This window comes from Methylobacterium oryzisoli (genome assembly GCF_046557895.1).
GTDB classification, from domain to species: domain Bacteria; phylum Pseudomonadota; class Alphaproteobacteria; order Rhizobiales; family Beijerinckiaceae; genus Methylobacterium; species Methylobacterium oryzisoli.
On the sequence record NZ_JBKIBX010000049.1, the window covers coordinates 3,542 to 45,162 of the forward strand.

The window sequence follows — 41,621 nt, forward strand, 5'->3', positions numbered from 1 at the left end:
CGGACCGAAGACCCGCTTCGGCGCGTGAGGCTCGCCCCGCGGGGGTGCCGGCCCTCAGCGGGCCGGTCCCTCGAAGGTGGTGATGTCGCGGTCCTTGGTCTCCGGCACCAGCAGGAGGCCGAGCGCGAAGGTCATGAGGGCGATCACGATCGGGTACCAGAGGCCGAAATAGATGTCGCCCGTGGAGGCCACCATCGCGAAGGCGGTCGGGGGCAGGAAGCCGCCGAACCAGCCGTTGCCGATGTGGTAGGGCAGGGACATCGCGGTGTAGCGGATGCGGGTCGGGAAGAACTCGACCAGCGCCGCCGCGATCGGGCCGTAGACCGCCGTCACGTAGAGGACGAGGATCGTCAGGATACCGATCATCTTGAGCGCCGCCACGTTGCCGAGCGCCGAGAAGAAGCCGGTCACCTTGACGATGCTGGGGTCGCCCGCCGGGGCGTAGCCGACCGCGGTGGCGGCGGTGGCGAAGGTGGTCATGCTCTTGGCCACGGCCGGGTCGATCGGCGCCTCGGTGCCGTTGAACGTGACCTTGGCGGGCGTGCCGGCCGGGGCCGGGACGAGCTCGTACTTGATCGCCGAGCGGGCGAGCGCCACGCGGGCGACGTCGCAAGGCGCCGTGAAGGTGCGGATGCCGACGGGATCGAACACCGAGCCGCAGGTGGCCGGGTCGGCGATGACCTGCACCTTGGCGTTCTCCAGGGCCGAGGCGAGCTTCGGGTTGCCGACGCTGGTCAGGGCCTGGAAGAGCGGGAAGTAGGTGATCGCCGCGACGAGGCAGCCCGCCAGGATCACCGGCTTGCGGCCGATGCGGTCGGAGAGCGAGCCGAAGAAGATGAACCCGCCGGTGCCCAGGATCAGCGACCAGGCGATCAGCACGTTCGCGGTGAAGAGGTCCACCTTGAGGATGTTCTGGATGAAGAACAGCGCGTAGAACTGTCCCGTGTACCAGACCACCGCCTGGCCCGCCACGAGGCCGAGCAGGGCGATGATGACCATCTTGGCGTTCTTCCACTGGCCGAACGCCTCGGACAGCGGCGCCTTCGACTGCGTGCCCTCTTCCTTCATCTTCTTGAAGGCGGGGCTCTCCTGCATCTGCAGCCGGATCCAGACCGAGATGCCGAGCAGCACGACCGAGATCAGGAAGGGGATGCGCCAGCCCGCGATCGGGTAGCCCTCGCCGCGCTGGAAGCCGGCCTCGCCCATCCACAGGCGCAGGGACAGGATCACCACGAGCGAGAGCAGCAGGCCCACCGTCGCGGTGGTCTGGATCCAGCTGGTGTAGAAGCCGCGGCGCCCGACCGGCGCGTGCTCGGCGACGTAGACCGCGGCCCCCCCGTACTCGCCGCCGAGCGCGAGGCCCTGCGCCATGCGCAGCAGGATCAGGATGACCGGGGCGACCCAGCCGATCTGGTCGTAGGAGGGCAGGAGGCCGACGCAGAAGGTCGACAGGCCCATGATCAGGATGGTGACGAGGAAGGTGTACTTGCGCCCGACGAGGTCGCCGATGCGCCCGAACACCAGCGCGCCGAACGGGCGCACGAGGAAGCCCGCCGCGAAGGCGAGGAGCGCGAAGACGTTGCGCGTCGCCGGATCGAAGGCGGAGAAGAACTGCGCCCCGATGATCACCGCGAGCGAGCCATAGAGGTAGAAGTCGTACCACTCGAAGACGGTGCCGAGCGAGGAGGCGAGAATCACCCGCTTCTCCTCCCCGGTCATCGGGCGGGGCGCTGCCATCGCCCGGCCGACCGCGGTTCCTGATGCCATGATGGCGTTCCTCCGTTGTGCGGGCCTTCTACGGTCCGCAGGGCGCCGTTCCGCCTCGCCGGACCGGGCGGCCGCCCGCAGGCCGCCGCACGATCGCCGCCGTGCGGGAGGTTCGGGACCGGTTGCTCCGGCCGCCGCGGCGTCTCCCACACGAGCGCAGCCCAACGGTTAATCCACGGCCGGGCAAGGCCCAATGCTCAATTCGTCGTCCGACTTAGGTCGTGAGACTTCCGTAGGGCCAACAGAAGGGGGAAGAGGGGGGCCAAGAGCCGGGCCAAGAGCTGGGCCAAGAGCAGCACCAGGGCTCGAGGGCCGGGCCGCGGGCTGCGCACTCTGCCCCGGCTGGCGCCGCAGCCGGCCGGGAACGAGGATGACGCGCGGGCGTTCGACGCTCGGGATCCTGTCCGGAGGCGAAAGAGACCCATGCGTCGCGACCTGATCGGCCTCGCGCTCGGCGCCCTGGCCCTGTGCACCGTCCCGGCCGCCGCCGGCCCGGCGGGCGCCCCGCACGCGGGATTCCGGACCGCGCCCGTGCGGGCCGTCGCCGGCCACCATCGCGCGCACCATCCGGTCGGCCACCGGGCCGGCTTTCGCCGCCATGCGAGCTACGGCTACGGGCTGCCGGTCGGCTACGCCGGCGTCGTCTCGGACGCGCCCGCGGCCGCGGCGGTCGCCGAGCCCTTCCTGACCCTGCCGCGCCCGCAGGAACTGGTCCCGGCGGCCTGGGGCTACGGCACCTACGGGGTCCCGACCGTCTCGGGCATCCCGACCCCGCCGCGGGCCGACCCTGTCGTCTACGTCATCGACGGGGTGGACACCCGGCGGACCGCCCGACCGGTCCGGTCCGCCCGCGGCCTCGCCCGGGGCCCGGCGATCCACGACCGGCCCGCCGACGGGATCCGCCCCGTCTCCTACCGACAGGGCGCGGCCCGGGTGGTCGAGGTCACGGTCCCGCGGCGCTGAGGCCCGCCGCCGGGCGACCCGCCCTCATCCGGCGGCCCGGTCGGTCCGACCTCCCGTGCGGGGGCGTGCGGCTTGGGCATTCGGCTTGGCGCCCCGCCCTCTGCGCGCCGCCGTCCGTCACGCCGCGCGTCCTGCCCGCGCCCCGAAGCCTCTCCGCGCGCGAACCCGCCCGCTCCGGCGCCATCGCGGCGACCGGGCGCCCTCCCGTGCGCGCCACCCGCGGCGGCACGAGCGGCACGCCGCAGCCGGTCACTCCGAATCGCGCACACCACCTCCCCCGATGAGCCTGGGCCGCCGCTCCGCGCGCGATTCGGAAGCAGTGGCCAAGTTTCGCCTTCGAATTTCTTGACATCGCCTATTCGACCAAAGTACGAAGCGCTCAAGAACCGGGGGCGGGAGGGGGACGTGTCACAAGTATCAGTCCCGTACAATCTATTTCGCAATGCACATAAAGAGGATCTCTATTGTGCAGTGCAGGTGTGCGCGCCGGTCCCGGGGTTCATCCGCATGCCCGGATGGCGCTTCGTCGAAGTGCTGACCGAGACTGGTATGCCAAAGGGCTTCGTGCCGGACGCCGCGCGGCAATCGTCGCGCTGGAACGGCTTCTACCTTTTTCTGGCCTGGGGTCACGAGACCCTGCCCGTCGGCCGGCCGGCCGAGATCACGCTGTCGAGCGCTGCCTAGCCGGGCCGCGCTGCCGGAATTCCTTAACTTGCCTGCGCCTATCGTGGCGGCACGGGCGGCCAGCGCCCGGCCTCGTCGGGAGCGCGCATGGCCGCCACGGGTGACATCCGAAGCGAACTGCAGAGCCTGCTGCCGCAGGCGTCGTTCGTCCGCAACCGCGCCATCGCAGTCCTGCTGCCGTGTCTGAACGAAGAGGCGACGATCGGGCAGGTGGTCGGGGCGTTTCGCCGCGTCCTGCCGGGCGCGACGATCTACGTCTACGACAACAATTCCACCGACCGCACCGCCGCGGTCGCGGCGGCGGCCGGTGCGGTGGTGCGGCGCGAGCGGCGCCCAGGCAAGGGCAACGTCGTGCGCCGGATGTTCGCCGACATCGACGCCGACCTCTACGTGCTGGCCGACGGCGACCTGACCTACGACGCGACCGCCGCCGGGCGCCTGATCGACGCTCTCGTGACCGAGCAGGTCGACATGGTGGTGGGCGTGCGCCGGGGGGCAGACGGTGCTTTCCCGCGCGGCCATCGCTTCGGCAACCGCCTGTTCAACCGCGTGGTCGAGCGCCTGTTCGGCGATGGCTTCACGGACATCCTGTCGGGTTACCGCGTCGTCTCGCGCCGCTTCGCCAAGTCCTTCCCGGCCACCTCCTCGGGCTTCGAGATCGAGACCGAACTGTCGGTCCATGCCCTCGACCTGCGCCTCGCCACGGCCGAGATCCCGCTGCCTTACGCGGCCCGGCCCACGGGCTCGGCGAGCAAACTCAGCAAGTGGCGGGACGGGGCGCGCATCCTCGGCAAGATCGCGCTGATGTACAAGGCGGTACGCCCGCTGCAGTTCTTCGGCGCGCTCGCGGCCCTGCTCGCAGGAGCAGGGCTGACGCTCGGGATCCCGGTCGCCACGGCCTATCTCGAGACCGGCCTCGTCCCGCGGCTGCCCTCCGCGGTGCTGGCCGCCGCCCTGATGCAGCTCGCCTTCATGAGCCTGACCTGCGGGGTGATCGTGGATGCGGTCGGAGCGAGCCAGCGCGAGTTCAAGCGCATGCGCTACCTCGACCTGCCGGCGCCGGGCAACCCGCGGGAAATGACCGCGTGACCGCCGCTCCGAGCCTCGACAGCAAGTACTATGAAGCGGCACGGCCGCGCTCGCTCGGCGAGCGCCTGACCGGGGCGGCGCGCCAGCGTATCCACGCCGACTTCCTGCGCCTGTGCCGGCCGGGACCGGAGACGACGATCCTCGACGTCGGCGTCTCGGACGTGATCAACGACGCCGCCAACGGGCTGGAGCGCCATTACCCCTACCCGCACCGGATCACGGCCGTGGGGCTGGGCGCCGCCGAGGCGTTTCGGGCGGCCTTCCCGTCGGTCGCCTACCGGCAGGTCGCCGCCGATTGCCGGCTGCCCTTCGCGGACGGGAGCTTCGGCATCGCCACCTCGAACGCCGTGCTCGAGCACGTCGGCAGCCCGGAGAACCAGCGCCTGCTGCTCGCCGAGATGGCCCGCGTCGCCCGCACGGTCTTCGTCACCGTGCCGCACCGCTTCTTCCCGGTGGAGCACCACACCGCCATCCCGCTCCTGCACTACACAGATGCCGGCTTCCGTTGGGCCTGCCGCCGCCTCGGCAAAGAGGAGTGGGCGCAGCAGCAGAACCTGATCCTGATGTCGCGCAGGCGCCTCGCGGCGCTGGTGCCGCCGGGCCGCACGGCGCGGCTGGGGCGCACGGGCCTCCCGCTCGGCCCCTTCAGCTCGAACCTCTTCCTCCTGCTCACACCATGAGTCCTTGATCGTGCCTCTTGGTCCGGCCTTCGATCTCGACGCCAGATCGAGGCCCAGCGACCCGATCAGCCTCTCGGACCGGTGACGTCAGCCCCGCCCAGCCGCGCTCAGGCGGCCAGAGACCAGAAAGCCGTCGATGCGCGCTCATCCCCCCGGCCGGATCCTGCAGGCACCGGACCTTGCGGCGGTCGCCCTGGGGCTCGCGGTCCTGCTACCGATCCTTCTCGCCTATTACCGTCCCGCGGAGGGCTGGCTCGACGTCACCGGCCACCCGATCGGGCGCGACTTCATCAACAACTGGGTCGGCCCGCGGCTCGCCTTCTCGGGGAGGCTCGCGACCCTGTTCGATCTTTCCGGCTACCATGCCGCCCTCGGGCAGGAATTCGGCACGCCGCTGCCGTTCCACAACTGGGGCTACCCGCCCTTCACGCTGATTCTGCTGCGGCCCCTGGCGCTCCTGCCCTACGGGGTGGCGCTCGGGCTTTGGACGCTCGGGCTGTTCGCCGTCTTCGCAGCGGTGACGCTGAGCCCGGTCCCGCCCGAGCGGCGGATGCGCGCACTCCTCCTCCTCGCGCTCGCGCCGGCCTGCCTGATCAACGCGGTGGGCGGGCAGAACGGATTCCTCACCGCCGCCCTGTTCCTGGGCGGGCTGATGGCCCTCGACCGCCGCCCGGTTCTCGCCGGGATCCTGTTCGGGCTCCTCACGTTCAAGCCGCATCTCGGGCTGATCCTGCCTTTCGCCCTCGTGGCGCTGGGGGCATGGCGGACGATCCTGGCCGCGGCCACGAGCGCCCTCGTCCTCGTGGCGGTGTCGCTCGCGGCGTTCGGAATCGAGCCCTGGCAGCAATACGTCACGGCGACGAGCGGCTTCCAGTACGGCCTGCTCGACCATTATGAGGGCTTCTTCACGACGATGATGATCTCGGTCTGCGCTGCCGCACGGTCCTTCGGCCTGCCGACCGCCCCCGCCTTCGCGCTTCAGGCCGCCGTGACGCTGCCGGTCCTCGCCGCGACCGTCTACGCGGTGCGGGAGACCCGCGATCCACTCAAGCGCGCCACCGTGCTGGCCGCCGCAGTGCCGCTCATGACGCCCTACGCCTTCAACTACGACCTCACGGCGCTCTCGGCCGTGATCGTCTGGCGCGTGTTCGTCCGGCCGGAGGCCGCACCGGAGCGCGTCGTCGTGTGGCTGGCCTGGGTCACCCCGGCCCTGTCGATGCAGTTCGGCCTGCTCGGCATCGGCTTCGCGCCGGTGCCGCTCCTCGCCTTCTTCGCCCTCGCGGTGCGGGAGGCGGTCGGTGCAGGCGCACCGGCCGCCGCGCCCGCCCGCTGAGCCCTCAGCCCTCGATGCGCGAAAAATCGGCCACCGTCCGGGTGGCGCTGCGCAGGGCGTTGAGGAGGGCGAGACGGTTCGCGCGCAGGGCCGGCTCCTCGGCGTTGACCGTGACCGTGTCGAAGAAGGCGTCCACCGGCGCGCGCAGGGCGGCGAGCGCCCGCATCGCCCCCTCGAAATCCTCCGCCGCGACGGCGCGGCCGGCCTCCCTCCCGGCGGCGTCGAGGGCGCGCGCCAGGGCCGTCTCCTCGGGCAGCGCGAAACGGGCCGGGTCGGGCGCGGCGTCGTGGGCGCGCCCGTCCTTCTTCTCCTCGATGCGCAGGATGTTGGCCGCGCGCCGGTAGCCCGCGAGCAGGTTCTTGCCGTCCTCGGTGTCGAGGAAGCGCCCGAGCGCCTCGACCCGGCGCACCACCATCAGGAGGTCGTCCTGGCCGGGCAGGGCGAAGACCGCGTCGATCAGGTCGTGGCGGGCGCCCTGGTCGCGCAGGTATACTTTGAGCCGATCAGCCAAGAAGGAAATTAGATTGTCGCCTAAAAGTCCAACTGTTTGCCATTCTACATGTGTAAATCTACTGACGTAAGCGGCCGCGACCTTTTCTGCAACTTCTCTATTTATAGGATCAATCCGCTCTGCATTCTCGGCCCGCTCCATAAGTTCGAATAAATGAATATAATCGTCACTGCCACCCTTAGCGCCCTCTAAATCAGCAAGATGCTCCGACGCCGCCTCATGAGATTGCAAGAATTTTTCGATCAATTCCTCTTTATATGCGCCTGCCTCTCTATTAATTACTATTTCTCTCTGCCATAGGATAACTTCACGCATAGAAAGGCGACAGTTGTTCTGAAGCAAAAGCCGGATCACCCCGAGCGCCGCCCGCCGCAGGGCGTACGGGTCCTTGCTCCCCGTGGGCTTCTCGTCGATGGCCCAGAAGCCCACCAGCGTGTCGAGCTTGTCGGCGAGCGCCACCGCCACCGAGACCGGCCCGGTCGGCACCCGGTCGCTCGGGCCGAGCGGCTTGTAATGCTCCTCGATCGCGGCCGCGACCTCGGGCGGCTCCCCCTGGAGTGCCGCGTAGGTGCGGCCCATCAGGCCCTGGAGCTCGGGGAACTCGCCGACCATCTCGGTGACGAGGTCGGCCTTGGCGAGGCGCGCGGCGCGCTCGGTCAGGTCCGGGTCGGCGCCGACCACGGCCGCGAGCTGCCGCGCCAAAGCCGCGAGGCGCGCCACGCGCTGTCCTTGCGTGCCGAGCTTCTCGTGGAAGACGATGCTGTCGAGCTTCGGCAGCCGCTCCTCCAGCGGGACCTTCCTGTCCGTCTCCCAGAAGAACTTGGCGTCCGAGAGCCGGGCGCGGACCACGCGCTCGTTGCCCGCCACGATCGCCGCGCCCCCGTCCGAGGCGACGAGGTTCGAGACCAGGATGAAGGCGTTGGCGAGCCGATCCGCCCCGTCCGCGGCGGGCGCGCGCAGCACGAAGCATTTCTGGTTCGCCCGGATGGTGGCGCGGATCACCTCGGGCGGCATGGCGAGAAAACTCTCGTCGAAGGAGCCCATCAGGGTCACGGGCCATTCCACGAGGCCCGCCACCTCCTCCAGCAATCCCTCGTCCTCCACGAGGTCGAGGCCGCGCGCGAAGGCAAGGTCGCGCGCGTCGTGCAGGATGATGTCGCGGCGCCGGTCGGGATCGAGCACGACCTTCGCGCGCTCCAGGGCCGGCAGGTAATCGGCGAAGCGGCGCACCTCGATCGGCCCGGGCGCCAGGAAGCGGTGGCCGTAGGTGGTGAAGCCGGCCTCGATGCCGTCCACCGCGAAGGGCACCCGCTCGGGCGTCTCGGTCTCGGGGCCGAAGCTCGCCACGATGGCATGCAGCGGGCGCACCCAGCGCAGGGCGCCCGGCTCCGCCGAGGCGGAGCCCCAGCGCATCGATTTCGGCCAGGGGAAGCCGCGGATGATCGCGGGCAGGATCTCGGCCAGGACGTCGAGGGTGTCGCGGCCCGGCCGCTCGATCACCGCGACGTAGAACTCGCCCTTCTTGGGGTCGGCGACGACCCGCGCCTCGTCGAGCCGGCTGAGGCCCGCGCTCTTGAGGAAGCCCTGCACGGCGGCCTCGGGCGCGCCGACGCGGGGGCCCTTGCGCTCCTCGCGGACGTCACGCCCCCGGGGCGGCAGGCCCGCCACGTGGAGCGCGAGGCGCCGGGGCGTCGCGAAGGCCTTGGCGCCCTCGTACAGGAAGCCGCGCTCCACCAGGGCGTCGGTCACGAGCTTGCGCAGATCCTCCGCGGCCCGGCGCTGCATGCGCGCGGGAATTTCCTCGGAAAAAAGTTCGAGCAGGAGATCGGGCATCGGGCGGCCTTGAGAATCCTCCGGGCGGAGGACCCGTGTGCGGTGTGCGAGGCGCGGGTGTAGCGTCCGCGGGCGCGGAGCGCTACCGCCCGAGGCCCGGACCGCGACCGGCCGGACCGCTACCGGATCGCCACCGGGTTGATGATGGCCTGGATCGACCCGGTGTAGCGGGGCGCGCCGAGCACGAACAGGAACTCGCGCACCCCGTCCCGGATCAGCGCCCGGGTGTCGAGGGTCTCCAGGATGTAGATGCCGTTGTGCGCGAGCAGGATCTGGTGGCCCTCCCAGACCCGGTCGCCCTTGAACGGCACCGCCTCGATGCCCCAGGTGTCGGCCCCGACCGCCACCACGTCCTTGGAGGCCAGGTAGCGCGCGCCCTCGGCGTCGATGCCGGGCTCGCCCGCCCCGAAGCGCTTGGCGTCCTCGCCCAGCATCGAGAGCCAGCCGGTGTGCAGCACCACCACGTCGCCCCGACCCGGGCTCACGCCCGCGGCCGTCTCGGCGGCCTTGATGTCGTCGACGGTGACGAGTTCGCCCTCCAGGAGCCGATCCTTGCCCTTGGCCTTGGCCACGTCGAGGAGGACGCCCCGCGTCACGATCGGCGGGATCTTGTGCACGCCGAGTTTCTTCACGCCGGTCGTGTCGAAGATGTCCTTCATCCGGTTGCGGTTGTAGAAGGTCGAATCCGCGCCGAGATGGGCCAGCCCGTCGATCTGGGTGCCGACCCCGAGCCAGCCGGTCACCATGTCGTCGAGGTAGCTCATCTTGTTCGCCCCGAAGGTGACCCCCTCGGGCTGGTTGGGCGCCATCACGGTCACGGCGATGCTGCGCGGCGGGAAGGCGGGCGTGGAGCGGTCCACCGGGATGCCGAGCGCGTAGGTCTTGCCGGTGGTGACGAGCTTCACCGCCTCCAGCACCTTGGCGGGCGTGAGGTGGTTGGCGGCGCCGATCTCGTCCTCCGCGCCCCAGCGCGAGACCGGGATCTCGGTCGGCGCCGGCTGGGCGCCCGCCGCGCAGGCCATGGCGAGAAAGCCCGCCGCAGCGGCGGCGAGCGGGATGGCGGTTCTCATGGCGTCCCTCCTGGTCCCCGCAACTCCCGCGCGGGTGCCACACGGTAAAGTCGCGCTCGGAGAGAGTCGAGGCGGGGTCTGGGGCCCGCCTAATCTTAAGACAACGGGCTCAGGCTCCGCCGGCTTCCGTGCGCAGCCACGCCGCGCCGCAGGCCTTGGCGAGGTCGCGCACCCGCAGGATGTAGCTCTGGCGCTCCGTCACCGAGATCACCCCGCGCGCGTCGAGCAGGTTGAAGACGTGGCTCGCCTTGATGCACTGGTCGTAGGCCGGCTGCACCATGCGGTGGCGGCCCTCGGGACCGGGATCGCCCGCCTCCAGATAGCGGCGGCAGGCCGCCTCCGCGTCGCGGAAGTGGCGAAACAGCATCTCGGTGTCGGCGGCCTCGAAGTTGTGGCGGGAATACTCCTGCTCGGCCTGCAGGAAGACGTCGCCGTAGGAGACCCGCTCCGCGCCCTCCCGGCCGTTGAAGTTGAGGTCGTAGACGTTCTCGACCCCCTGCACGTACATGGCGAGGCGCTCCAGCCCGTAGGTCAGCTCGCCCGCGACCGGGGCGCATTCGAAGCCCGCGACCTGCTGGAAATAGGTGAACTGGCTCACCTCCATGCCGTCGCACCAGCATTCCCAGCCCAGCCCCCAGGCGCCCAGCGTCGGGCTCTCCCAATCGTCCTCGACGAAGCGGATGTCGTGGAGCGCGAGGTCGACGCCGATCGCGTCGAGCGAGGCGAGGTAGAGTTCCTGCAGGTTGGGCGGGTTCGGCTTCAGGATGACCTGGAACTGGTAGTAGTGCTGCAGCCGGTTGGGGTTCTCGCCGTAGCGGCCGTCCTTGGGCCGGCGCGAGGGCTGCACGTAGGCGGCCTTCCAGGGCTTGGGCCCGAGCGCCCGCAGGGTGGTGGCGGGATGGAAGGTGCCCGCGCCGACCTCCATGTCGTAGGGCTGCAGGATCACGCAGCCCTGGCCGGCCCAGAACCGCTGCAGCGTCAGGATCAGGCCCTGGAAGGAGCGCGTCGGCCGGAGGGCGTCGTCGGCGTCGGTGATGGCAGGGGGGGACATGGCGGGTCTCGTCGGGGAGTCCGGCCCGTTTACGCGGGCGCCCGCGCCAGTCAACCGCGGGGCTCCCGCGCCGATGCACGCATCGCGTGCAGAAGCCTCATGCGATCGGATGATGCCGCAGTTCAGTATCCGATGTAGACGGTCATTCCGGCCGCTCCTGCACAGATGAGCCGAGAGTTCACCGACGATCCGGACCTGTCACGCACGTCTTCCTGCACGAGAGCCGGCACGGGAGTCAGGCATGCCCTCCGCAACGCCCGCCGATATCGCCCTGACCCTGTTCACGCTGTGCAACGGCGCGCGGATCTTCGCCTATCTGCCGCAGATCCTGACGCTGGTGCAGGACCGCAGCGGCGCCGCCGGGATCTCCTGCGCCACCTGGATCCTGTTCACGGTCTCGAACGCCTCGACGGTCTTCTACGCGCTGCTGGTGCTGGGCGACGCCGCCATGAGCGCCATCTTCGCCGCCAACACGGGTTTCTGCCTCGCCGTGGTGCTGCTGACGCTGCACCGGCGCCGATGCGCCGCCGCACTGAGGGCGCCCGGCTGAGCGCCGTGGCCGGGAAGGGGAAGCGCGGTGCAGCAGCCGGTTCCTGACGCCCTGATCGACCTGATCTACGACGCCGCCGGGGAGGCGGCGCTGTGGCCGCGAGTGATCGCCGCCGTCGCCGACCTGCTGGGCAGCGAGGGCGGCGTGCTGTTCGGCCTCTCGGTCGCCCGCAACCGCGTCCACTTCACCTACGACGCGCGGCTCGATCCCGAGAGTCATCGGGTGCACGCGGAGCGCCACGTCCAGAACGTCTGGTCGCGGGTGATGTCGCAGCAGCCGGTCGGCAGCGTCGTCTTTTCGGACGAGATCCTGCCGGAGACGGATCTGGTCGCCACCGAGTTCTGGCACGACGTCCTGCGCCCGCAGGGCCTGATCCGGAACGCGATGGTGCCGATCACCCGGTCCGGCCAGTTCCAGGGCGCCTTCAACATCCTGCGCACGCCCCGCCAGGGCCCGTTCGCGGAGCGCGATCGCGCGGTGCTGCGGCGGGTCGTGCCGCATCTCAAGCGCGCGATGCAGCTGCATCTGCGCGTCGAGGCACACGAGGCGCTGGCCGGGGCGCAGTTCGCGGTGCTGGACTGCCTCGCCATGGGGGTCGTGGTGCTCGACCGCATGGGGGCGGTCATCTTCGCCAACCGGGCCGCCCGGGCGCTCCACGCGGCGGGCGGGCCGATCCTGCTCAAGGACGGCACCCTGACCGCGCGCCTGCCGGCGGAGGCCGCGGCGCTGAGCGCCCGGCTGCGCGCGGTGGCGGAGGGCCGCGCGGGGGGCGCGGTGCGGCTCACCGATCCCGGCGGCGCCCGCGCGGCCTTCGCGCTCGTCGCGCCGCTGCGCGGGCGCGTGGCAGGCCTCTTGGACGACGAGGGCCTGCGCAGCGCCGCCTGCGCGGTGTTCGTGAGCGCCGGTCCGCCCCCGCCCGCGGACGCCCGGACGATGATGCGCATCTACGACCTCACGCCCGCGGAGGCCCGGGTCGCGGCGGAACTCGCGCAGGGCCGCTCCTACGCGGCCATCGCCGGCTCGCTCGGGATCAGCATCAACACGGTCAAGACCCACATGCGCCGGATCCTGGCGAAGGCGGGGGTCGACCGCCCGGCGGAGTTCGCGAGCCTCGCAGCGACGCTCCAGCTCGTCCGCCTCTGAACACCTCGCCTCAGAGACCGAAGCGCGCCCAGGCCGCCCGCTCCTCCAGCAGGGCGACCGCCCCCTCCAGCGCCGCCAGCGCCTCGACGCCGGGCTCCTTGCGGCGCAGCAGCCGGGCGAGGAGCCCGCCGCGCACCTGCTCGACGAGCGGGGTCTTCACCTTCTCGCCGAAGCGCGCCCGCAGGGTGCCGCGCACGTCCCCGAGGGCGTCGACGAGGCCGAGCGCGAGGCCCTGGCGCCCGCTCCACACCGCGCCCGAGAAGAGGTCGTCCGGGTCCCCCGACAGGCGCGGCCGGCGGCTGCGCACGAGCTCGGTGAACATCGCCTGGATGTCGGCCTGGATGTCCCGGAGCCGGGCGATGTCAGCCGGGTTCTCGGGGCGGAAGGGATCGAGCATCGCCTTGGCCGGGCCGGTCGTGTAGACGCGCCGCTCGACGCCCAGGCGCTCGATCAGGCCCTGGAAGCCGAAGCCGGCCGAGACCACCCCGATCGAGCCCACCAGGGAGGAGGGGTCGGCCACGATCTCGTCCGCCGCGCAGGCGATCATGTAGCCGCCGGAGGCCGCCACGTCCTCCACGAAGGCGATCACCGGCACCTTGGCGTCGGCGGCGAGCGCGCGGATGCGGCGGTGGATCAGGTGCGACTGCGCCGCCGAGCCCCCCGGCGAGTTGATCACCAGCGCCACCGCGGCGATCTCCTTCATGGTGAAGGCGCGCTCCAGGGCGGGCGCGCAGGCCCCGAGCGACAGGCCCTGGCGCAGGGGCGAGACCGCGCCGATCGGGCCGCTGAGACGCACCACCGGGACCACCGGATGCGTGCGGCGGAACCGCTCGGGCAGGATAGAGCGCAGGGCGGTCCGGAACGCGAGCGGCATGCGGAAGGGGATCTCCGGTGGATCGCCGGGACGTAGCCGCCGCCGCGCCCGGCGGCAAGCCGGCGGCCGGCCGGCACGAGTCTACGTTGTCTTCCGCAGAGTTTTTCCGGGAGTTTCGGCCGAGCCTCGATTGAACCGGAACCGGCTGAACCTAGTTTCGGCAGCTGTGGTCCCGGGCGGATCCGGGGCGGCCGTCTCGCGGGCGCCTGCGCGGGCGTTCAAGATCTAGATCTCTGGTCCCGCGGCATGCCGGGCGGTGTGCGCGGAGTGACAGAAGGGAGAGCGTGGATGCGTGTCCTTCGTTGGGTTACGGTGGTCCTGACGCTGTTCGTCGCCGGCCTTGGCCTCGGCGCCACGCGCAGCGAAGCGGCGGCGCTGCCGACCGCAGGCGCGACGGCGGCCGGCGACATCGTGCGCGAGCCGGTCGCGGAGCAGGCCCAGTATTACTACCGGCGCCGCTACTACCGGCCCTATCGTTATTACGGCTATCGCCCCTACCGGCGCTACTATGGTTACCGGCCCTACCGCCGCTACTACGGCTATCGGCCGTACTACCGCCCGTACTACCGGCCGCGGTTCTACATCGGCTTCTGATCGGCCGGATCCGGCTCGCGACGGGCGCCCTCGGGGCGCCCGTTTCCGTTGGAGGGCCGCCTCTTCGTCAGAGGCCACGCTCCACGAGAGCGTGATGGCGGGCAGAACGCACGGGTGCCGGAGGCTTCACGAGCCTCGTGCGAGACCCACTTTGTGGGCACCTCCCGATGAAATCGCGGCTGTGATAACAATGTAAGCACAGTCAAGCAGGATCGCGCTCGCCCCTTTCCCGGACGACTGGAACGAAGTGGAAGGAGATCCGGGATCCAGACGATGATTTGCCGCGCAGCGGCTCTGCTTTTTCACCGTTCCAGACGCAGCGACGCTTCGCGACGTCTTGCGTTGGGCCCCGGATCTCCTTCCGCTGACACTCCAGTCGTCCGGGAAAGGGGCGAGGAATTGGGAGCGGGCCTGCTCCTTCCCACGGCACGGCCGTGTTCGCCTGTCGTGGACCGTGTGCAACGCGGGCCGAGGCAGATCTAATACCAACGGTCATTTCCAATGACCGTTGGTTCCGCTCTCGAATTTTCGTCAAGCCCAGGATCCCGGATTTCTGGGCTTGATGTCGAAAATTCGAGATAACTCAACGGCCCCGTCGATCCCGGGCCTGCCCGGGATCGAGATCGATGCGTCAGCATCCTGGGCCGTTGGTATAAAGCATCGCCGCGCCGCGGTGCAGCGCCTCGGCCTGCGGCGTGAAGCGTCCGTCCGGCCCGTGCAGCACCAGGGCCGGGCGCAGCGCGAAGGCCGCGCGGCTGCCGCGCACGCCCTCGATCAGCACCCGGATCGCCGCCGCCTCCGCCCGGGCGTGGACGGGCCGCACCGCGAGCCCACCGAAGCGGCCGCGCAACGCCGCGAGGCAGGCCGGCAGGGCATCCGCCCGGTGGATCAAGACGAGCCGGCCGCGCGGGCGCAGCAGGTCGGCGCAGGTGCGCAGCCACGCCTCCAGCCCGCCCTCCGGCAGGGCGTGGGCCGAGGCCCGCGCGGCGACGGGCGAGGGGCGGTGGCCGCCTCCTTCGAAGAAGGGCGGGTTGGTGAGCACGAGGTCGGCCCCGTCCGGCATCAGCCCCTGGGCGCGCCGCACGGCGCCGGGCGCCGTGACGTCGGCCTCCAGCACGGCGGCCCGGTCGGCGAGCCCGTTCAGCGCCGCGTTGGCGCGCGCCAGGGCCGCGGCGGCCGGATCGCGCTCCACGAGGACGACCCGACAGGCCGGGGAGGCCTGCGCCACCGCGAGCCCCACCGCCCCGGTGCCGGCACCCAGATCGTAGACGAGACCCTCCGGCGCGCCCGCCGCCGCCGCGAGCAGGACCGCGTCGGTCCCCGCCCGGTGCGCCCCGCGGGCCGCGTGGTGCAGGCGCAGCCGCCCGCCGAGCCACTCCTGCGCCGGCTCCAGGGCCGGTGCCGGCTCGGCGACCGGGGCCGTCTCAGGAGCCCGCGGCATCGCGCAGTTCGTGGGCGAGGCCCGCATCCGTGAGGAGGCGGCGCGCCTGCGCGGCATGGTCGCCCGGCACCAGGAGGCGGCGCGGGAAGGCGCCGATCATGCCCTCCAGCGCGCTGATATGCGCGTCGGCGACGAGGACCGGGATCGCGGCGCCTTCGAGGAGCGACTGCGCGAAGCCGATCAGCACGATGTCGTTGGTGCGGAGGATCTCGACCATGCCCCCTCATGCCCCGGCGCGGATCGCCGCGCCAGCCTCCGGCCCGCGCGTCGTTCTCGAAATTGACGATTGTTGACAATCGTCAATTTCCGGTTATCGTGAGGATGCGGCAATCGGGGCGCCTCCCGGCGGCGGCGCTCGATTCGGCCGGAGCCGATCTGATGGCACGCAAGTCCTCATTCCCGGTTAACGCGACGCTGGTGATCGCCGCGTCGCTCCTCGCTGCTGGTTGCAAGGAGGAGACGGCCGCCGCCGGCCCGGGCGGCCCCGCGGGCCGGCCCGTGCTGGTGCAGCGCGTCGCCTTCGAGGACCGGGTGCCGTCGCGCAGCTTCGTCGGGACCGTCCGGCCGCGCATCGAGAGCGACCTCGGCTTCCGGGTTCAGGGCAAGGTGGAAAAACGCCTCGTCAACGTGGGCGACGCGGTGACGGCGGGCCAGCCGCTCGCGACCCTCGACGTGGTCGACCTGCGCCTCCAGACCGAGCAGGCGGAGGCCGAGCTGAGCGCCGCCACCGCCTCGCTCGCCCAGGCCGACGCCGACCTCAAGCGCACCCTGACGCTCGCCGAGAAGGGCTGGAGCGCGGCCTCGTCCGTCGACCGCCAGAAGGCCGTGACCGAGGAGGCGCGCGGGCGCCTGCTGCGGGCCGAGCGGGCGCTGCTGCTGGCGCGCAACGCCGTCTCGTACGCGGTGCTGGCCGCGGATGCCGACGGCGTCGTCACCGCCGCCCTCGTCGAGCCCGGCCAGGTCGTGGCCCCGGGGCAGGCGGCGATCCGGCTCGCGCGCACCGCCGAGAAGGAGGCGGTGATCGCCATCCCCGAATCCCTGGTCGCGCAGGCCCGCGAGGGCGAGGCGAGCGTCGGGCTGTGGTCGCGGCCGGGGGCGCGCTACCGCGCGACCCTGCGCGAACTCGCCCCCGCGGCCGACGCGATGACCCGCACCTACCTGGCGCGCTTCTCGCTGCCCGGGGCCGATGCGGCGGTGCAGCTCGGCATGACCGCGACCGTGACGCTGACGGGCGCGCGGACCGAGCGGGTGGTGCGGGTGCCGCTCTCGGCCCTGTTCAACCAGGGCGGCGGCTCCTCGGTCTGGACGGTGGACGGGGAGGGGGCGCTGACGCTCAAGCCCGTGACGGTGGCGGCCTACGAGGCACAGGACGCGCTGGTGAGCGGCGGCCTCGCGGACGGGGAGCGCATCGTGCGCCTCGGCGTGCAGAAGCTCGACCCCGCCCAGCGCGTGCGGGTGGTCGATGCGCTCCAGTTCTGAGCCCCGGGAGGACGGTCCGATGAAGCGCCTCAACCTCTCCGAATGGGCCGTCCACCACCGGGCCGTCGTGCTCTTCCTGATCCTGGCGGTGGCCGCGAGCGGCACCTTCGCGTTCCTGCGGCTGGGCCGGGCGGAGGACCCGAACTTCACCATCAAGGTCGCGGTGGTGACGGCGATCTGGCCGGGCGCCACCGCGCGCGAGATGCAGGATCAGGTCGCCGACCGCATCGAGAAAAAACTCCAGACGCTGCCCTACTTCGAGAAGGTCGTCACCTTCGCCAAGCCGAGCTTCGCGGCGATGCAGGTCACCTTCCGGGACAACACCCCGGCCGGGCAGGTGCCGGCCCTCTTTTACCAGATCCGCAAGAAGATCGACGACGTGCGCGGCGAATTGCCCGCCGGCCTGATCGGCCCCGCCGTCAACGACGAGTACGGGGACGTCGATTCGATCCTCTACATGCTGACCGGCGAGGGGGCCGACTACGCGCAGCTCAAGAAGGTGGCGGAGGGCCTGCGCCAGCGCCTGCTCAAGGTCGACAGCGCCGTCAAGGTGAATCTCTACGGGGTGCAGGACGAGCGCATCTTCGTCGAGTTCAGCCACGCCAAGCTCGCCACGCTGGGGATCACGCCCCAGACCCTGTTCGACTCCCTCGGGCGCCAGAACGCCGTGACGCCGGCCGGCACCGTCGAGACGGCGGCCCAGCGGATTCCGCTGCGCGTCACCGGCGCCCTCGACGGCGTCCGGGCGGTGGCCGAGACGCCCGTGGAGGCGGGCGGGCGCACCTTCCGGCTGGGCGACGTCGCGAGCGTGACGCGCGGCTTCGTCGATCCGCCGGACTTCCTCGTGCGCCAGATGGGCCGCCCGGCCCTCGGCATCGGCGTCGTCATGGCGCGCGGCGCCAACATCACGGCCTTCGGCGAGGGGGTCGAGGCGGCCGCGCGCGAGTTCATGGCGGCGGTGCCGCAGGGCATCGACCTCACGCAGATCGCCGACCAGCCGAAGGTGGTGGCCGAAGCGCTGTCCGAGTTCGAGCGCTCCTTCCTCGAAGCCCTGGTGATCGTGCTGGCGGTGAGCTTCCTGTCGCTCGGCTGGCGCACCGGCATCGTGGTGGCGCTGTCCGTTCCCCTGGTGCTGGCGCTCACCTTCGTGGTGATGCAGGCGCTCGGCATCGACCTGCACCGCATCACGCTGGGCGCCCTCATCATCGCGCTCGGGCTCCTCGTCGATGACGCGATCATCGCCGTGGAGATGATGGTGGTGAAGATGGAGCAGGGCGTCGACCGCCTGCGCGCGGCGGCCTTCGCCTGGGACTCCACCGCCTTCCCGATGCTCACCGGCACGCTCGTCACGGTGGCGGGCTTCCTGCCGGTGGGCTTCGCCAACTCGGCGGTGGGCGAGTACGCGGGCGGCATCTTCTGGGTGGTGGCGATCGCGCTGGTCGCCTCGTGGTTCGTGGCGGTGATCTTCACCCCCTATCTCGGCGTGCTGCTGCTGCCGAAGGACCTCGCCAAGAGGCACGCGAAGGGACACGCGAAGGGGCAGGCCAAGGGACATCCGAAGGGACATCCGCAAGGACACGGCGCGCACGCCGATCCGGACGCGATCTACGACACCCGCACCTACCGGGTCCTGCGCCGGATGATCCAGGCCTGCACGCGGCGGCGGCTCGCCACCATCGCGGCCACGGTCGGCATCTTCGCGGCGGCGGTCGTGGGCTTCGGCCACGTGCAGCAGCAGTTCTTCCCGCTCTCCGAGCGCCCCGAACTCTTCCTGCAGATGCGGCTGCCGCAGGGCTCGGCCATCGGCACGACGGGCGCGGTGGTGCGCGAGGCCGAGGCGCTGCTCGGCCAGGACGATCCCGACATCGCCACCTACACGGCCTATGTCGGGCAGGGGAGTCCGCGCTTCTGGCTCGGCCTCAACCCGGAACTGCCGAACGAGGCCTACGCGGAGATCGTGATCGTCGCCCGCGGCGTCGCCGCGCGCGAGCGGGTCAAGGCGCGGATCGAGAAGGCGGTGGCCGAGGGCGCGCTGTCGCAGGCGCGGGTGCGGGTCGACCGGTTCAACTTCGGCCCGCCGGTGGGCTTCCCGGTGCAGTTCCGCGTCGTCGGCCCCGACCCGATGCGGGTGCGCGAGATCGCCTATCAGGTCCGCGACGCGGTGCGGCGCAACGGCGCGATCGTGGAGGCGCAGCTCGACTGGAACGAGATGACGCCCTCGCTGCGCCTCGTCGTCGACCAGGAACGGGCGCGCGCCTTCGGGCTCAACGTGCAGGACGTGTCGCAGACGCTCCAGACGCTGCTCTCGGGCGTCACCGTGACCACGGTGCGCGACGGGATCGAGCAGGTGGGGGTCGTCGCCCGCGCGGTGCCGGGCGAGCGGCTCGACCTCGGCCGCATCGGCGACCTCACGGTGCTGGCGCGCGGCGGCGTGGCGGTGCCGGTGGCGCAGGTGGCGCGCCTCGACACCACGCACGAGGAGCCGATCCTGTGGCGGCGCAACCGCGACATGGCGATCACCGTGCGGGCGGACGTGGTCGACGGCGTGCAGCCGCCCGACGTGACGGCCGCGATCTGGCCGACCCTCGCGCCGATCCGCGACGGCTTGGCGCCCGGCTACCGCCTGGAGATCGGCGGCGCGGTGGAGGAATCCGTCAAGGCCAACGCCTCGCTGTTCATCCTCTTCCCGGTGATGATCCTGGCGATGCTGACGCTCCTGATGATCCAGCTCCAGAGCTTCTCGCGCCTGATCCTCGTCTTCCTCACCGCCCCGCTCGGGCTGATCGGGGCCTCGCTCGGCCTCAACCTCGCGGGCATGCCCTTCGGCTTCGTGGCGCTGCTCGGCCTGATCGCGCTCGCCGGCATGATCATGCGCAACGCCGTGATCCTCGTCGACCAGATCGAGGCCGACGTCGCGGCCGGCCGCCACCCGCGCGGCGAGGCCATCGTCGAGGCCACCGTGCGGCGCGCCCGGCCCGTGGTGCTCACCGCGCTCGCCGCGATCCTGGCGATGATCCCGCTGACGCGCTCGGCCTTCTGGGGGCCGATGGCGATCACCATCATGGGGGGATTGTTCGTCGCGACCTTCCTGACCCTGTTCTTCTTCCCGGCCCTCTATGCGTGGTGGTACCGCCGCCGCCTGGACGAGGGTGGACAACCCGAGGACGTGCATGAGACTGTGGTGCCGTTGGCGATCGCGGCCGAATGAGGACCGCCCGACGCGTCGATCCGTCCGATCGCTGACCCGCCCAGCCGTTGACCCGCCATGACGATGCAGAACCCCACCCGGGACACGACGGCCCCCGCCGGCAGCGACCTGCGCTGCCGCATCCTCGCCATCGCGGAGCGCCTCTTCCGCGACATGGGCTACCGCAAGACCACCGTGGCGGACATCGCCTCGGTCCTGCGCATGAGCCCCGGCAACGTCTACCGGTTCTTCCCCTCGAAGAAGGCGCTCAACGAGGCGGTCGCCGACCGGCTGCTCGGCGACATCGAGGCGGAGCTGGAGCGGATCGTCGCGCAGGCCGACCTGCCGGCGGCCGAGCGCCTGCGCGCCTTCGTGGCCGCCATCCACCGGATGAGCGAACAGCAATTCACCGCCAACCGCCGCATGCACGAGATGGTCGAGGTGGCGATGGCGGAGAGCTGGGAGGTGATCCACCGCCACATCGAGGCCGTCGACCGCCTGCTCTGCCGCCTCGTGGCCGAGGGGGCGGAATCCGGCGAGTTCGCCGTGGAGAACCCGATGGTGGCCGCGCGCTGCGTCCACGCGGCGATGGTGCGCTTCTGCCACCCGGCCCTGATCGCGCAATGCGCCGACGAGGCCGGCCCCACCCTCGAACAGATGACCGCCTTCCTGCTCGCGGGCCTGCGGGCGCGCTGAGGCCGGTCCGCCCTTGCGGCAAGCTTGCGTGTTGCCGCGGCGGCGGAACGCGTGCAAAGGGGGCCTCACGCCCCGGATCGTGGCCGGCGGCCCCTGGCAACCAGGAGAGAGCGCGCGCGTGGGCGTCGTCCTTCCCTTCGAAGAGAAACCCTCCGATCCGGAGGCGAGCCTCAACGACCTCGTCGCGCTGGTGGCGGGCGGCATGGACCGGGTGAACGCGATGATCCTGTCGCGCACCGGCTCCGAGGTCGCGATGATCCCGGAGGTCGCCAACCACCTCATCGCCTCGGGCGGCAAGCGCCTGCGGCCGATCCTCACGCTCGCCACCGCGCAGCTCTGCGGCTACGGGTCCGCGGAGAGCGGCCGGGACGGGGACGTGAAGCTCGCCGCGAGCGTCGAGTTCATGCACACCGCGACGCTCCTCCACGACGACGTGGTGGACGAGAGCGACATGCGCCGCGGGCGGGTGGCGGCGCGCATCAAGTGGGGCAACCAGGCGAGCGTGCTCGTCGGCGACTTCCTGCTGGGGCAGGCCTTCAAGATGATGGTCGAGGTGGGGTCCTTGCGCGCCCTCGACATCCTCTCCTCGGCCGCCGCGGTGATCGCCGAGGGCGAGGTGATGCAGCTCGGCGCGGCCAAGAACACCGAGACGACCGAGGACGAGTACCTCGCGGTGATCCGCGCCAAGACCGCCGAGTTGTTCGCCGCCGCCTGCGAGGTCGGGCCGGTGCTGGCCGGGCGCCCGAAATCCGAGGCCGCCGCCTGCCGCAGCTACGGCATGAACCTCGGCGTCGCCTTCCAGCTCGTGGACGACGCCCTCGATTACGGCGGCACCAGCGCCGACCTCGGCAAGAACGTCGGCGACGATTTTCGCGAGGGCAAGATCACCCTGCCGATCGTGCTGTCCTTCCGCCGCGGCACCGCCGAGGAGCGGGAGTTCTGGCGCCGCACCCTGGAGCGGGGCGAGATCGACGAGGCCCGCGACCTCGACACGGCCATCGGCATCATGCGCCGCCACCGGGCGCTGGAGGACACGATCGAGCGCGCCCGCCATTACGGGGCGATCGCCCGCGACGCGCTGGCGCTCTTCCCCGACGCGCCGATGAAGCGGGCGCTGCTCCAGGCCGTGGATTTCTGCATCGCACGGGCGCATTGACGCACCGTCACGCGGGCGCCATCGATACCGGCTAGGCAGGGCGCGCAGCCCGGCTCCGCGAGGCGCGTCCTGCCCGATCGGGCGGTCGCGACCGGCGGACCGGGAGCGACGATTTCAAGGCTCGCGATCCATGTCCGACCCGTCCCCCGGCCCGACCATGGGCGAGATCATCGCCCGCCGCCTGAGCCGGCGCGACCTGATGCGCGGGCCGCTCGCCGCGGCCGCGCTCGCGGCCCTCGGACTCGGGCCGGCGGAGGCCGCCGAGAGCACCGCCGCCGAGAGCACCACCGCGAAGAGCAGCACCGCCCCGGCGGCCGGCGCGTTCGACTTCCCCGAACTCGCGGCGGGCGTCGATGCCACGCACCACGTCGCGGAGGGCTACGCGGCCGAGATCCTGCTGCGCTGGGGCGACCCGCTGTTTCCCGACAGCCCGCCCTTCGACCCGCAGAACCAGAGCGCCGCCGCCCAGGCGCGGCAATTCGGCTACAACAACGACTTCGTGGGCTTCATCCCCCTCGGGACCGCGGGCGACCGCGGGCTGCTCGTGGTGAACCACGAGTACACCAACGTCGAACTGATGTTCCCGGGACTCGGCGCGATCAACCGCCGGTCCGGGCCGGTGGCGCTCAGCCCCGCGCAGCTGGCGGTGGAGATGGCCGCCCACGGCGGCAGCGTGGTCGAGATCGCGCGCGAGGGCGGGCGCTGGCGCCCGGTCGTCGGCTCGCCCTACACGCGGCGCATCACCGCCGAGACGCCGATGACGCTCACCGGCCCGGCCGCCGGCCACCCGCGGCTGCGCACCGCCGAGGACCCGACCGGCCGGCAGGTGCGCGGCATGATCAACAACTGCTCGGGCGGCGTCACCCCCTGGGGCACGTGGCTCTCGGGCGAGGAGAACATCCACTACTACTTCCTCGGCCGCCTGCCCGAGGGGCATCCCGAGGCGCGCAACGCGGCGCTCTACGGCATGGGCACGCCGCTCTACGGCTGGGGCCGCGAGCATGCCCGCTTCGACCTCGAACGCACGCCCCAGGAGCCGAACCGCTTCGGCTGGGTGGTGGAGATCGACCCCCACGATCCGCTCTCGGTCCCGAAGAAGCGCACGGCGCTCGGGCGCATGAAGCACGAGGGCGCGGCCGGCCTCGTCAACCGCGACGGGCGCTACGTGGTCTATCTCGGCGACGACGAGCGCTTCGAGCACGTCTACCGCTTCGTGAGCGAGGGGCGGGTCGATCCGGCGGACCGGGCCGCCAACCGCGACCTGCTCGATGCCGGCATCCTGTCGGTGGCGCGCTTCGACCCCGACGGCACCGGCCGCTGGCTGCCGCTGGTGCACGGCGAGACCGGGCTCGACGCGGCCGCGGGTTTCGCGAGCCAGGCCGACGTACTGATCGAGACCCGCCGCGCCGCGCGCTGCGTCGGCGCGACCCGGATGGACCGCCCGGAGGACATCGAGGCCAACCCGGCGACGAACCGCGTCTACGTGATGCTCACCGGCAACCCGGGCCGCAAGCCCGAGGAGACCGACCCCGCCAACCCGCGGGCCAAGAACCTGTTCGGGCACATCATCGAGATCACCCCCGAGGGCGGCGACCACGCGGACAACAGCTTCCGCTGGGAGGTGCTGGTGCGCTGCGGCCTGCCGGAATCCGGCGCCACCTTCTCGGCCGCGACCACGCCGGACGGGTATTTCGGCATGCCGGACAATTGCGCGGTCGATGCCCGCGGCCGGCTCTGGATCAGCACCGACGGCAATTCCCGCCGCTCCACCGGCCGGTCGGACGGCCTGTGGGCGATCGAGACCGAGGGGCCGCGCCGGGGCACCTCGCGGCACTTCTACCGGGTGCCGGTGGGGGCGGAGCTGTGCGGGCCGTGCTTCACGCCCGACGACGAGACCCTGTTCGTCGCGGTCCAGCATCCCGGCGAGTCGGACGACCCCGCCGCGCCCTCCACCTACGAGACGCCCGCGACCCGCTGGCCCGACTTCGCGGAAGGCTGCCCGCCGCGCCCGGCCGTGGTGGCGCTCACCCGCAAGGGGGGCGGGAAGATCGGGTGAGGCAGGGCGCGCCCGCCGTCCACCGCCGACGGCCCGCGTTAATTTTTTGACCTAAGGTCATGAAGCATCTAGACTTGAGGCATCGACGGGCCATCCGGCCGGCGGCCGTTGCCTCATGGCTCTTCCTCACATCGACTCGGATATCCTGACCGATCTCTCGGGCAAACTCCTCAACGCCGATGCGGCCGTCAAGATCGAGGTCGCGGTCGTCACCGCCCTCGTGGTCGCATTCTGGAATGCCTACCGCAAGAAGAGGCGGCTACGCAGCGCCCTGAAGATCGAGATCACCTTGACGTCGGACATGCACGCCAGGAACTACACCCACGAGACGCGCCTCTTCCTGCAAGAGGCGCTCCGAAATGATCCGAAATACAAAATCCTGATCTTCTCGTCCGGCCATCACGTCATCATCGGAAACCTGACCGACGACATCTCGTATGTCGACTCGCGCGTGGCCCGCCGGATCATCATGTTCGACGCCAGAGCGCGCATCATCGACGATGTCGTGAGTTTCATGAAGACCGACGCCTTCACGTCGCTGCCGCTCAAGCGGAAGCTCTCGGTGCTGTCGATCCCGTTCGACCTTCAAGACGAACTGCAGGGACTGGCGATGCAGCTGAAAGCGGAGTTGTGACGGCGGCCCAGGCCACGGAGGCGGGGCATCCCGGCCCGAACGGCCCCAGGGTCACTTGATGATGATGGTCCAGCCCGACATGATCCAGCCCTTCGCGCATCTCGGTCTCTCGCGCTCCCTATACTAAGGGCGCGCCCGTCCCGAGATCAATCCGTCGGACATCGCCCGACCGGAATTTCACCGTACCTGTGCGTCGCCCGCACCCATCCGCCCGGCGAGGCGGCCGTCCTCGCTGTCGCCGGAGGTCCGGCCGCGCTATAAGGATCCGCATGACCTCCGTCGCCTTCGATACCTTGAAGCTCGCGCGCACCCTGCGGGAGAAGGCCAAGCTGTCGCCGGAGCAGGCGGAGGGTTTCGCGGACGCGATCGCGGAGGCCGTCCAGGGCGATCTCGCGACGAAGGCCGACATCCGCGCCTCCGAGGCGGCCACGAAGGCCGACATCGAGCGCCTGCGGACCGAGATGACCGCCGAATTCCGCGGCGTCCGGTCCGAGATGGCGATGGAGTTCGGCAAGGTTCGATCCGAGATGGAGTCCGAGTTCCGCAGCGTCCGGTCCGAGACAGAGTCCGGGTTTCGCGGCATCCAATCCGAGATGAAGATCGAATCGCACGACCTGCGGGCGGAGATGAAGCTCCTCGAACAGCGCATGACGATCAAGCTCGGCGCCATGCTGATCGCGCTGGCCGGCATCCTCATCGCGGCGATGCGGTACGTTCCCCTTCGCTAAGCCGACTCCTCTTCCGCCCCGACCGGGGCACCGGTCGCGCGCGGCCTCACCGCAGCAGCGTCGCGCGCACCCACCAGCCGGGCGCGGCGGCCGCGATGGCGCGGGCGGCGCGGGCGGCCGCGCTGCGGTGGGCGAAGAGCCCGAACACCGTGGCGCCCGAGCCCGACATGCGGGCGAGCCGGCAGCCCTCCTGCGCGCGCAACGCCGCCAGCGTCGCGCCGATCACCGGCGCCACCGTCAGGGCAGGGGCTTCGAGGTCGTTGCGGGCCGGGCCGATCCGGTCGAGGAGGTCGGACAGGTCGCGCACGCCCTCGACCGGCGGATGCGGCACCGCGGCGGCCGGGTTCGTCTGGCCGACCGCGAGGCCGAGCGCCCGGAAGACCGGCGCCGTCTCGACCGGCACGCCCGGGTTGATCAGCACGGCGGGCAGGGCGGGCAGCGGGATCGCCGGCCCCACCGCCTCGCCCGCGCCGCGCATCATCCGGGCGCGGGGATCGAGGCAGACCGGCACGTCCGCCCCGGTGGCGCGCGCGGCCGCGAGCAGGGCCGGGTGGTCGGGCGCGAGCGCGTTGAGGCGCGCCAGCAGGCGCAGCGCGCCGGCCGCGTCCGACGAGCCGCCCCCGATGCCGGCCGCCACGGGGAGACGCTTGAGGAGCGAGAAGCGCCCCACCGCGAGGCCCGGCACGCCCTCCGCGAGGCGGCGGGCGGCCTTGAGCACGAGGTTGTCGCCGGCCGGGCCCGCCGGTCCGGCGGTCGGCCCCGAGACCGCGAGGTCGAGGGCGGGGCCGGGATCGAGGCGCAGGGTGTCGCCGACGCCCGCGAACACCACGAGGCTCTCGAGGGCGTGGTAGCCGTCCCCGGGCCGCCGGCCGAGGACGTGCAGGGTCAGGTTGATCTTGGCGGGCGCGCGGGTGACGAGGGGGGACACCGGAGACCTGGATCTGTCTGGAGCATTCTCCGACGGAGCGGATGCCGGCTCGTCGTAGAACATGCGGCAGAGTCAAAGACCTGGAGCAGGATCCGACGGCAGCGTGATCGGATCCTGCTCCGGACGGACGAAAACCCCTCTCCCGGGCGGAGAGAGGGGTTCGCAACGGTCGCGTGCGGGCGGGTGGGCTTCAGCCCCCGCTCTTCGGCTCCGTCCCCATCGCCGGCGGGTCGCTCGGTACCGGGGCGCCCTTGGGCATCTCGGGCTGGTCGGGGGTCGGGCGGCTCTCCGCGGTGGCGGCGGGCTTGTCGGGCTCGGGCAGGCCGTTCTTGAGTTTCTCGTCGATCTTGGCGAGGTCTTCCGGCTCGGGGTTGAGGTCCTTGGCGTGCTGCCACTGGAACTTCGCTTCGAGCCGCCGGCCGCTGCGCCAGTAGGCGTCGCCCAGGTGGTCGTTGATGGTGGGGTCGCCCGGCTTCAGGTCGACGGCCTTCTCCAGTTCGCGCACCGCATCGTCCCAGCGCCCGAGCCGGTAATAGGCCCAGCCGAGGCTGTCGATGATCATGCCGTCGCGCGGCTGGAGGTCCACCGCCTGCTTGAGCATGCGGAACGCCTCGTCGATGTTGGTATTCTGGTCGACCCAGGAATACGCGAGGTAGTTCAGGACCTGCGCGCGGCCGTTGGGCTGGGTCGCGGGCACCAGTTCCAGGGCCTTCTTCAGGTCGGCCTCGGCCTTCGACCATTCCTTGGCGCGCTCGTAGGCGGTGCCGCGGTAGTAGTAGAGCGTCCAGTGGTTGCGCTCGGGCTCCTTGCCGATCAGCGAGATCGCCTTGGAGTAGGTCTCGGCCGATTCCGCATACTTCTTGCGCGAGCGCTGCACGCTGCCCAGCGCCGAGATCACGTCGATGTCGTTCGGGTAGGTCTTGGCGACCTGATCGAGATGCGCGATGGCCTCGTCGCCCTTGCCCATCTGCTCCAGGTTGAGGCCGATCTGGATGTCGGCGTTGAGCTTGAGGGGCGAGCCGGCCGGCATGCGCGCGAAGATCTCGTTGGCGCGCTCGGGGCGCTTCATGCGCTCCAGCGTGTCGGCCAGCGTCAGGACCGCGAGGGGGTGCTCGGGGGCGAGGTAGAGGGCGAGCCGCAGGTAGACCACGGCGGGCAGTTCGTCGCCCTGCGAGGTCCCGGCCGAGCCCAGCCCGTACAGCACCTCGGCGGCCCCCTCCTGGGCGGAGGCGATGAGCGGGCCGAGCGCCTTGCCGGCCTTGAGCTTGTCGAGGGCGTCGCGCACGATCGGGTGGCGCGGCAGGATGGCGTCGAACGCCTCGTAGGCCGCCACCGCGAGGTCGGGCCGACCGGAATCGGCCTCGAAGCGCGCGTAGGCGTCGACGATGCGCAGGGTGTTGCGGTCCGCCTCGTAGGCCGCCTTGAGCCGGCGCTCGGCCTCCGCCTTGTCGCCGACCAGCACGGCGATCAGGCCGGCGTGGTAGTCGCGGAAGACGTTGTAGTAGCGCTCGCCGCGCAGCCGGTTGATGGTCTCGAAGGCCTTCCGCCCCTGGTTCTCGCCCGCGTAGGACCACGCGGTGAGCAGCGTCGAGGTGAGGTCGGCGGCCGCGCCCCGCCCGCCGCGCTGCAGGTTCTGGCGCGCGGCGGCGTACTGCTTGGCCTTGAGCTTCTGGACGCCAAGGGTGAGCTGCGCGAGGCCGTTCGAGGCGTCGCGGGCGGTCAGCCGCTCGGCGGCCCGGAAGGCCTCCGGCACCGCGCCGTCCGCGAGCAGCGCCACGAAGGAGCGCTCCAGCAACTCGGCATTGCGGGGATCGCCCTTCACCGCCTCGCGATAGTAGGTCGCGGCGGCGGCGGTGTCGCGGGATGCGCCCGCGATGTAGGCGGCCAGGAAGTTGCCTTCGAGGGAATCCGCCGGCTCGTAGGTGGGCGCGGCGACGTCGCGGGGCGACAGCCGGGCGGCGAGCACGGGAGCGGGTGCCGCGACGAGCAGGGCGAGGGCGAGGGCGGCCCCGCGGCGGAGCGGCAGGGCCGCCCCGCGGCGGAGCGGAAGGAATCGGGTCGTGGGCACCAAAGCGACGGCTCCATCGGCCCTGCGGCCAAGCGAGCCGGCCGGCGGGCAATCGGCCGCGACATTGGACCGGGCCGGGGGCAGCGGCAAGACCAAACAGGGGCGGCGATGTGGCCGCGCCCCCCGCGGCACGGGGCGGGCACCCGGTCGGTGCGCCGGCGCTCGTACCGGCCGCGGCCCGGGCGGCGGCTCACCGCCGCATCGGCCACCGTGGCGACCGACCGGCGCGGCCGGTCGTCCCGGCGGCTTCGATCGCTCACGCGATGATCAGAGTGCCCAAGAATACGGCAGAGTAGAACCTGCGTATTACCGGCAGCTCGCATTAGGTCATTTCTAACGCATGTTGGATAGTTCCTGCACGTTCCACGCGAGCTTGCGGTCCATGTCTCTCCGTACGAGAATCTTCGCCGTCCTCGGCCTCTTCGTCATCCTGCTCCTGGCCCTGTCGGGCTACCACGTCGCCGAGGCGATGCGGCAGGCCGAGGCGATGCGGCGGGCCGCCGAGGCGAACGCGGTGACCGACGCGCTGATGGACGCCGCGACCGCGCTCGCGGCCGAGCGCGGCATGGCGAACGGCTGGCTGACGGCCGGCCGCGCGCCGTCGCCCGAGCAGCGGGGGGCGCTGGCGGCCCTGCGCCGGGACGGCGACCGGCATCTCGCGAGCGCGCTGGCGCGCCTCGACGCCCCGGCGGGCGGCGCCCTCGGGCAGGCGGCGGAGCGCGTGCGGGCCGGCCAGCGGGACCTCGCGGCCCTGCGCGAGCGGGCCGACCGGGCGCTCGGCGGCGCCGCCGACCCGCAGATCGCGGCGGCGTGGTTCCCGGACGTGACCGCCCTGATCATGCGGGAGCGGGACCTGGCCAACGCCGTGCGCACCGGCCTCTCGGGCGCCCTGCCGCTCACGGTGGTCGAGGGCCTCGACGCCAAGCGGGCGCTGTGGGAGGCGAGCGAGTTCGCCGGGCGCGAGCGCGGCAGCCTCAACGGGCTGATCGCCGGGGCGAAGCGGCTGAGCGTGGAGCAGATCCGCACGCTCGCGGCCTATCGCGGCCGGGTGGATGCCGCGCTCTCCCTCGCGGCCAGCGCCGAGGCCGCACTGAGCCCGGACTTCCGCGGGGCGCTCGCGGCGGCCACCCGCCTGCTCGATCCCTTCGAGACCCTGCGCGCCGGGCTCTACCGGGCGGGCGCCGAGGGCGCCGCCTATCCGGCCAGCGCGGAGGTGTGGTTCGGGCGCGCCAGCGAGGTGATCGCCGCCCTGGTCCAGGCCCAGAAGATCGCCACCGCCGACGTGCGCGCCGCCGTGGCGCGGGAGACGCAGGCCAGCGAGCGGGTGCTCGCCCTCGCGCTCGCCGGCCTCGCCCTCGCGCTGGCCGCGGCCCTCGGCGGCGGCGTGGTCCTCGCCCGCACGGTGACGCGCCCGCTCGCCCGGATGAGCGAGGCGATGCGGCGCCTGACGCAGGGCGACCTCGACGCGCCCGTGCCCGCCACGGGCCGCCGGGACGAACTCGGCGCGATGGCGGAGGCGATGCAGCTCTTCCGCCGCAACCTGATCCACGCCCGCGCCCTGGAAGTCGAGGCCGAGGCCGCCCGCGCGGGGGCGCAGGCCCAGCGCGCCGCCGCCATGCGCGACCTCGCCGACCGGTTCGAGACGGCGGTCGGGGGCATGCTCGCCACCGTCGCCGCGGAGGCGGCGCACCTGCGCGAGACCGCGCAGGGCATGGCCGGCGCGGCCACCCAGACCGCCGCGCAGGCGGCGAGCGTGTCGACCGCCGCCGAGGAGGCCGCCGCGAATGTCGGGGCGGCGGCCAGCGCCGCGGAGGAACTCGGCGCCTCCGCGCTGGAGATCGGCCGGCAGGCCAGCCTCTCGGCGGGGCTCGCCGACGCCGCGGTGGCGCAGGCGGCGCGCTCGGCGGCGCTGGTCAAGGAGCTGAGCACCGAGGCGGCGGACATCGGCAGCGTGATCGTGATGATCTCGTCGATCGCCGGCCAGACGAACCTGCTGGCGCTCAACGCCACCATCGAGGCGGCACGCGCCGGCGAGGCCGGCCGCGGCTTCGCGGTGGTGGCCGCCGAGGTCAAGGCGCTCGCCACCCAGACCGCCGCCGCCACCGACCGGATCCAGGGTCAGATCGGGCGGATCCAGGACCTGACCGGCCAGACCGTCGCGGCGATCGAGGATTTCTCCCGGCGGATCGGCGAGGTCAACGACGTCTCCACGGTGGCGGCGGCCACCGCGGAGGAGCAGGGGGCGGCGACGCGCGAGATCGTCCACAGCGTCGCCCAGGCGGCGCAGGGCACCGCGGACGTCACCGAAACGATCGCGGGCGTGGCCGAGGCGGCCGAGCTGACCGGCCGGGCCGCCGAGCGGCTGCTCGCCTCGGCCTCCGGCCTCTCGGGCCAGTCCGGGCACTTGGCCGAGGAGGTGGCGCGATTCCTGGCGGAGGTGCGCGCCGCCTGAGGGCGGGCGCGTCACATGTTGACGTAGTTGGGCCCGCCCGGCCCCTCCGGGGTCACCCAGTTGATGTTCTGGTTCGGATCCTTGATGTCGCAGGTCTTGCAGTGGACGCAGTTCTGCGCGTTGATCTGGTAGCGCGGAGCGCCGCCCTCCTCGATCCACTCGTAGACGCCGGCCGGGCAGTAGCGGGCGGAGGGACCGCCGAACACGTCGTGCTCCGAGCGCTTCTGCAGGTCCGGGTCCTTGACCTGGAGGTGGACCGGCTGATCCTCCTCGTGGTTGGTGTTGGACAGGTAGACCGAGGAGAGCCGGTCGAAGGTCAGCACCCCGTCGGGCCTGGGATACTTGATCGGCGTCACGTCCTTGAGGGGCTTGGTGCAGGCGTAGTCCGGCTTGCCGTGCTTGAGCGTCCCGAACAGCGACAGGCCGGCGAGCTCGTTGAGCCACATGTCGAGGCCCCCTAAGCCCACGCCGACCAGGGTGCCGTAGCGCGACCACAGCGGCTTGACGTTGCGCACGCGCTTGAGGTCGTAGCCGATCTCGCTGTCGCGCCAGCCCGCCTCGTACTCGCCCACCTCGTCGTGGCCGCGCCCCGCCGCCAGAGCGGCCTGGATCGCCCGCGCGGCGAGGATCCCCGACAGGACCGCGTTGTGCGAGCCCTTGATGCGCGGCACGTTCACGAAGCCGGCCGAGTCGCCCACGAGGCAGCCGCCCGGGAAGACGACCTTGGGCACCGACTGCCAGCCGCCCTCCATGATGGCGCGCGCGCCGTAGCCGATGCGCTTGGCGCCCTCGAACACCTCGCGGATCATCGGGTGGGTCTTGAAGCGCTGGAACTCCTCGAACGGCGACAGGGTCGGGTTCTCGTAGTTCAGGTGCGTGACGAAGCCCACCGACACGAGGTGATCGTCGAAGTGGTAGAGCCAGGAGCCGCCGCCGGCCTTGTTCGGCAGCGGCCAGCCCATCGTGTGCTGCACCAGCCCCGGCCGGAATTTCTCCGGCTTGACCTGCCACACTTCCTTGACGCCGAGCCCGTACTTCTGGTGGTCGGAATACTGGTTGAGCTTGTAGCGGTCGATGACGCGCTTGGTCAGCGAGCCGCGTGCGCCCTCCGCGAACACCGTGTAGCGGGCGCGCAGCTCCATGCCGCGGGTGAAGTCGTCGCGCGGCTCGCCGCTGCGGGCGACGCCGAGGTCGCCGGTGGCCACGCCCGCCACCGCGCCGTCCTCGCGGTAGAGCACCTCGGCGGCCGGGAAGCCCGGATAGATCTCGACCCCGAGTTCCTCCGCCTTGCGGCCGAGATACTTCGTCACGTTCGAGAGCGAGCCGACGAAGTTGCCATGGTTCGACATCAGCCGCGGGAAGGCGACGTTCGGCAGGGCGATGCCCCCGGCCGGCCCGAGGAACATGAACTCGTCCTTGACCACCTCGGTCTTGAGCGGGCGGTCGGGGTCCTCGCGCCAGTCCGGCAGCAGCCGGTCGAGGCCGATCGGGTCGATGACCGCGCCCGACAGGATATGCGCGCCGACCTCGCCGCCCTTCTCCACCACGACGACCGAGACCTCGGAGCCGGCCTCCGCGGCGAGCTGCTTCAGGTGGATGGCGGCCGCGAGCCCGGCCGGTCCAGCCCCGACGACGACCACGTCGAAGTCCATCGCCTCGCGTTCCGGCAACTCCATCCGCGTCCTCCCTGGCGCCGCGCCCGTGGTGGGCTCCGATCGTTCACATATAAACGATCTAGGGCACGCTCAAGCGGTTCCAATCTGCGAACCGTGCGACGGCATGTCCCCGGGCGCAAGCACCCAGTATGGTCCCCCCGGGCGCCCGTGCCGCACGGCGCGGACCCGCCCGGCGATTGTCCACAGGCCCCGCCCTCGCCACATCACCTCCCATGACCGACGAGACCGACCGCCGCGACCTCCTCTCCTACCTCGATTTCCACGTCGCGGCCGGCGTGGACGCGGTGCTCGACGAGGCGCCGCACGACCGGTTCGCCGAGAGCCTGCGGCCGGCACGGGCCGAGACGGCACGGGCTGAGCCGGAGCCGGCCGCGCCCGAGCCCCTGCGGCGGCCGGACTCCGCGCGGCCCGCGCCTGCGCGGTCGCAGCCCGCGCCGGCCGCCCGGTCCAGCACCTTCGGCCGCTCCGCCGCCGCCGCGCCCGACGAGGCGGCCGGGGACGCCCGCGAGCTTGCCCGCACCGCCGCCTCCCTCGACGAGCTGCAGGCGCTGCTCGCGCGCTTCGAGAGCTGCCCGCTGCGCTTCACCGCCAAGAACCTCGTCTTCGCGGACGGCAACCCGCAGGCCCGGGTGATGTTCGTGGGCGAGGCGCCGGGGGCCGACGAGGACCGGGTCGGCAAGCCCTTCATGGGCCGCTCGGGGCAGCTCCTCGACCGGATGATGGCGGCGATCGGCCTCGACCGGACCAACGCCTACGTGGGCAACGTCGTGCCCTGGCGCCCGCCGGGCAACCGCAGCCCGACGCCTCAGGAGATCGCGATCTGCAAGCCGTTCATCGAGCGGCAGATCGCGCTCGCCGACCCGGACATCCTGGTCTGCCTCGGCGGCGTCGCCACCCAGGCGCTGGCCGGCACCAAGGACGGCATCCTGAAGTCGCGCGGGCGCTTCTTCCCCTACCGGACCGGCACGCGCGAGATCCGGCTGCTGGCCACGCTGCATCCGGCCTACCTGCTGCGCCAGCCCCTGCAGAAGCGCCTCGCGTGGCGGGACTTCCGGGCGCTGCGGGCGGCGCTGGATACCGGCTCCTGAGCGCCATTCGCCGAACCGCGCCCGCGGCTGCGAACGGCGCTCAAGCGGAACCGTGCGGGGCGGCGTCGATTACTCTTGAGCCCGCGGGGCGGCGCGCGTAGCCGTGTGCGGGCGAGACGGGTGGACAGGACATGCGCTGGGAAGACTTTCGGGCCTCCGAGAACGTGGAAGACCGGCGCGGCGAGGGCGGCGGCGGCGGATTCGGCTTCCCGGGCGGCGGGGCGGGCGGCCTCGGCATCGGCACCATCGTGATCCTGTGCATCATCGGCTGGGTCACCGGCATCAACCCGGCGATCCTGATCGGCGGCGCCGAGATGGTGAACCGGCCCCGCCAGGAGGAGCGGCAGGCCCCGGACGGGGCGCAGCGCCGCACCGGCCCGCCCAGCGACCAGTCGGGGCGCTTCGCCGCCGCGATTCTCGGCAACACCGAGGACGTGTGGAAGCAGGTGCTGCCGAACCAGACCGGGCGCCAGTACACGCCGACCACCATGGTGCTCTACCAGGGCGGAACCCGCAGCGGCTGCGGCATGGCGCGGGCCGCCATGGGCCCGTTCTACTGCCCGCTCGACAAGAAGGTATATCTCGACACGACCTTCTTCAAGGAGATGGAGCAGAAGTTCAAGGTGAAGGGCGACTTCGCCTACGCGTACGTGATCGCCCACGAGGTCGGCCACCACATCCAGGACGTGCTCGGCATCCTGCCCAAGGTGCAGCGGCGCCAGCAGCAGGTGGACGAGCGCGAGTCGAACCGCCTCTCGGTCCGGGTCGAGCTGATGGCCGACTGCCTCGCGGGCGTCTGGGCCAAGAACTCCGACGAGCGCTTCAACTCCCTCGAACCCGGCGACATCGAGGAGGCCCTGCAGGCCGCGAGCGCCATCGGCGACGACCGGCTGCAGAAGCAGAGCCAGGGCTACGCCGTGCCGGATTCCTTCACGCACGGCTCCTCGGCCCAGCGCATGCGCTGGTTCCAGACCGGCTACCGCAGCGGCCAGACGCAGTCCTGCGACACCTTCCGGGCGGCGCAGCTGTAGCGGCGGACCGGCGCGCCGCGGACGAGGCGGCGGAGCCACGATCGGGATCGGGCCGGCCGCGCACGGCTCCGGCGTCGGTCGGACCTGATACGATGCTCACGGATGGGCTGCGGACGGCTGCAATCCAGAGGTTTCGCGCGTCTCCGCACGCGCGGCGATCGCCTCTTCGAGCCGCCGCAGACTGGTATGGCGCGCCTGGACGCTCCAGGCGATCAGCAGCCCACAGGCCACGGCGTAGCCGAGCAGGAGCGGCGGCGCGACCACGATCGCGCGCGCGCCGACGAAGACGGCGGCGGACACGGCGAGCACGATGCGCAGGACCGCCCAGACCGTGGCGGTCCGGAAAACTCCGCACCAGAGATAGGCGTCCGCCGGCCCGACATGGCCGCGCGCGGCGTCGCCACGGATCACATCGAGCGTCCGGTTGCGCTGCCAGTTCTCGGGCTCGGCCAGGAACTCGTCCCGGATCGGTGCCGCCAGGCCGGTCCCCGTGGCGCGGCCGCCCGGCAGCGGGCGATACCCGCGGATCGACTGAATCCGCGACAGTGCGAACCATTGATAGTGGTCCGCTTCGATCTCCGCCTCGACACGTGCGTTGACCACGCGAAAGTAGCCGGAAACGGCGACGAACATCATCAGAACCGTACCCTCCACGGGGCCGATGTCGCGCAGGAACAGCTGGATGGCGGCGAAGGCCATCGCCGTCTCCATCGCCTGCAGGCGCAGGAGGCGCCGCTTGATGTTGCGCCCTTCATCCCTGAACCAGCGGAGATGCCCGCCATCCGCATCCCGGCCCGGCCCGGCCTGCGCCGGCTCGGGTCCGATGCGGTAATTGGCGTAGGCGGTCGCCGTCAGCCAATTGCGCAGGCCGATGTGCCCCATCTCGTGAAGAAGGCCGGAGAGCCGGCCGAGCGTCATCTCATCCGGCCGGAACGGCACGAGGATGAAGGATCGCTGAGGCGCGTACTGGTACGCGCTGTACCCGGCCCGGCGCGGCAATCGCAGGATGCGATAGTCGGGGTTCAACCGGCGACCGAACCGCTCGACCGGCGGGGCAGCGACGAGGTCGATCCGCTTGAGGTAGTCGCCGACCGTGAAAACCTCGATCCGGTCGCGCGCTTCGACGAGACCACGCAGACCGCGCAGGTTGAACGCCGTGCGGAGATTGACCTGGGCCACGATCGCCGACCCCAGCATGGCCGCAACGGCTGCGACGACGATCACGGCGTCGCGGCCGGTCGCCTGCAGCAGCGACGGGACGAGCACGATGACAGGCCCCGCATCGGCCACGAGGCACACGACGCCGAACAGCAGGTTGCGGACGGGATAGAACGATTTCGGATGCCAGAGCACTATCCTGGCTCTCTGTCGGCATTCCGGGCGGCGACGGCCCGGGCTATCCGAGGAAGCTGCTCCTTCCATTCGTCCGGAAGCACGCCATACTTGGCCACGAACGCGTCCACGATCTCCTCGGCCGTCGGCTTCTTCGCCCGCCCGGCGACGTAGAGATCATAAAGTCCTTTGGCGATGCTGACCATGCCGGCGATGATGGGAACGTAGATCTGCAACAAGCTCACGAGCTGCGTCAGGTCGTAGGCCGCCCCCGTGTCGTCGACGTCGTAATGGACAGGCTCGCCCCGCGCGATCGCCGCAAGCGTGTCCTCATCCAGCGCATCCGCACCGTCGACCACTTCAAGAAGAACATCACGGACTTGGTCATCCTCCTGGCGATTCGTCGTCATCTTGCACCCCCATCGAATCCAAGCAAACATGCCCAAATGCGGCGGAGCCCGATACACACGAATGCGTGTACTTGCTGGTAAAAATTCCCAGGAAAGCAGAAAATACAGGCGAATACCCTCCGGGAACGGACCGTCCTTGTGCCGATGCGGGCGAACCGAGATGTCGGCGAGGTGGAGCGTCGCACGCCGGACCGCCCGAGCCTGACCGAGTCCGCTCGGGCCGCGTGACGCGGCACAGGGATCCTCCGCCGACCCGGCCAGGTAGGCATTCGCGGGATTGCACGGCAGAAGGACTCCTCGCGCTCCGATCCATCACGAGATCCGCCATGCCCCTCGACGCCGCCCGCCCGTTCATCCCGCTCCGGATCGCGGTGCTCACCGTCTCCGACACCCGCACGCCCGCGGACGATCGCTCGGGCGACACGCTGGCCGCACGCCTGGGCGAGGCCGGCCACGCGCTCGCCGCGCGGGCGATCGTGCCGGACGAGGTCGCGGCGATCCGCGGGCAGGTGCAGGCCTGGATCGCGGATCCCGGCATCGACGTGGTGATCACCACGGGCGGCACCGGCTTCACCGGCCGGGACGTGACGCCCGAGGCGCTGGAGCCGCTGTTCGAGAAGCGCATGGACGGCTTCTCGGCGATCTTCCACCGCATCTCCTACGACAAGATCGGCACCTCGACCCTGCAGTCGCGGGCGACCGCGGGCGTCGCGGGGGCGACCTACGTCTTCGTCCTGCCGGGCTCGCCGGGCGCCTGCCGCGACGCCTGGGACGGCATCCTGGCCGCCCAGCTCGACTACCGCCACCGTCCCTGCAACTTCGTCGAGATCATGCCGCGCCTCGACGAGCACCTGAAGCGGGGCGCCTGAGGCGGTCGGCGGGCGCCCGCCGCTCACGCACGGACGAGACCGACGCCGAGGCGCCGGATCCGCAGCGCCCGCCGCAGCGGGAGCCCGGCCGCCAGGGCCTCGCGCCGCACCACATCCCCGGCCCGCACCCGCCGGGCGCGGCTGAGCGCGGCCTCGGCCCGCGCGGCAAGGCGGGCGGTCCAGGGCGCGTGCGGGCGCGGCAGGCGGCCCAGCGCCACCTCGGGCGGCGCGGTCCCGGTGAAGCGGTCGAGGGCGCGGACCCAGCCCTCGGCCGGCACGTCGCCGGCTTCCAGGCACAGGAGCCAGGGACGCCGCGCCAGGGCGGCGGCGGAGGTCCAGGGATCCGCCCCGCGCGCCGCCAGCACCGCCCCGGTGCTGTCGGCCATCACGGCGAGGTCGCGGTCGGCGGGATTGTCGGCGACGATCACCGCGTCGCCCACCAAGCCGGCCGCCACCCCGGACACCAGGGCCGACAGGGTGTCGGCCAGCGCCTCGATGGCGCCGGGTCCCTCCGCTCCCGTGACGTGCACGACGGCCGTGATCATCCGGCGCCCTTAGCGCAAGCGCGGCAGCCCGTCCTGCCTCGATCGGCGGCACTTGCCAATGTTCCTGTTTTGTTCCAGTCTTTGCGGTGCTGGCGATGCCGGGGGAGGGGTCTTGGCGGAAGGACGGGATACGGATGGCGCCGGTCCGCGCCTCGCGGCCGCCACGCCGCCGCCCGAGCGCCGCCGCGGGCGCGGGGCCACCGCCAACCCGACCGGGCGCTTCGAGCCCGCCCGCCGCGAGATCTTCGCGGATGGCTGGGAGCGCGAGGACGACCTGCCGCCCCTGCGCACCGAGGTGACGGCGGAGCGCGCGCGCAGCATCATCACCCGCAACGATTCGCCCGACATCGGCTTCGACCGCTCGATCAACCCCTATCGCGGCTGCGAGCACGGCTGCGTCTACTGCTTCGCGCGGCCGAACCACGCCTATGCGGGGCTCTCGCCGGGGCTCGACTTCGAGACGAAGCTGTTCACCAAGCCGAACGCCGCCGCGCTCCTGGAGCGCGAGCTTTCGGCGAAGGGCTACCGCCCGCGGGTGATCGCCCTCGGCACCGCCACCGACCCCTACCAGCCGATCGAGCGGCGCCACCGCCTCACCCGCGCGGTGCTGGAGGTGCTCGCCCGCTTCAACCATCCGGTCGGGATCGTCACCAAGTCCGACCTCGTGCTGCGCGACCTCGACCTGCTGGCGCCGATGGCGGCGCGGGGCCTCGTGCAGGTCGCGGTGTCGGTCACGACCCTCGACCCGGTGCTGGCGCGCCGCATGGAGCCGCGCGCCCCGCGTCCCGAGAAGCGCCTCGCGGCGATCCGGGGCCTGTCGGCGGCCGGCGTGCCCGCGCTGGTGCTGATGGCGCCGGTGATCCCGGGCCTCAACGACCACGAGATCGAGGCGGTGCTCGCCCGCGCCCGGGAGGCCGGCGCGCGCGCGGCCGGCAGCGTGCTCCTGCGCCTGCCGCACGAGCTCGCGGACCTGATGCGCGACTGGTTCGCCGCGCACTACCCCGAGCGCGCCGCCCGCGCCTTCGCGCTCCTCGCCGAGGCCCGCGGGGGCCGGGTCTACGATCCCGCCTTCGGCACCCGCTTCACCGGCACCGGCCCCTACGCGGCCCTGCTGGCCGACCGCGTCCGGCAGGCCGCCCGGCGGCTCGGCTACGGAGAGGCATGCCTTCCCCTGCGCACCGACCTCTTCGCGATGCCGGGGCGGGAGGGGGCGCAGTACAGCCTGTTCTAGCGCCGGTACAGACCGGATCCTGGGCATCGCGGCCGGCGGCGGTGAGGCCGTCGCGGCATTCGGCCGGCAGGGCGCGCCGGTCCGGCAGGATGAGAGTCGGTCGCTCCGCGCGTGCGCTCAGGATCAGCTCCGTAGAGGAACCTCCAATCGTCCCAGACAGATCGGAGATAGACCTCATTATACCCCGCTCTTCTGAGAAGCGAACCGATCACAATCGTGGCTCGCGTTCGGATAGGGCCGCGACACCGAACAAGCGTGATATCGATTTGAAAAAATTTCTCGCCTAGCTTCCGCAGACATACGCTTTTTGCATTCTTTTATTGAAATAAAAACCTTCTCTGATTACGCATGTGACATAGATATTGATTGAATTTATCTCTGAAGTACATCCACCTTGAAGAAATCACCATGACGATCCGCTCGATTGAAAGAAATTCCCAAGCAATATCCGTGTCGCAGATTTAACACGTCCTGCGGATTTCAGATGATAGACCAATTTGCGCGATCACTTCGGCATCGCGGATCAAGTGATGGACGGCTAAGCTTGCTTGCTGCAAGCAGGTCGAAGCGATTCGTCGATGAGTCCGCAAAGGGACAGGTGGGGCAAAGTCATGTTCGCTGAATACTCTTCGCGAATCAATACACGATCCAGGCGCCATGTCCTGCTTTCAAATGCAGCGATCGTTACTGCTGTATTCGCTCTCAGTATGACATCGTATACACATACGAATGCCGCGCCCGTCGAGTATGTTCGCGTTTGCACTACTTACGGCCTCGGCTTCTTCTACATTCCGGGTACTGATCAGTGTGCCACGGCGCTCAATCTGCCCTACCGCAGCGAAACAGCGTACGGAACGTCATTCACGCAGCTGGGACTCTACGCGACCGCATACGGCAAGGACGCGTATTCCATTGGGCAGAATACGCTTGCGATCGGAGGGCGCGCTTTTTCCGGCGCGAATCCTTTCAATGCGAGTCCAGGTCCGGGGCGGGGCATCGACGGCGTCATCCCGGGAACGTCCTTCCAGAACAGCAACACGACGGCGATCGGCCAAGGGTCGCAGGCGGGCGCTCAAGCGGCCGGTCAGGATAACGCGACGGCCCTCGGTCAGGGGGCGACCGCCAATATCCTGAACGGCACGGCGCTCGGCCAGGGCGCGCAGGCGACCGCGGCGGGAGCGGTGGCGCTCGGCCAGGGCGCGCAGGCGGACCGGGCGAACACCGTCTCGGTGGGCACGACGGCCGCAGGCGGGCAGCGCCAGATCGTGGACCTGGCCGCCGGCACCGCCGGCACCGACGCCGTCAACGTCGCCCAGCTCGATGCCGCGGTCGCGGGTGCGGTCGATCCCTTCCGTGCGAACAATTCCAACGGCCGCGCTCAGCCCTCCGCAACGGGGCAGGATGCGGCGGCAGGCGGGTTCGGCGCGGTCGCGGGCGGCCAGAACGCGACCGCGATCGGCAACGCGGCGGCCGCGGCGGGATCGAGCGCGACGTCGTTGGGTTTCCAGGCAACGACGACCGGGGACGACGCGATCGCCGTCGGCGCGCGGAATGCGGCGACGGCCCAAGGTGCCCTCGTCGTCGGCACCGACGGGCGGGCCACCGGCACGCGGAGCGTCGCGATCGGTGCCGGTGCTGCGGCCGGCGGCGCCATCGGCAACGGGTTCACGAACGCGGGGACGACGGCGCTCGGCGGAGGGGCTCAGGCCGGCGCGACCGGGGCGGGCCAGACCAACGCCACGGCGGTGGGCCAGGGCGCGCTGGCCAACGTCGCGAACGGGACCGCGCTCGGTCAGGGCGCGCTCGCTGCGGCGCAGGGCTCCGTCGCGCTGGGCCAGGGCTCGGTGGCCACTCAGGCCAACACGGTGTCCGTCGGCGCCGCGGGCAGCGAGCGCCGCATCGTCAACGTCGGTGCAGGCACGCTCTCCGCAGCCTCGACCGACGCCGTGAACGGCTCGCAGCTCTTCGCCACCAACCAGGCCGTCACCACGACCGGCAACGCCGTCGCGGCGGCCGCGACCGCCCTCGGCGGCGGGGCCGCCTACAACACGGCCACCGGCACCTTCACGGGGCCGACCTACACCTTCGGCAGCGGCGCGCAGTTCACCGATGTCGGCGGCGCGCTGGGCAACCTCGACAACCGCACGACCACCAACGCCAACAGCATCGCGGCACTTCAGAACGGCCAGAGCGGCTTGGTCCAGCAGGGCGGGCCGAATGCGCCGATCACCGTGGGCGCCGCGACCGGCGGCACGGTGGTGAGCGTGGCCGGCACGGCGGGCAGCCGTCAGATCACGGGCGTCGCGGCCGGCGGGCTCGCGGCGAACTCGACCGATGCCGTCAACGGCGGCCAGCTCTTCGCCACCAACCAGCAACTCGTCGCCAACACCGCGACCCTCGGCACGCTCGGCACGACCACCGCGGCGGCGCTCGGGGGCGGCGCGACCTACGCCGCGGCCACCGGCGTGACCG

The 41,621-nt window shown here is 71.5% G+C and carries 33 protein-coding genes and 1 pseudogene; 21 read left to right on the top strand and 13 right to left on the bottom strand.

Features of this window, described 5'->3' with window-relative positions; genetic code table 11:
- Positions 1-54: 54 nt before the first annotated feature.
- On the bottom strand, positions 55-1,767 hold the full coding sequence (locus ACKUB9_RS29355) for an MFS transporter (protein WP_407529080.1): 1,713 nt from the start codon (positions 1,765-1,767) through the stop codon (positions 55-57).
- A 423-nt stretch (positions 1,768-2,190) separates the two neighbouring features.
- Between ACKUB9_RS29355 and ACKUB9_RS29360 the strand changes: the two genes are divergently transcribed.
- The 5 genes from ACKUB9_RS29360 (at position 2,191) to ACKUB9_RS29380 (ending at position 6,516) form a co-directional block, all read left to right on the top strand.
- A complete protein-coding gene (locus ACKUB9_RS29360) occupies positions 2,191-2,730 on the top strand; it encodes a hypothetical protein (protein WP_407529081.1) in 540 nt (179 codons plus the stop codon).
- 507 nt (positions 2,731-3,237) lie between these two features.
- Positions 3,238-3,414, top strand: coding sequence for a hypothetical protein (locus tag ACKUB9_RS29365; RefSeq protein ID WP_407529082.1), 177 nt, complete (start codon positions 3,238-3,240; stop codon positions 3,412-3,414).
- Between the two features lie 87 nt (positions 3,415-3,501).
- Positions 3,502-4,503 carry a glycosyltransferase family 2 protein gene (locus tag ACKUB9_RS29370; protein ID WP_407529083.1) on the top strand — a complete coding sequence of 334 codons (1,002 nt, stop codon included), beginning with the start codon at positions 3,502-3,504 and terminating at the stop codon, positions 4,501-4,503.
- The gene (locus ACKUB9_RS29375; protein ID WP_407529084.1) at positions 4,500-5,183 is read left to right on the top strand and encodes a methyltransferase domain-containing protein; all 684 of its coding nucleotides are present in this window, start codon (positions 4,500-4,502) and stop codon (positions 5,181-5,183) included. Before ACKUB9_RS29370 ends, ACKUB9_RS29375 begins: the two co-directional genes overlap by 4 nt.
- Positions 5,184-5,319: 136 nt before the next feature.
- Positions 5,320-6,516, top strand: a complete 1,197-nt coding sequence (locus tag ACKUB9_RS29380; RefSeq protein ID WP_407529085.1) for a glycosyltransferase family 87 protein — start codon at positions 5,320-5,322, stop codon at positions 6,514-6,516.
- 4 nt (positions 6,517-6,520) lie between these two features.
- Here the strand turns inward: ACKUB9_RS29380 and glyS are convergent, their stop codons facing one another.
- From glyS to ACKUB9_RS29395, 3 genes are all read right to left on the bottom strand, one after another.
- Complete coding sequence (gene glyS, locus ACKUB9_RS29385; RefSeq protein ID WP_407529086.1) at positions 6,521-8,860, bottom strand: glycine--tRNA ligase subunit beta; 2,340 nt, start codon at positions 8,858-8,860, stop codon at positions 6,521-6,523.
- A gap of 119 nt (positions 8,861-8,979) precedes the next feature.
- Positions 8,980-9,930, bottom strand: coding sequence for a cyclase family protein (locus ACKUB9_RS29390; protein WP_407529087.1), 951 nt, complete (start codon positions 9,928-9,930; stop codon positions 8,980-8,982).
- A 109-nt stretch (positions 9,931-10,039) separates the two neighbouring features.
- The gene (locus ACKUB9_RS29395) at positions 10,040-10,981 is read right to left on the bottom strand and encodes a glycine--tRNA ligase subunit alpha (protein WP_407529088.1); all 942 of its coding nucleotides are present in this window, start codon (positions 10,979-10,981) and stop codon (positions 10,040-10,042) included.
- A 241-nt stretch (positions 10,982-11,222) separates the two neighbouring features.
- Between ACKUB9_RS29395 and ACKUB9_RS29400 the strand changes: the two genes are divergently transcribed.
- Complete coding sequence (locus ACKUB9_RS29400; RefSeq protein ID WP_407529089.1) at positions 11,223-11,531, top strand: hypothetical protein; 309 nt, start codon at positions 11,223-11,225, stop codon at positions 11,529-11,531.
- Between the two features lie 27 nt (positions 11,532-11,558).
- Positions 11,559-12,674, top strand: coding sequence for a helix-turn-helix transcriptional regulator (locus ACKUB9_RS29405; protein ID WP_407529090.1), 1,116 nt, complete (start codon positions 11,559-11,561; stop codon positions 12,672-12,674).
- Between the two features lie 10 nt (positions 12,675-12,684).
- On the opposite strand, the gene ACKUB9_RS29410 is transcribed toward ACKUB9_RS29405, so the two are convergent.
- Positions 12,685-13,548: a S49 family peptidase gene (locus ACKUB9_RS29410; protein WP_407529091.1), complete on the bottom strand. Its 864-nt coding sequence runs from the start codon at positions 13,546-13,548 to the stop codon at positions 12,685-12,687.
- A gap of 288 nt (positions 13,549-13,836) precedes the next feature.
- Between ACKUB9_RS29410 and ACKUB9_RS29415 the strand changes: the two genes are divergently transcribed.
- Entirely contained in the window at positions 13,837-14,142 is a 306-nt protein-coding gene (locus ACKUB9_RS29415) for a hypothetical protein (protein ID WP_407529092.1), read from the top strand.
- A gap of 631 nt (positions 14,143-14,773) precedes the next feature.
- Here ACKUB9_RS29415 and ACKUB9_RS29420 read toward each other — a convergent pair.
- Together ACKUB9_RS29420 and ACKUB9_RS29425 are read right to left on the bottom strand one after the other, a co-directional pair.
- The gene (locus tag ACKUB9_RS29420; RefSeq protein WP_407529093.1) at positions 14,774-15,583 is read right to left on the bottom strand and encodes a tRNA1(Val) (adenine(37)-N6)-methyltransferase; all 810 of its coding nucleotides are present in this window, start codon (positions 15,581-15,583) and stop codon (positions 14,774-14,776) included.
- Positions 15,567-15,800: a putative signal transducing protein gene (locus tag ACKUB9_RS29425; RefSeq protein WP_287747091.1), complete on the bottom strand. Its 234-nt coding sequence runs from the start codon at positions 15,798-15,800 to the stop codon at positions 15,567-15,569. Before ACKUB9_RS29425 ends, ACKUB9_RS29420 begins: the two co-directional genes overlap by 17 nt.
- A 161-nt stretch (positions 15,801-15,961) precedes the next feature.
- Here ACKUB9_RS29425 and ACKUB9_RS29430 point away from each other — a divergent pair, with 161 nt between their 5' ends.
- The 7 genes from ACKUB9_RS29430 (at position 15,962) to ACKUB9_RS29460 (ending at position 25,519) form a co-directional block, all read left to right on the top strand.
- Positions 15,962-17,062, top strand: coding sequence for an efflux RND transporter periplasmic adaptor subunit (locus ACKUB9_RS29430; RefSeq protein ID WP_407529094.1), 1,101 nt, complete (start codon positions 15,962-15,964; stop codon positions 17,060-17,062).
- A 19-nt stretch (positions 17,063-17,081) separates the two neighbouring features.
- A complete protein-coding gene (locus ACKUB9_RS29435; RefSeq protein ID WP_407529095.1) occupies positions 17,082-20,270 on the top strand; it encodes an efflux RND transporter permease subunit in 3,189 nt (1,062 codons plus the stop codon).
- 57 nt (positions 20,271-20,327) lie between these two features.
- On the top strand, positions 20,328-20,945 hold the full coding sequence (locus ACKUB9_RS29440) for a TetR/AcrR family transcriptional regulator (RefSeq protein ID WP_407529096.1): 618 nt from the start codon (positions 20,328-20,330) through the stop codon (positions 20,943-20,945).
- Between the two features lie 118 nt (positions 20,946-21,063).
- On the top strand, positions 21,064-22,101 hold the full coding sequence (locus tag ACKUB9_RS29445; protein WP_407529097.1) for a polyprenyl synthetase family protein: 1,038 nt from the start codon (positions 21,064-21,066) through the stop codon (positions 22,099-22,101).
- A 130-nt stretch (positions 22,102-22,231) separates the two neighbouring features.
- On the top strand, positions 22,232-24,157 hold the full coding sequence (locus ACKUB9_RS29450; protein WP_407529098.1) for a PhoX family protein: 1,926 nt from the start codon (positions 22,232-22,234) through the stop codon (positions 24,155-24,157).
- A gap of 115 nt (positions 24,158-24,272) precedes the next feature.
- Entirely contained in the window at positions 24,273-24,791 is a 519-nt protein-coding gene (locus tag ACKUB9_RS29455; RefSeq protein WP_407529099.1) for a hypothetical protein, read from the top strand.
- A gap of 269 nt (positions 24,792-25,060) precedes the next feature.
- On the top strand, positions 25,061-25,519 hold the full coding sequence (locus ACKUB9_RS29460; RefSeq protein ID WP_407529100.1) for a CCDC90 family protein: 459 nt from the start codon (positions 25,061-25,063) through the stop codon (positions 25,517-25,519).
- A 46-nt stretch (positions 25,520-25,565) separates the two neighbouring features.
- Here ACKUB9_RS29460 and ACKUB9_RS29465 read toward each other — a convergent pair whose 3' ends face one another.
- Positions 25,566-26,447, bottom strand: a complete 882-nt coding sequence (locus tag ACKUB9_RS29465) for a 4-(cytidine 5'-diphospho)-2-C-methyl-D-erythritol kinase (protein WP_407529101.1) — start codon at positions 26,445-26,447, stop codon at positions 25,566-25,568.
- A 190-nt stretch (positions 26,448-26,637) separates the two neighbouring features.
- On the bottom strand, positions 26,638-28,515 hold the full coding sequence (locus ACKUB9_RS29470) for a tetratricopeptide repeat protein (protein WP_407529102.1): 1,878 nt from the start codon (positions 28,513-28,515) through the stop codon (positions 26,638-26,640).
- 382 nt (positions 28,516-28,897) lie between these two features.
- On the opposite strand from ACKUB9_RS29470, the gene ACKUB9_RS29475 reads away from it, so the two are divergent.
- A complete protein-coding gene (locus ACKUB9_RS29475; RefSeq protein ID WP_407529103.1) occupies positions 28,898-30,967 on the top strand; it encodes a methyl-accepting chemotaxis protein in 2,070 nt (689 codons plus the stop codon).
- An 11-nt stretch (positions 30,968-30,978) separates the two neighbouring features.
- Here the strand turns inward: ACKUB9_RS29475 and ACKUB9_RS29480 are convergent, their stop codons facing one another.
- A complete protein-coding gene (locus ACKUB9_RS29480; RefSeq protein ID WP_407529104.1) occupies positions 30,979-32,643 on the bottom strand; it encodes an electron transfer flavoprotein-ubiquinone oxidoreductase in 1,665 nt (554 codons plus the stop codon).
- A 212-nt stretch (positions 32,644-32,855) separates the two neighbouring features.
- Between ACKUB9_RS29480 and ACKUB9_RS29485 the strand changes: the two genes are divergently transcribed.
- Together ACKUB9_RS29485 and ypfJ are read left to right on the top strand one after the other, a co-directional pair.
- Positions 32,856-33,731, top strand: coding sequence for a uracil-DNA glycosylase (locus ACKUB9_RS29485; RefSeq protein ID WP_407529105.1), 876 nt, complete (start codon positions 32,856-32,858; stop codon positions 33,729-33,731).
- Positions 33,732-33,862: 131 nt separating this feature from the next.
- Positions 33,863-34,762 carry a KPN_02809 family neutral zinc metallopeptidase gene (gene ypfJ / locus ACKUB9_RS29490; protein WP_407529106.1) on the top strand — a complete coding sequence of 300 codons (900 nt, stop codon included), beginning with the start codon at positions 33,863-33,865 and terminating at the stop codon, positions 34,760-34,762.
- Between the two features lie 96 nt (positions 34,763-34,858).
- Here the strand turns inward: ypfJ and ACKUB9_RS29495 are convergent, their stop codons facing one another.
- Both ACKUB9_RS29495 and ACKUB9_RS29500 read right to left on the bottom strand, forming a co-directional pair.
- Positions 34,859-36,115, bottom strand: coding sequence for a hypothetical protein (locus ACKUB9_RS29495; protein WP_407529107.1), 1,257 nt, complete (start codon positions 36,113-36,115; stop codon positions 34,859-34,861).
- Entirely contained in the window at positions 36,115-36,504 is a 390-nt protein-coding gene (locus tag ACKUB9_RS29500; RefSeq protein WP_407529108.1) for a hypothetical protein, read from the bottom strand. Before ACKUB9_RS29500 ends, ACKUB9_RS29495 begins: the two co-directional genes overlap by 1 nt.
- 326 nt (positions 36,505-36,830) lie before the next feature.
- Between ACKUB9_RS29500 and moaB the strand changes: the two genes are divergently transcribed.
- On the top strand, positions 36,831-37,373 hold the full coding sequence (moaB, locus tag ACKUB9_RS29505) for a molybdenum cofactor biosynthesis protein B (RefSeq protein ID WP_407529109.1): 543 nt from the start codon (positions 36,831-36,833) through the stop codon (positions 37,371-37,373).
- A 23-nt stretch (positions 37,374-37,396) separates the two neighbouring features.
- On the opposite strand, the gene ACKUB9_RS29510 is transcribed toward moaB, so the two are convergent.
- Entirely contained in the window at positions 37,397-37,918 is a 522-nt protein-coding gene (locus ACKUB9_RS29510; RefSeq protein ID WP_407529110.1) for a hypothetical protein, read from the bottom strand.
- Positions 37,919-38,030: 112 nt separating this feature from the next.
- Here ACKUB9_RS29510 and ACKUB9_RS29515 point away from each other — a divergent pair, with 112 nt between their 5' ends.
- Together ACKUB9_RS29515 and ACKUB9_RS29520 are read left to right on the top strand one after the other, a co-directional pair.
- Complete coding sequence (locus ACKUB9_RS29515) at positions 38,031-39,149, top strand: PA0069 family radical SAM protein (protein ID WP_407529111.1); 1,119 nt, start codon at positions 38,031-38,033, stop codon at positions 39,147-39,149.
- A 611-nt stretch (positions 39,150-39,760) separates the two neighbouring features.
- Positions 39,761-41,621, top strand: a pseudogene (locus ACKUB9_RS29520) (hypothetical protein); the annotation flags it as partial.

Bases quoted from the DNA above. Each gene is read 5' to 3' on its own strand.
- ACKUB9_RS29440 (WP_407529096.1), top strand. From the start codon at position 20,328: ATGACGATGCAGAACCCCACCCGGGACACGACGGCCCCCGCCGGCAGC.
- ACKUB9_RS29380 (WP_407529085.1), top strand. From the start codon at position 5,320: ATGCGCGCTCATCCCCCCGGCCGGATCCTGCAGGCACCGGACCTTGCG.
- ACKUB9_RS29400 (WP_407529089.1), top strand. From the start codon at position 11,223: ATGCCCTCCGCAACGCCCGCCGATATCGCCCTGACCCTGTTCACGCTG.
- ACKUB9_RS29475 (WP_407529103.1), top strand. From the start codon at position 28,898: ATGTCTCTCCGTACGAGAATCTTCGCCGTCCTCGGCCTCTTCGTCATC.
- ACKUB9_RS29500 (WP_407529108.1), bottom strand. From the start codon at position 36,504: ATGACGACGAATCGCCAGGAGGATGACCAAGTCCGTGATGTTCTTCTT.
- ACKUB9_RS29365 (WP_407529082.1), top strand. From the start codon at position 3,238: ATGCCCGGATGGCGCTTCGTCGAAGTGCTGACCGAGACTGGTATGCCA.
- ACKUB9_RS29390 (WP_407529087.1), bottom strand. From the start codon at position 9,930: ATGAGAACCGCCATCCCGCTCGCCGCCGCTGCGGCGGGCTTTCTCGCC.
- ACKUB9_RS29395 (WP_407529088.1), bottom strand. From the start codon at position 10,981: ATGTCCCCCCCTGCCATCACCGACGCCGACGACGCCCTCCGGCCGACG.
- glyS (WP_407529086.1), bottom strand. From the start codon at position 8,860: ATGCCCGATCTCCTGCTCGAACTTTTTTCCGAGGAAATTCCCGCGCGC.
- ACKUB9_RS29420 (WP_407529093.1), bottom strand. From the start codon at position 15,583: ATGCCGCGGGCTCCTGAGACGGCCCCGGTCGCCGAGCCGGCACCGGCC.
- ACKUB9_RS29425 (WP_287747091.1), bottom strand. From the start codon at position 15,800: ATGGTCGAGATCCTCCGCACCAACGACATCGTGCTGATCGGCTTCGCG.
- ACKUB9_RS29410 (WP_407529091.1), bottom strand. From the start codon at position 13,548: ATGCCGCTCGCGTTCCGGACCGCCCTGCGCTCTATCCTGCCCGAGCGG.
- ypfJ (WP_407529106.1), top strand. From the start codon at position 33,863: ATGCGCTGGGAAGACTTTCGGGCCTCCGAGAACGTGGAAGACCGGCGC.
- ACKUB9_RS29455 (WP_407529099.1), top strand. From the start codon at position 24,273: ATGGCTCTTCCTCACATCGACTCGGATATCCTGACCGATCTCTCGGGC.
- ACKUB9_RS29370 (WP_407529083.1), top strand. From the start codon at position 3,502: ATGGCCGCCACGGGTGACATCCGAAGCGAACTGCAGAGCCTGCTGCCG.
- ACKUB9_RS29480 (WP_407529104.1), bottom strand. From the start codon at position 32,643: ATGGAGTTGCCGGAACGCGAGGCGATGGACTTCGACGTGGTCGTCGTC.
- ACKUB9_RS29485 (WP_407529105.1), top strand. From the start codon at position 32,856: ATGACCGACGAGACCGACCGCCGCGACCTCCTCTCCTACCTCGATTTC.
- ACKUB9_RS29460 (WP_407529100.1), top strand. From the start codon at position 25,061: ATGACCTCCGTCGCCTTCGATACCTTGAAGCTCGCGCGCACCCTGCGG.
- ACKUB9_RS29450 (WP_407529098.1), top strand. From the start codon at position 22,232: ATGTCCGACCCGTCCCCCGGCCCGACCATGGGCGAGATCATCGCCCGC.
- moaB (WP_407529109.1), top strand. From the start codon at position 36,831: ATGCCCCTCGACGCCGCCCGCCCGTTCATCCCGCTCCGGATCGCGGTG.
- ACKUB9_RS29430 (WP_407529094.1), top strand. From the start codon at position 15,962: ATGGCACGCAAGTCCTCATTCCCGGTTAACGCGACGCTGGTGATCGCC.
- ACKUB9_RS29435 (WP_407529095.1), top strand. From the start codon at position 17,082: ATGAAGCGCCTCAACCTCTCCGAATGGGCCGTCCACCACCGGGCCGTC.
- ACKUB9_RS29355 (WP_407529080.1), bottom strand. From the start codon at position 1,767: ATGGCATCAGGAACCGCGGTCGGCCGGGCGATGGCAGCGCCCCGCCCG.
- ACKUB9_RS29415 (WP_407529092.1), top strand. From the start codon at position 13,837: ATGCGTGTCCTTCGTTGGGTTACGGTGGTCCTGACGCTGTTCGTCGCC.
- ACKUB9_RS29510 (WP_407529110.1), bottom strand. From the start codon at position 37,918: ATGATCACGGCCGTCGTGCACGTCACGGGAGCGGAGGGACCCGGCGCC.
- ACKUB9_RS29360 (WP_407529081.1), top strand. From the start codon at position 2,191: ATGCGTCGCGACCTGATCGGCCTCGCGCTCGGCGCCCTGGCCCTGTGC.